The sequence below is a fragment of the Vreelandella neptunia genome (assembly GCF_022489065.1).
Lineage (GTDB): Bacteria > Pseudomonadota > Gammaproteobacteria > Pseudomonadales > Halomonadaceae > Vreelandella > Vreelandella neptunia_A.
Genome location: NZ_JAKVTW010000008.1, coordinates 1 through 57,671 on the forward strand (window position 1 = coordinate 1; position 57,671 = coordinate 57,671).

Annotated in this window: 44 protein-coding genes, 1 tRNA gene and 1 pseudogene (1 of these 46 running past the window's edge); 10 read left to right on the plus strand and 36 right to left on the minus strand. The window is 52.8% G+C overall.

All coding sequences use genetic code 11. The features are described 5' to 3' along the window. Nucleotides 1-140: 140 nt before the first annotated feature. The 4 genes from MLE19_RS11940 to MLE19_RS11955 form a co-directional block, all read right to left on the minus strand. The gene (locus tag MLE19_RS11940) at nucleotides 141-1,946 is read right to left on the minus strand and encodes an acyl-CoA dehydrogenase C-terminal domain-containing protein (RefSeq protein WP_240718414.1); all 1,806 of its coding nucleotides are present in this window, start codon (nucleotides 1,944-1,946) and stop codon (nucleotides 141-143) included. A gap of 255 nt (nucleotides 1,947-2,201) precedes the next feature. Next, complete coding sequence (locus MLE19_RS11945) at nucleotides 2,202-2,969, minus strand: SDR family NAD(P)-dependent oxidoreductase (protein WP_240718415.1); 768 nt, start codon at nucleotides 2,967-2,969, stop codon at nucleotides 2,202-2,204. Between the two features lie 26 nt (nucleotides 2,970-2,995). Beyond that, entirely contained in the window at nucleotides 2,996-4,666 is a 1,671-nt protein-coding gene (locus MLE19_RS11950) for an AMP-binding protein (RefSeq protein ID WP_240718416.1), read from the minus strand. Between the two features lie 233 nt (nucleotides 4,667-4,899). Then, nucleotides 4,900-5,469, minus strand: coding sequence for a TetR/AcrR family transcriptional regulator (locus MLE19_RS11955; RefSeq protein WP_240718417.1), 570 nt, complete (start codon nucleotides 5,467-5,469; stop codon nucleotides 4,900-4,902). Between the two features lie 126 nt (nucleotides 5,470-5,595). Here MLE19_RS11955 and MLE19_RS11960 point away from each other — a divergent pair, with 126 nt between their 5' ends. After that, nucleotides 5,596-6,783: an acetyl-CoA C-acyltransferase gene (locus tag MLE19_RS11960; RefSeq protein WP_240718418.1), complete on the plus strand. Its 1,188-nt coding sequence runs from the start codon at nucleotides 5,596-5,598 to the stop codon at nucleotides 6,781-6,783. Between the two features lie 47 nt (nucleotides 6,784-6,830). Here MLE19_RS11960 and MLE19_RS11965 read toward each other — a convergent pair whose 3' ends face one another. The 3 genes from MLE19_RS11965 to MLE19_RS11975 all read right to left on the minus strand — a co-directional run bounded on the left by MLE19_RS11965 (nucleotide 6,831) and on the right by MLE19_RS11975 (nucleotide 10,186). Beyond that, a complete protein-coding gene (locus MLE19_RS11965; protein ID WP_240718419.1) occupies nucleotides 6,831-7,970 on the minus strand; it encodes an SLC13 family permease in 1,140 nt (379 codons plus the stop codon). A 77-nt stretch (nucleotides 7,971-8,047) separates the two neighbouring features. Next, on the minus strand, nucleotides 8,048-9,748 hold the full coding sequence (locus MLE19_RS11970) for a methyl-accepting chemotaxis protein (RefSeq protein WP_240718420.1): 1,701 nt from the start codon (nucleotides 9,746-9,748) through the stop codon (nucleotides 8,048-8,050). Nucleotides 9,749-9,772: 24 nt separating this feature from the next. Then, nucleotides 9,773-10,186 (minus strand): arsenate reductase ArsC, encoded by a 414-nt coding sequence (locus tag MLE19_RS11975; RefSeq protein ID WP_240718421.1) that lies wholly within the window; start codon nucleotides 10,184-10,186, stop codon nucleotides 9,773-9,775. Between the two features lie 149 nt (nucleotides 10,187-10,335). Here MLE19_RS11975 and arsH point away from each other — a divergent pair. From arsH to MLE19_RS11995, 4 genes and pseudogenes are all read left to right on the plus strand, one after another. Then, nucleotides 10,336-11,073: pseudogene (gene arsH, locus MLE19_RS11980) on the plus strand (arsenical resistance protein ArsH). Nucleotides 11,074-11,086: 13 nt separating this feature from the next. Continuing rightward, nucleotides 11,087-12,163, plus strand: a complete 1,077-nt coding sequence (gene arsB, locus MLE19_RS11985) for an ACR3 family arsenite efflux transporter (protein ID WP_240718422.1) — start codon at nucleotides 11,087-11,089, stop codon at nucleotides 12,161-12,163. Between the two features lie 15 nt (nucleotides 12,164-12,178). Beyond that, nucleotides 12,179-12,850: an NADPH-dependent FMN reductase gene (locus MLE19_RS11990; protein WP_240718423.1), complete on the plus strand. Its 672-nt coding sequence runs from the start codon at nucleotides 12,179-12,181 to the stop codon at nucleotides 12,848-12,850. After that, nucleotides 12,843-13,145, plus strand: a complete 303-nt coding sequence (locus MLE19_RS11995; RefSeq protein WP_240718424.1) for a CC/Se motif family (seleno)protein — start codon at nucleotides 12,843-12,845, stop codon at nucleotides 13,143-13,145. The genes MLE19_RS11990 and MLE19_RS11995 overlap by 8 nt, the downstream gene beginning before the upstream one ends. Here the strand turns inward: MLE19_RS11995 and MLE19_RS12000 are convergent. The 17 genes from MLE19_RS12000 to MLE19_RS12080 form a co-directional block, all read right to left on the minus strand. After that, on the minus strand, nucleotides 13,142-14,317 hold the full coding sequence (locus MLE19_RS12000; RefSeq protein WP_240718425.1) for an MFS transporter: 1,176 nt from the start codon (nucleotides 14,315-14,317) through the stop codon (nucleotides 13,142-13,144). The two genes, MLE19_RS11995 and MLE19_RS12000, sit on opposite strands and share 4 nt — an antisense overlap. Continuing rightward, nucleotides 14,314-15,531, minus strand: coding sequence for an organoarsenical effux MFS transporter ArsJ (gene arsJ, locus MLE19_RS12005; protein WP_240718547.1), 1,218 nt, complete (start codon nucleotides 15,529-15,531; stop codon nucleotides 14,314-14,316). Before arsJ ends, MLE19_RS12000 begins: the two co-directional genes overlap by 4 nt. A 4-nt stretch (nucleotides 15,532-15,535) precedes the next feature. Next, nucleotides 15,536-16,567, minus strand: coding sequence for an ArsJ-associated glyceraldehyde-3-phosphate dehydrogenase (locus tag MLE19_RS12010; protein WP_240718426.1), 1,032 nt, complete (start codon nucleotides 16,565-16,567; stop codon nucleotides 15,536-15,538). 137 nt (nucleotides 16,568-16,704) lie between these two features. Beyond that, nucleotides 16,705-17,544 carry a phosphate ABC transporter ATP-binding protein PstB gene (gene pstB, locus MLE19_RS12015; RefSeq protein ID WP_240718427.1) on the minus strand — a complete coding sequence of 280 codons (840 nt, stop codon included), beginning with the start codon at nucleotides 17,542-17,544 and terminating at the stop codon, nucleotides 16,705-16,707. A 24-nt stretch (nucleotides 17,545-17,568) separates the two neighbouring features. Beyond that, a complete protein-coding gene (pstA, locus tag MLE19_RS12020; protein ID WP_240718428.1) occupies nucleotides 17,569-18,735 on the minus strand; it encodes a phosphate ABC transporter permease PstA in 1,167 nt (388 codons plus the stop codon). Nucleotides 18,736-18,753: 18 nt separating this feature from the next. Then, nucleotides 18,754-20,004, minus strand: a complete 1,251-nt coding sequence (gene pstC, locus MLE19_RS12025; protein ID WP_240718429.1) for a phosphate ABC transporter permease subunit PstC — start codon at nucleotides 20,002-20,004, stop codon at nucleotides 18,754-18,756. Nucleotides 20,005-20,157: 153 nt separating this feature from the next. Further along, nucleotides 20,158-21,171 (minus strand): substrate-binding domain-containing protein, encoded by a 1,014-nt coding sequence (locus MLE19_RS12030; RefSeq protein WP_240718430.1) that lies wholly within the window; start codon nucleotides 21,169-21,171, stop codon nucleotides 20,158-20,160. A 128-nt stretch (nucleotides 21,172-21,299) separates the two neighbouring features. After that, a complete protein-coding gene (locus tag MLE19_RS12035) occupies nucleotides 21,300-22,031 on the minus strand; it encodes a sulfite exporter TauE/SafE family protein (protein WP_240718548.1) in 732 nt (243 codons plus the stop codon). A 34-nt stretch (nucleotides 22,032-22,065) separates the two neighbouring features. Further along, nucleotides 22,066-23,262, minus strand: a complete 1,197-nt coding sequence (locus MLE19_RS12040; RefSeq protein ID WP_240718431.1) for a multidrug effflux MFS transporter — start codon at nucleotides 23,260-23,262, stop codon at nucleotides 22,066-22,068. 175 nt (nucleotides 23,263-23,437) lie between these two features. Continuing rightward, nucleotides 23,438-23,956, minus strand: coding sequence for an STAS domain-containing protein (locus tag MLE19_RS12045; RefSeq protein ID WP_240718432.1), 519 nt, complete (start codon nucleotides 23,954-23,956; stop codon nucleotides 23,438-23,440). Then, nucleotides 23,946-25,139: a PP2C family protein-serine/threonine phosphatase gene (locus tag MLE19_RS12050; RefSeq protein ID WP_240718549.1), complete on the minus strand. Its 1,194-nt coding sequence runs from the start codon at nucleotides 25,137-25,139 to the stop codon at nucleotides 23,946-23,948. The genes MLE19_RS12045 and MLE19_RS12050 overlap by 11 nt, the downstream gene beginning before the upstream one ends. 8 nt (nucleotides 25,140-25,147) lie before the next feature. Then, nucleotides 25,148-25,987, minus strand: a complete 840-nt coding sequence (locus MLE19_RS12055; protein ID WP_240718433.1) for an MlaA family lipoprotein — start codon at nucleotides 25,985-25,987, stop codon at nucleotides 25,148-25,150. Nucleotides 25,988-26,021: 34 nt separating this feature from the next. Continuing rightward, the gene (locus MLE19_RS12060; RefSeq protein WP_240718434.1) at nucleotides 26,022-27,143 is read right to left on the minus strand and encodes a beta-ketoacyl-ACP synthase III; all 1,122 of its coding nucleotides are present in this window, start codon (nucleotides 27,141-27,143) and stop codon (nucleotides 26,022-26,024) included. Nucleotides 27,144-27,276: 133 nt separating this feature from the next. After that, on the minus strand, nucleotides 27,277-31,323 hold the full coding sequence (gene hrpA, locus MLE19_RS12065) for an ATP-dependent RNA helicase HrpA (RefSeq protein ID WP_240718435.1): 4,047 nt from the start codon (nucleotides 31,321-31,323) through the stop codon (nucleotides 27,277-27,279). A 291-nt stretch (nucleotides 31,324-31,614) separates the two neighbouring features. Further along, nucleotides 31,615-33,300 (minus strand): AMP-binding protein, encoded by a 1,686-nt coding sequence (locus MLE19_RS12070; protein WP_240718436.1) that lies wholly within the window; start codon nucleotides 33,298-33,300, stop codon nucleotides 31,615-31,617. Nucleotides 33,301-33,546: 246 nt separating this feature from the next. Further along, the gene (locus MLE19_RS12075; RefSeq protein ID WP_240718437.1) at nucleotides 33,547-34,326 is read right to left on the minus strand and encodes a class II glutamine amidotransferase; all 780 of its coding nucleotides are present in this window, start codon (nucleotides 34,324-34,326) and stop codon (nucleotides 33,547-33,549) included. A 46-nt stretch (nucleotides 34,327-34,372) separates the two neighbouring features. Further along, nucleotides 34,373-34,798 (minus strand): hypothetical protein, encoded by a 426-nt coding sequence (locus tag MLE19_RS12080; protein WP_240718438.1) that lies wholly within the window; start codon nucleotides 34,796-34,798, stop codon nucleotides 34,373-34,375. Nucleotides 34,799-34,860: 62 nt separating this feature from the next. Here MLE19_RS12080 and MLE19_RS12085 point away from each other — a divergent pair, with 62 nt between their 5' ends. Further along, nucleotides 34,861-36,963, plus strand: a complete 2,103-nt coding sequence (locus MLE19_RS12085) for a S9 family peptidase (RefSeq protein WP_240718439.1) — start codon at nucleotides 34,861-34,863, stop codon at nucleotides 36,961-36,963. On the opposite strand, the gene MLE19_RS12090 is transcribed toward MLE19_RS12085, so the two are convergent. Genes MLE19_RS12090 through MLE19_RS12100 form a run of 3 tightly spaced genes read right to left on the minus strand, consistent with a single transcriptional unit; the run spans nucleotide 36,911 to nucleotide 43,542 of the window. Further along, complete coding sequence (locus MLE19_RS12090; RefSeq protein ID WP_240718440.1) at nucleotides 36,911-37,495, minus strand: biliverdin-producing heme oxygenase; 585 nt, start codon at nucleotides 37,493-37,495, stop codon at nucleotides 36,911-36,913. The genes MLE19_RS12085 and MLE19_RS12090 overlap by 53 nt on opposite strands. Beyond that, nucleotides 37,488-38,969 (minus strand): GAF domain-containing protein, encoded by a 1,482-nt coding sequence (locus MLE19_RS12095; protein WP_240718550.1) that lies wholly within the window; start codon nucleotides 38,967-38,969, stop codon nucleotides 37,488-37,490. The genes MLE19_RS12090 and MLE19_RS12095 overlap by 8 nt, the downstream gene beginning before the upstream one ends. A 7-nt stretch (nucleotides 38,970-38,976) precedes the next feature. Then, nucleotides 38,977-43,542 (minus strand): EAL domain-containing protein, encoded by a 4,566-nt coding sequence (locus MLE19_RS12100; RefSeq protein WP_240718441.1) that lies wholly within the window; start codon nucleotides 43,540-43,542, stop codon nucleotides 38,977-38,979. Between the two features lie 450 nt (nucleotides 43,543-43,992). On the opposite strand from MLE19_RS12100, the gene MLE19_RS12105 reads away from it, so the two are divergent. Further along, nucleotides 43,993-47,466 (plus strand): EAL domain-containing protein, encoded by a 3,474-nt coding sequence (locus MLE19_RS12105; RefSeq protein WP_240718442.1) that lies wholly within the window; start codon nucleotides 43,993-43,995, stop codon nucleotides 47,464-47,466. 452 nt (nucleotides 47,467-47,918) lie between these two features. Here the strand turns inward: MLE19_RS12105 and MLE19_RS12110 are convergent, their stop codons facing one another. The 8 genes from MLE19_RS12110 to grxD all read right to left on the minus strand — a co-directional run bounded on the left by MLE19_RS12110 (nucleotide 47,919) and on the right by grxD (nucleotide 54,064). Continuing rightward, entirely contained in the window at nucleotides 47,919-48,374 is a 456-nt protein-coding gene (locus MLE19_RS12110) for a YcgN family cysteine cluster protein (protein WP_240718443.1), read from the minus strand. A gap of 35 nt (nucleotides 48,375-48,409) precedes the next feature. Then, on the minus strand, nucleotides 48,410-48,985 hold the full coding sequence (locus MLE19_RS12115) for an ACP phosphodiesterase (RefSeq protein ID WP_240718444.1): 576 nt from the start codon (nucleotides 48,983-48,985) through the stop codon (nucleotides 48,410-48,412). Nucleotides 48,986-48,997: 12 nt separating this feature from the next. Then, nucleotides 48,998-49,312, minus strand: coding sequence for a YcgL domain-containing protein (locus MLE19_RS12120; RefSeq protein WP_240718445.1), 315 nt, complete (start codon nucleotides 49,310-49,312; stop codon nucleotides 48,998-49,000). After that, nucleotides 49,309-50,439, minus strand: coding sequence for a ribonuclease D (gene rnd, locus MLE19_RS12125; protein WP_240718446.1), 1,131 nt, complete (start codon nucleotides 50,437-50,439; stop codon nucleotides 49,309-49,311). The genes MLE19_RS12120 and rnd overlap by 4 nt, the downstream gene beginning before the upstream one ends. Nucleotides 50,440-50,491: 52 nt before the next feature. Then, nucleotides 50,492-51,097, minus strand: a complete 606-nt coding sequence (gene recR / locus MLE19_RS12130) for a recombination mediator RecR (protein ID WP_240718447.1) — start codon at nucleotides 51,095-51,097, stop codon at nucleotides 50,492-50,494. 3 nt (nucleotides 51,098-51,100) lie between these two features. Next, on the minus strand, nucleotides 51,101-51,427 hold the full coding sequence (locus MLE19_RS12135) for a YbaB/EbfC family nucleoid-associated protein (RefSeq protein ID WP_240718448.1): 327 nt from the start codon (nucleotides 51,425-51,427) through the stop codon (nucleotides 51,101-51,103). 99 nt (nucleotides 51,428-51,526) lie between these two features. Further along, nucleotides 51,527-53,521: a DNA polymerase III subunit gamma/tau gene (dnaX, locus tag MLE19_RS12140; protein WP_240718449.1), complete on the minus strand. Its 1,995-nt coding sequence runs from the start codon at nucleotides 53,519-53,521 to the stop codon at nucleotides 51,527-51,529. Nucleotides 53,522-53,713: 192 nt separating this feature from the next. Continuing rightward, on the minus strand, nucleotides 53,714-54,064 hold the full coding sequence (grxD, locus tag MLE19_RS12145; RefSeq protein WP_007113218.1) for a Grx4 family monothiol glutaredoxin: 351 nt from the start codon (nucleotides 54,062-54,064) through the stop codon (nucleotides 53,714-53,716). Nucleotides 54,065-54,259: 195 nt separating this feature from the next. Between grxD and argF the strand changes: the two genes are divergently transcribed. Then, on the plus strand, nucleotides 54,260-55,180 hold the full coding sequence (gene argF / locus MLE19_RS12150) for an ornithine carbamoyltransferase (RefSeq protein WP_240718450.1): 921 nt from the start codon (nucleotides 54,260-54,262) through the stop codon (nucleotides 55,178-55,180). A 58-nt stretch (nucleotides 55,181-55,238) separates the two neighbouring features. Here the strand turns inward: argF and MLE19_RS12155 are convergent. Then, a tRNA-Ala gene (locus tag MLE19_RS12155) sits at nucleotides 55,239-55,314 on the minus strand. A gap of 179 nt (nucleotides 55,315-55,493) precedes the next feature. Here MLE19_RS12155 and uvrY point away from each other — a divergent pair. Both uvrY and uvrC read left to right on the plus strand, forming a co-directional pair. Continuing rightward, a complete protein-coding gene (gene uvrY / locus MLE19_RS12160) occupies nucleotides 55,494-56,144 on the plus strand; it encodes a UvrY/SirA/GacA family response regulator transcription factor (protein WP_240718451.1) in 651 nt (216 codons plus the stop codon). Nucleotides 56,145-56,185: 41 nt separating this feature from the next. After that, nucleotides 56,186-57,671, plus strand: partial view of an excinuclease ABC subunit UvrC gene (uvrC, locus tag MLE19_RS12165; RefSeq protein WP_240718452.1) — the 5' portion only. Its footprint extends 329 nt past the window's final position; 1,486 of the gene's 1,815 nt are visible here — the first part of the coding sequence; the start codon lies at nucleotides 56,186-56,188; its stop codon lies beyond the right edge, outside the window.

The window sequence follows — 57,671 nt, forward strand, 5'->3', positions numbered from 1 at the left end:
TGGCCGGGTTGGCAAGAGGGTAAGCGCAAAAAAACAAAAAAGCGGCAAGAGGGTTTCCTCCTGCCGCAAACCACCGATCAGAACGCCTGACCAGAGAGTGCTCGTTGGCGTAACTTAATTCACGCCATTAGTACGACGTTTCAGATTTCAAAACCCAATCCGAAATCTTCACTAGAGATAGCCATGAGACTGGACGCACCCGCTTGGATCATCTGCGCATGCGCTTTTGTACGTGGCAGTAAACGTTGATAGTAGAAACGAGCGGTATTCACTTTAGCGGCATAAAAGGCTTTATCGTCACCCTCTAAAGAGGCAGATGCCTGCTTAGTAGCGCGAGCAAATAAGTAGGCCAGCGTGACATAACCGGAATACATCAGGTAATCAACGCTTGCCGCACCCACTTCTTCGCGGTCCTGCATCGCTTTCATACCCACACCCATGGTCAGCTCGCCCCACTCAGCATTTAGTTTCGCCAGCGGCTCGACAAACTCCTTAAGGGCTGGATTGTCAGCTTCGGTTTTGCAGAACTTATGGATCTCTTTGGTGAAAACCTTTAGCGACTCACCCTGGCTCATGAGCACCTTACGGCCCAGCAGATCGAGCGCCTGAATACCGGTAGTACCTTCATACAAGCGGGTGATACGTGCATCGCGTACCAATTGTTCCATGCCCCACTCTTTGATAAAGCCATGGCCACCATAAATTTGGACGCCTTCGTTGGTGCATTCAAAACCCACTTCAGTCAGGAAAGCCTTAACAATAGGCGTTAACAAGCCAAGCAGCGTTTCTGCTTGGTCTCGCTCTTCACCCGGCTCGCCGTGCTCAACCACATCAAGCATTTGCGCGGTATACAGCACCAGCATGCGCCCACCTTCAGCGAAGGCTTTCTGGGTCAACAGCATGCGGCGAACATCAGGATGAACAATAATCGGATCAGCAGGCTTTTCAGGTGCCTGCTTTCCTGACAAGCCACGCATCTGTAAACGATCGCGAGCGTAGCTCAATGAATTCTGGAAACTGGCCTCAATCAATCCTAGCCCTTGAATACCCACACCAAGACGCGCAGCGTTCATCATGGTGAACATGCACGCTAGCCCTTTATTGGGCGCGCCCACCAAGTAACCCGTTGCACCATCGAAATTCATTACACAGGTGGCATTACCATGAATGCCCATCTTATGTTCGAGCGAACCACAGCTAACGCCATTACGCTCGCCCACATTACCCTGGGCATCGGGCATGTACTTGGGTACTACGAACAGCGAAATGCCTTTTGAGCCTTCTGGCGCGTCCGGCAATTTTGCCAGGACAAGATGAACGATGTTCTCAGCCAGATTATGCTCGCCAGCAGAGATGAAGATTTTGGTACCTGTAATCGCATAGGCGTCACCCTCGATGGGCACCGCCCGCGTCTTAATCAATCCGAGGTCAGTACCACAGTGGGACTCGGTCAAGCACATGGTTCCCGTCCACACACCCTCGACTAATTTTGTGAGGTAGGTGGCCTTCTGTTCTTCAGTACCGTGATGACGCAGTGCATCAGCAGCACCATGGGATAGCCCTGGATACATTCCCCACGCCAAGTTGGTAGCGCAGATCATCTCCGATAGCATCATCGCCAGCGAAGGGGGAAGCCCTTGCCCGCCATGCGCTGGATCGGCCGCCAAGCTAGGCCAACCACCTTCTACATACTGCTGATAGGCTTCTTTAAAACCATTAGGCGCTTTTACTTCCCCCCCTTCTAACAGGCACCCTTCTGCATCACCACTTTGATTAATGGGCAACAGCACCTCGCGAGCAAAGCGTGCACCCTCTTCCAAAATGGCGCTGACAACGTCTGGCGATGCTTCGTCACCGCTTGGTAGGCGCGCGTAATGAGCGGGATAATCGAGCATTTCGTCCATAACGAAACGCATATCACGAATAGGGGCCTGATAGCTGGGCATCGCACTTCTCCTAAAATAGGGGGTTTGGAAGCCAATCAATGTATATTGACAGAAGGCTTTCAAACACATGTTTGAAAACTAGCGCGAGCGCACCTCAGAGTCAAGCGAGCGTTTGAATTAAGTCTTGAAACACTCTAGAACTTTGGTCGCCCACTGCGTAAACCCTTAGCCCTAATAATAAAAAACTCGCCAGCCAAAAGCCGACGAGTCGCTCTATTTCCTTTGTTACCTACCTATCCCCTACTTATTGACTACCTACTGCATGCGAATACCACCATCCAGGCGAATCAATTCACCGTTAAGCATTGGGTTGGTAATAATCTGCTCAGCTAGCTGGGCAAACTCATCTGGCCGACCGAGCCGTTTTGGGAATGGTACGGCGGCGGCTAACGCCTGGGCCGCCTCATCAGGAATCTCGCTCATCATCGGCGTTTCAAATACACCTGGGGCGATGGCCATGACACGAATCGCATGCCGCGATAACTCCCTTGCCGCAGGCAAGCTCATTCCCACTACGCCCGCTTTAGAGGCACTGTAAGCGCACTGCCCTACCTGCCCATCAAAAGCGGCGATAGAGGCAGTATTAATAATCACCCCGCGTTCGCCGCTCTCATTAGGCACATTTTTGGCCATTGCGGCGGCCGCGAGGCGCATAACGTTAAAAGTGCCGATCAAGTTGATATTGATGGTTTTGGCGTAGCTGTCTAAGTCCGCCGGATTCCCCTCACGATCCACCAGCTTAGCTACGCTAACAACGCCAGCACAGTGAACCACCCCCGAAAGCCCACGCTCACCACCCAGCGCTACCGCTGTATCAACCGCCTGCTGCATTTGTTCGGCTGAGGTGATATCCGCCAGGCACGCTTGAGCCTGATCCCCTAACTGCTCAGCATGGATTTTGACACTATCGTTCAGGTCGCATAAAACAACACGAGCACCAGCGGCGACTAGCCGTTCAGCGGTGGCGGCCCCGAGCCCTGAAGCAGCGCCCGTTATTAAAAACGTACTATCCTTAACCTGCATAACCGTATTCCCTGTAAGCGTTATGTTTATTTAGCTTCTTTGGCTTCTTCCGCCGCCTGGGCGCGCAATTTAAAGCGCTGTATCTTGCCGCTGGGCGTTTTAGGCAATTCATCAACAAACTCAATAATGCGCGGAAAGGCGTGGGTCGAAAGGCGCTCGCGAACTCGCTGTTTAATCTCATCAGCGAGCGCGTCACTTGCCTCATAGCCTTCACGCAGCACGATATACGACTTTATGACCTCGCCGCGAATCTCATCGGGCTGTCCCACGGCTGCTGACTCTGCGACAGCGGGGTGTGTCATCACACTATTCTCAACATCCGTTGGCCCAACCCGGTAACCTGCGGTGGTAATAATGTCGTCATCACGCCCGGCAAACTGGAAAGTACCGTCTTCATTACGGATAACCACATCGCCAGTCAGGTAGTAGCCCTCTACAAAGGGGTTCTTCTCTTGCCAGGTGTACCCTGGAAAGAAGTGCGCAGGTGAATTGTTGATATCCACAGCAAGGACACCCGGCTCGCCAGCGGGCAGCTCTTTATACTCCGCGTCCAAAATCGCCAAGCGATATCCTGGCATCGGTACGCCCATTGCCCCCACATGCTTTAAATGGTCAAGCGCATGATGGTTATTACACGTCATGCCGGTTTCGGTCTGGCCGTAGTGATCCATGACGGGGCAGCCCAACGACCTCTCTACCCAGCTTACTACTTCAGTGTTTAGAGGTTCCCCCGCCGAACTAGCTGCACGCAGTTCCAGCGTTTGATAGGCGTCATCAAACAGCCCTGACGCCTTCATTAGCCGGTAAGCAGTCGGCGCCGCGGCAAAATTAGTAATGTGATGGCGCTTCATAAACGCCAGCGCGCCTTCGGCGCTGAACCCTGCCTCGCAAAAGTGGGTGGTCACGCCAAGTAAAAGTGGGCCGGTAATCGCATAGTACAAACCATACGCCCACCCAGGGTCAGCCATATTCCAGAAGCGGTCATCGTCACGTAGGTCAATGGCAAGTTCCATATAGATTGCAAAAGCCGTCATACCCGCCAATGGCACGGCAACCCCTTTGGGCTTGCCCACGGTGCCAGAGGTGAACATTTGCAAAAATGGCTGCTCTGGGGAAAGCCTGGGCGGCTTATCGCTCATTGACGTATGCGTCAATGCAGCTTGCCAATCTTGATCATCCGCATGCTCGCTGGTAGCACCTCCGACGGCTAATACCTGTGGGCACTGGCTTAAACCATCAAATTTATAGCGATTGGCGTGATCAGTAATCACTAGTTTGGTATCTGCTCGCCCTAACCGATAGTCAACGGCATCAGAGCCAAACGCGGTAAACAGCGGCTGATAAACCGCACCAATGCGCCAGGTTGCCAATACCGCAATCAATAGCTGGGGTGAACGCGGCAGCATGCAGGCAATTCGATCGCCCTTCTCCAGCCCTTGCGCTTGAAACCAACCCGCTAATTTAGCGCTCTGCTCGTCAAGCTCGGCATACGTCAGGGTATGCAGATCACCCTGCGTATCTTCTTGTACAAGCGCCAGCACATCGCCGCGCCCTTCCCGCACATGACGCCCACAACAGGCCTCAAAGGCATTAAGCATGCCATCCTGATGGTCATCCAGCCGGGCAATCACGCTATCAATGGAAAAATTTTCAAGGTAGTGCTGATAGTCGGGCAGTGGTTGTTGTGTCGCTGTCATGATGGCTCTCTAATGTGGTTGATAATTGTTGTTGGATAATGCTTTTGGAAATTGTTGTTAGTAATGAGCGCAAAGCAGTACAGGTAGGTGGTAAGCAAGGCTGCTAAAATCATCCGTTGACGTTAACGGAAACTTTAAGTTAAAAGCAACGCTAAAAGTAATCGTCTCAGAGAGCAAGCACTCTGATGGATTAAAGCGTTAGACGTTGGTAGGAGCTGTATAAAAGAGGTGGTTCAAGTAGGCGTAGGCATAATCATAGCGACTAGCTCGTCAGCGAGATCATCGGGTGAGCGGGAGCCATTAGGATCGTACCAGCGCACGGTCCAATTTAGCGCTCCTAGCACAAAACGCGAGACTAGAAAGCGGTCTCCGTGGATCAAGCCTGCTTCTAAAGCATCGTCGATGACAGCCACCCACAACGCCTCGTAAGCATCGCGTAAATGACTTAGATGGGCACTCGCTACAGGATCGAGTCGACGCCACTCAAAGAGCGCCACTACATGGGCATTACGATCGGTAAAAAGCGTTTCCAGGTGGGCACGGGCCATAGCGCGAAGGCGCACTTCAGGCTCAGCGCCACTGTTCTCAAGTGCTTTACGCGCAATCAACAAGGCATTTTGAGTGCCCTCCTCAATAACCGCAGCGAGAATTTCCTGCTTGTCTTTAAAATGATGAAACAGGCTCCCGGACTTGATACCCATTTCCTGCGCCAGCATACGCACAGTGGTGCGGTCAAAGCCCTCTTGGACAAATAGCTGGGCGGCAAGGCGCGTCAACTCCTTGCGGCGAGGTGATGCATTCATTACATTCATGTCATTTACACTAGCGCTTGCTTGGTTACTCTGGAGAAAACCACAGCACCGCCTACGGGTCAACGTATCACCCACTACTCAACCTGATAATCACAATAAACCTGAAGGAGATTGACCATGACCAACCCCACCGATGTGGTATTTCTCGCCGCCAAACGCACCCCGATGGGTGGCATGATGGGCAGCCTTTCGAGCATGTCGGCACCCGAGCTTGGTGCCATAGCTATCAAGGCAGCGATTGAAGATGCCGGTATCGACCCTGCTGCCATCAGCGAAGGCATTATGGGCTGCGTGCTCCCAGCGGGCGTTAAACAGGGCCCAGCACGCCAAGCAATGCGCCAAGCAGGCATTCCAGATGCTAATGGCGCCACCACTATTAACAAGCTGTGCGGTTCCGGCATGAAAGCAGCCATGCTTGCCCACGACTTAATCAAAGCAGGCAGCGGTGATATCTTGCTGGCGGGGGGAATGGAGTCCATGTCAAACGCCCCGCACATGCTGACAAAAGCACGCGGCGGCTATCGCCTGGGCCACGGCGAGCTCAAAGACCATATGTTTTTGGATGGGCTGGAAGACGCCGAAACGGGCAAACTAATGGGCGTGTTTGCCCAGGACGTGGCCACAGAACGCGGCTATACCCGCGAGCGACTGGACGATTTTGCCATTGCCTCGCTTGAGCGTGCCATGGCGGCCACTAACGCGGGCCACTTAAACGCTGAGATGGCGCCTGTTTCTGTCACCACTCGCCAGGGTGAAACCCTTGTCGAATACGATGAGCAGCCGTTTCAGGCAAAACTCGACAAAATTCGCCAGCTCCGGCCTGCTTTCGCCAAAGATGGCACCATTACCGCCGCCAACGCCAGCTCGATTTCAGATGGCGCTTCTGCATTGATTTTAGCCAGCCAGGAAGCGGCAGATCAGCACGGTATTAAGCCCTTAGCACGCATGCTGGGTCACACTACCCATTCACGCCACCCAAGCGAGTTCACCATCGCGCCGGTGGGAGCAATTGAAAAGCTGATGAAGAAGCTAGGCTGGGGCGTTAATGATGTCGATCTGTTCGAGATTAACGAGGCCTTTGCTGTCGTCACACTGATGGCCATGGATGATCTGGGCCTCCCCCATGACAAAGTGAACGTATTTGGCGGCGCCTGCGCTCAAGGCCATCCGATTGGCTCTACCGGCTCACGGATTATCGCTACGTTAATTCATGCGCTGCGCACGAAAGGTGGTAAACGCGGCATTGCAAGCTTGTGTATTGGCGGTGGCGAAGCGACTGCCGTTGCCGTCGAGCTCATCGATTAACCCATACCCCTAAAAAGCTAACATGAAGTGGGCACCGCGCCCTGGCGCTATAACGCCAGGGCGTTTTTCCATAACGCAGCAAACAGCCACGCAAGCCCCAACATAGGCAGTGACCAGCGATGAAACTCTGTCCAGATCCCCGGCTGGCGAGCCAAGCGCAGGGCAATCAAATTAGCCATCGAGCCTATCGCCAAACCAAAACCGCCTACACTTACGCCCCAGGCAAGTGGTTGCCACTCGCTCTGCTGAGTAAGCAACAGCGTTGCCGGTACGTTGGATACAGCCTGTGAGAGCAGCACGCCAACGCTGATATCGCCACCTGGCCATTGTCGCATTACGTTAATCGCCTGCTGAACGACGTTTAACTCGCCGATGACACTTAAATTGATGAACATTAATACGAACACGACCAGCAATAGCCAATCAATACTGAACACCGCTCGCCGGGCTACCAATAACATCGCTAGCAGAACACCTACCATCGCAGGCAACACCCAGCCCATGTCGACCGCAATCAAAAAAAGCGGGTAGCCGATTAGCGCCGCCCATAGCGGCTTTTGTTGCCGCGTTGTTGCCTCCACGGACGCTGCCTCCAAGCGTATTGACGCTTTTGGAAACGCAAAGGGAACAAGGAGTAAGAGCAGCAGCATAAGGCCCACTCCTAGCGGCAGCATTACCCATAAAAATTCGCCAAAGCCAATGCCTGAAAGCTGCCATAAATAAAGATTTTGCGGGTTACCAATCGGGCTCAGCGATGACCCTGCATTCACCGCCAGCGCCTCAAACACAATTAATCGCCCAATGGGCAGCGCAGCCATGCTGGCTAGGCTAAGCGTCAGCGGCACCACGATAAACAGTGCTACATCATTAGTGACCACTGCGGAGAGCAAACCAGAAAACAGCACCAAACCAACTGCTAAGCGTCGTTCGCCTCTCAGATGGACTAACAACTGACGCCCCCAGAGCGTTAAATATCCACTGAGCTCTAGCGCGCGGCTAAGCAGCATAAGCCCGGTCAGCACCGCAAGCGTTGTCCAATGAATCCGCTCGGCCATGTCAGCCAGTGACTGGGGCTGCAGCCACCACAAAACGCCCCATAGGCCGCTCATTGAGAGTAGCATAGGGTCGTTAAGTAAACGCTGAGAGAAAAAGACGATGGGCGTGATGAGCCGTTGGATCAATAGCAAAACAGTAGATACTCAGAGAAAACCGCATGATAGCGCTGACTGCCTCTGAATAAACATAAATTGTTGATTTCAGAATTTTAAGCGGACGTCATAACATCATTTTGAGGATTGCGCTGCCTCTCAGTATCAGGAAAAGCAGTGTGTTGATGGCTAAGTTGCTCCCATTCAGGATATTCAGCATTGCCATCACCGATATCAGCCAAACGTGTTTCAGCACCGTCCTCCGCGACACTAAATTGCCCAGCAAACTCACGCATTTGCAACGCTTCCTGGGATAACATCTCAGCGCTTTCGGATGCTTGATTGACTAAGCTCAGGGTGTCTTGTGTAGTGGTATCAATTTGCGCCACCGCTTGATTCACCTCTTCAATTCCGCGCCGCTGTTCCTCAGAGGCATTGGCTATTTGAGCCATCAACGTATTCACGTTACTAGCAGCCTGCATAATCGAGCGCGTATGTTCACCAGCCTGCTGAGACAGCACGCTACCCTGTTGGACACTCGCACTCGACGCTTCAATGCGCGACCGAATCTCGCTGGCAGCATTGGCACTCCGCGTTGCCAGCGCACGTACTTCATTAGCCACCACCGCAAATCCTCGACCATGTTCGCCAGCACGCGCCGCTTCAACCGACGCATTCAGCGCTAATATATTGGTTTGGAAAGCAATGCTTTCAATCATGCGAATAATGCTTTGAATCTCTTCGGAGTGATTATTGATCGCCTCCATGGTGGCGATAAACTGGGTAATCACCTCATCACCCTGCTGCGCTTTGTAGGAGACATCAGCGGTTGACTGATTAACATGCGCCGCGCTTTCAGCATTCTGGTTCACCGTGGCCGTTAGCTGTTCCAAGCTCGCCGCCATTTGCTGCAAAGCTGATACTTGAGTGTCGGTTTGGCTCGCTAGGAGTTGGTTCTGCTCGGTCATCTCCTGACTGTTGCTATATACCTGCTGGCTACTCACATTAAGTCGATTAACCGTGGCCGTCAGAGAGTGCTGCATCTTATCTAACTCACTGAATAGCTGACCAATCTCGTTGGTTGAGTGCGCTGTTACAGGCGCGGAGAGATCACCGTTCGCAATGCGCTGGAAGTGCCCAGTGATCGCTTTCAATGGGCGAAGCACATTTTTACGCACCCCCCAAGCGACCACCAACACCACCAATAGCGCCGCACCGATTACGGCGATTACGCCCCAAAACAGCAGTGATGAGACTTGCTCAAAGCGCACAAGCAAGCCGTTACCCCGCTGGGTAGAAGCGCTAAAAAAAGCCTCGGCACTTTGCACAAAGTGTTGGCTGCTATCATCCACTCGCGACTCACCCGAGAAGAAACCGGCTATGTCACGCTCTTCAAGCATCATCATCTGAAGATTAAGATTATTGTTAACGAATGATTGAAAGTTCGTCGCTAATTGATCAACCAGCACCTGTTGATCAGCTTCAAAATCGCTCGCTGCAAATTGAGCAAAGTGCTCAGAGGCCGAATCAAGCAGCCGCTGAGCTTCTTCTATCAAGGGATCAGGTCGATCAAACGAAGGGGTACGGATTAGCTCGGCCGCACGGTTCATCTGAATACGGGCACGCAATAGTTGAGAATAGGCACTATCGAGGTTGCTAATTTGCGCCATATCCCGCTCGTGAAGCGAGGTAAAGGCCTCACGACCAAAATGGTTAGCGAACAGGCCTAATGCACCGATGACGACAACCAAACCACTGAACGCTAACAACACAAGCGTCCAACTCGCTTTGACGCTTAAATTATTAATCCACTTCATATCGCCCTGCCCCTTTTAGTAAGATTAAACAGCCTTATGAAGGGGCAACCAAAGCCGCAGGCGACGACGAATTTCTAGTAACGCTTGCTCATATGCATCTGACTTGCCGATTAGGCGAGGATCACGAATATCCCAGAACAACACTTCCCCCGCCTGACCTTGCCAATCCCTGCAGGCTTGCTGCGCCTTATCACACAGCACTATGACAAAATCAAACGTCTCGCTCTCAAACTCATCCAACGATTTGCTGCGCAAGCCTTCAGTGGGAAGCCCTTGTTTGCGCAACGCCTCAAGCGTCAGTGCATGTGGTTCATCGGGCTCAGAACCCGCACTAAATGCGTCAAAACGATCATCTGCCATATGGCGAAGCAGCGCCTCCCCCATTAACGACCGTGCAGAATTGGCATTGCAGAGAAACAACACGCGACGCTTAGACATAAATAAATAGCCTCTAATGTAATTAACAGCTACCACTTTACGCGGGGTTCATGACGGCAATATTGCAGCCTGAAGGCGACGCTAGAAATATACGGAAAAACGTATATCATGGAGTAACTAATCTAAAACGCTCTAAACAGGTAGCCATCATGTCGCCGCTAAACAACCTACCCAACCTAGCTGATTTACCCAACATCGATACCGCGCTTTTTGAGCGGCCTAGCATTGAGCGCCTGGGCATTCCACAAAGCGCCGAGCATGCACCTAAAATATTGTTGTTATACGGCTCTTTGCGCGAACGCTCGTTTAGTCGTTTGACCGTTGAGGAAGCCGCACGCCTACTGACCGCCATGGGCGCAGAAACGAAAATTTTTGACCCTAAAGGATTGCCGTTACCGGATGCTGAAGATGCCAGCCACCCTAAAGTGGATGAGCTACGCACCTTAGCCCAATGGGCCGAAGGGATGGTGTGGTGCTCACCAGAACGTCATGGCGCAATGACCGGCATCATGAAAGCGTAAATAGATTGGATCCCGCTTTCGCTAGGTGGCGTGCGCCCTACCCAAGGCAAGACATTGGCAATCATGCAAGTATGTGGCGGCTCGCAGTCCTTCAATACGGTTAATCAGCTGCGCATTCTTGGGCGCTGGTTGCGCATGCTGACAATTCCCAATCAATCGTCAGTGCCGAAAGCCTTTATGGAATTTGACGAAAACGACCGAATGAAACCCTCTCCTTTCTATGACCGTATCGTGGATGTCATGGAGGAGTTGGTGAAATTTACGCTGTTGGTGCGCGAACGCAGCGACCTGCTCACGGATCGCTATTCAGAACGCAAAGAGAGCGCTGAAGACGTTTCCAAACGGGTTAATCAACGCGCTATTTAAAAAGGATCTTCACATGTCAGCATTGGACGATCACGCTTCACCCTCTACCTCAGAAGGAATGGGTAACTTCGAGCGCTACCTCTCGCTTTGGGTGGCACTGGCCATTGTGGCTGGCATCTTACTGGGACAATTTATACCAGCGGTACCGGAAACACTTTCGCGCTTTGAAGTGGCACAGGTATCGATTCCGGTAGCCGTGCTTATCTGGGCGATGATTTTTCCTATGATGGCGCAAATTGACTTCACCTCACTGCTGGGCGTAAGGCGCCAGCCTAAAGGTTTGATTATTACCACGACGGTTAATTGGCTGATCAAACCCTTCACGATGTTCGCCATTGCCTGGCTCTTCCTAATGGTGATCTTTCGGCCCTTTATCCCCGCCGAGGTAGCCAGCCAATATCTAGCGGGCGCTATTCTGCTGGGTGCAGCGCCGTGCACCGCCATGGTGTTCGTGTGGAGCTATTTAACCCGTGGGGATGCCGCTTACACCCTGGTACAAGTGGCGCTTAATGATCTGATCATGCTGTTCGCATTTGCCCCCATTGTGGTCTTCCTACTGGGCATCTCCAATATTCAAGTCCCCTGGGACACTGTCGCCCTGTCAGTGGTGCTGTATATTGTGATTCCGCTGGCGGCAGGCTATATAACGCGCCAAACCCTGATCAAAAAGCGTGGCGCAGAATGGTACGACAACGTCTTTATGAAGCGCGTGGGCCCAATTACCCCGATTGGCTTGATCATCACCTTAGTGCTGCTGTTTGCCTTTCAAGGCGAGGTTATTCTCAATAATCCGCTGCATATCGTATTGATCGCGATTCCGCTGATTATTCAAACGTTTTTGATTTTCTTTATTGCCTATGGCTGGGCTAAAGCCTGGAAGTTGCCACACAACATTGCCGCACCTGGGGCGATGATTGGTGCAAGTAATTTCTTTGAGCTGGCAGTGGCAGCCGCCATTGCGCTATTTGGCTTACAGTCGGGGGCGGCGCTGGCCACGGTTGTCGGCGTATTGGTCGAAGTGCCATTGATGTTGGCGCTGGTAAGAATTGCAAATAAGACCCGCCACCATTTTCCAGCAGACGCATATTAATCGGGAGTAAGCGCTATGGCTCACTATTTGGTATTTCTCGGTTCAACCCGCACCTGCACGCCACCCTCACCCGCCCGACTCGGCGAGCGGGTGGCAAAAGCCTGCGAGCGTTTGCTGTCATCGTTGCCCAATACCACGGCTGAGATTATTGACCCGCTATCGTTGTCGCTGGAAGCGCCTTTCAGGCCCCTCTTTGCTTATGCAAAAGCCGACGCACCGAATGATTTAGCTCAGCTTGCTGACAAAATCAGTGGCGCCGACGGTTATGTGATGGTTAGCCCCGAATACAATCATTCGATGAGCCCAGCGCTAAGCCATCTGCTTAACCACTTTGGCGCATCACTATTTGCGTTTAAGCCTAGCGCTATCGTGACCTATTCGATGGGCCAGTGGGGTGGCGTTCGCGCCGCCGTCGCAATGCGCTCGTTTCTTTCGGAGCTTGGTTGCCTACCCGTCTCCGCCATGGTGCACATACCCAAAGCGCAGGAAACGCTTACCGATGAAGGCCACTTTACTGAGGATCAGGAGCGCTGGGAAAGTTACTTTGGGCGAACGCTGGGCCAACTAATGTGGTGGGCAGAAGCCGCGGCGAGCTATAAAAATCACGTTGATCCCGCCCACGTGTCGCCCGCCTTTAAAACCGCTCCGTCACAGCGGAATGCGCCCGGGAGTGAAAGACGTGAGTAACAAGATGGGGCATGTCATCAATATCGACAGCAATGCGTTGGCATTTATTAAAGAGAGAGGAGGAACAACCACGGTTCACCTTTCAACAAGGCAAGAATGCTGCGGAGGAAGTGCCAGTGTTGCCGTAGCCCACGCATGTCATCCTGTGAATCCGCAGCACTTTCATTGCTACAATCAAGACAACGTTACCATCTATATTTCCCCCGAACTTACCAATGAAAATTTACGCCTTGGGATTGATGGCTGGTGGAAATTACGTCGCTTATACATTGATGGTGCCCCCATAAAAGCTTAGGCCGCTACCTTTTGATGGCCTTTGGAAACGCGAACACATAGCAGAGCAAGCGTTGCCAGTAGCATTAAGCCTGTTGTCAGCCAGAGAGCGCCAGCGCCTCGTTGCTCTATCAATAAGCCAAACAGCAAAGGTGCAAGAGCTTGCATCGCTCTGGCAGGGGCAATAATAATCCCTTGACGACGACCAAAACCTGTAGGCCCAAAGAGTGCTAACGGCAGAGTCCCGGATGCAATCGTCATCATGCCATTGCCAGCCCCATGCAGTAGCGCAAAGCCTGCGGCGGGCATACCAAATATTGCTAGCAGTGCGGCCCCTAATGGATGGAGCGTTGTTGCCACACGCGCCGCCACTAGCGGGTGCAAATGGCGTAACAAAGCAAACTCACCTAGCCGCGCAGCCACCTGGGCAGGGCCTACCAATGCAGCCGCGGCCACGGCAACTGAGAGTGATACACCGGTTTCTTGTAACAGCCTAGGAAGGTGAGCCGCCATCGCCGTTGACACAAACCACCCGGCTGCAAACACAAAAGCTAACAGCACCATGGCCACACGGGGCCGCTCAGGCGGTTGAACTGGATGCTCTTCTTTATCTTCTGCGTGGCTACTCTCCGCCTTTGGTAAAAGCGCGTTAAGCGGCAGCCCTATAAAGATATGCAGCATCGCCCAAGCGGCACAGGCCGCCCGCCAACCCCACTCATTCTCTATAAGTGCCGTTAGTGGCCAACCGATAGTGCTGGCAAACCCTGCCAATAGCGTCACACCAGTAATGGATGAACGAGCGCTGCGACCTAATAGCCGCCCCAAGGTGGCAAAGGCCGCATCGTATAAGCCCATCGCCATGCCTATGCCTGTGATTAGCCATGCGAGCATTAGAGTGGACACACCTTGAGACAGCGCCATTATGGCTAGGCCAAGAGCTATGACACCGTTAGAGGCCATCAACACGCCTCGCCCACCGTGCATATCAATCCAACGGCCAACGCTGGGGCCCAGTATAGCGGTTAATAGCAAGGCTGCTGAGAACGCTGCAAACACCCAACTGGGTGGCATTCCTAACTCACGGGTCATGGGCACCGCCAAGATAGCGGGTAAATAGTAGCTAGATGCCCAAGCCAGGGTTTGCGTACTCCCCAGCGTTAGCGTTAAACCAAAATTGGGCGAAGAGCGAATCATGCGGTTTGTCTAGGTAGTGCCAGTGCCAGTGCCATTAATGAGCTTGCAGCGACTAAAGCCGCTGATACCCAAAGGCAGGCACTTAGACCGTAAGCCATATAGAGCCAGCCTGATAATAGCGTGCCGACTAAACGCCCCATGGCGTTGGCCATATAGTAAAAACCGACATCCATAGAGACGCCATCGGCGCGGGCAAAGTGAACAATTAAATAGCTGTGCCAGCTGGAGTTAATCGCAAACAGTACCCCAAACGCGAGTAGCCCGACCACTAACCAACCTACTTGCGCTAACGGCAGCATCGCCAACAAAAAGGCCAGCACCGCCAACGCGGCAGCCCACCCGGCCGTCAGCACTCGTACATCGCCTTTGATCAATCGGGTCAGTTTGGGCGCTTGGGTTTGCACCCCGCCATAGCCGATCACCCACACCGCCAGTAGCCCGCCCACGGTCCAGTGCGTCCAGCCGTGCTGCTCGTATAAAAATACCGGCAGAGCTACGACAAACCACACATCCCGCGCCGCAAACAGACAAAAACGCGCGGCGGAAAGCACGTTTATCGCACGTGATTTTGAGAAGATTTCTGAGAATTTCGGCTTCACTTTCTGGCGGCCTAGATCTGCCTTGAGCCGGAATAGCGAAAGCAGCAGCACACCGCCAAGCATCACCGCCATCACAAACACAGCAGCCTGAAAGCCAATCAACGTCAACAGTAGCCCGCCGAAAAAAAAGCCCAGCCCCTTTAGCGCATTTTTAGAGCCGGTCAGCATCGCTACCCAGCGGTAAAGCGAGCTATTGGCGTTAGCGCTCTCTTTGGGCACCAGTACCTTAACGGCGCTTTTAGCGCTCATTTTATTAAGGTCTTTAGCAATGCCCGACAGCGCCTGAGCGGCCATTACCCAGGCAACGGTCAGCAGGCTAGCGGGCACCATCAGCATAGCGAGGGCAATAATTTGTAGCCCAAGCCCCACATTCATGGTGCGATTGAGCCCCAACCGCGCGCCCAACCAGCCGCCAACCAAGTTGGTCACTACACCAAAGGCTTCATAAAACAGAAACAGCATGGCGATGGCTAACGGCGAGTAGCCCAACTGGTGGAAGTGCATCACCACCAGCATGCGCAGCGCGCCATCGGTAATCGTAAACGCCCAGTAGTTGCCAGTAATCAACATGTACTGGCGCACTTCAAACGGGAGCGCCCTTATGCGTGCCAGCATTGGTTCAGCCACGAGCCACCTGCTTACGCCCGACTTTTAGCGCCAGCTCGGCGGTACGGTTGGCATACCCCCACTCATTGTCGTACCAGGCATAGAGTTTCAGCTGCGTGCCATTGACCACCATGGTCGAAAGCGCGTCAATAATGGAGCTGCGTGGATCGGTACGGTAATCAATCGACACCAGTGGGCGCTCTTCATAGCCAAGAATACCCGCAAGCTCGCCATCCGCCGCGGCCTTCAGCGCAGCGTTCACCTCTTCCACGGTGACTGATCGCTCAAGTTCAAACACCATATCGGTCAGCGAAGCGTTGGCTAGCGGCACGCGAATCGCATGACCGTTTAGCTTGCCTTCCAGCTCGGGGAAAATGGCGGTAATCGCTTTTGCAGAACCGGTCGTGGTGGGGATTAAGCTCATGCCGCAGGCACGGGCGCGGCGAAGATCTTTATGCGGCGCGTCGAGAATCGTTTGGGTGTTGGTGATGTCGTGCACCGTGGTCATGGAGCCGTGGCGGATACCAAACGTTTCCTGGATCACTTTAACCACTGGCGCCAAGCAGTTAGTGGTACAGCTGGCGGCGGTGACAATCCGGTGCTGAGCGGGATCGTAAAGATGATCGTTAACCCCGAGCACCACATTAAGAACGCTTGGCTCTTTTACCGGTGCGCTGACCACTACCCGCCCTACCCCTTGATCAAGGTATGCCTGCAGCTTTTCGGTGGTTTTCATTTTGCCCGAACACTCGATCACTACATCGCAGCCAGACCAGTCGCTGTCACCAATGGCTTTATTGGTACTGAACGCTATCGGTTTGCCATCAACAACAATACTACCTTCCTGGGCGGAGATGCCGTTACCAGGCGCCCAGTGGCCGTGCACCGAGTCAAACTCCAACAAGTGCGCAAAGATGGCCGCATCGCCGCCGGGGTCATTAACGCGGATAAGCTCGACATCACCCGCTGCAACGTCGTCCCAAAGAGCGCGCAGCGCCAACCGTCCAATACGGCCTAAGCCGTTGATACCGATACGTACTGGCATAGTGAATTTCCTCCGCGAATAATTATCAAGCTTAGAGCATAACGCCAATATATATGTTTTTACATATATACTGACTTAAAAAAATGCCCTATTTGGCAGGCCTGCCAGCATGGCAGGCCTGCATGTCAAAATAACGCTTAACCGTAACGACCAGAAATATAGTCTTCGGTTTTTTTCTTAGCGGGGGTTGAGAACATTACTTTGGTGTCGTTGTACTCAATGATTTCCCCCAGGTGGAAGAACGCCGTATAGTCAGCCACCCGCGCTGCCTGCTGCATATTGTGGGTCACGGTGATGATGGTGAACTCCTCCTTCAACTTGTCCATCAAGTCTTCGATGGTTGCCGTTGAAATCGGATCAAGCGCCGAGGTTGGCTCATCCATCAGGATCACATCAGGCTGTACCGCAATAGCGCGAGCGATACACAAGCGCTGCTGTTGGCCGCCTGATAGCGAGGTTCCGGGTTCTTGTAACTTATCTTTCACTTCGTTCCATAGGCCCGCACTGCGCAACGCTTTTTCAACCAGCTCATCCTGCTCGGCTTTACGGCTTACCAAATCGTGCATGCGTGGCGCGTAAGCCACATTTTCATAGATCGACTTCGGGAATGGGTTTGGCTTTTGGAATACCATTCCTACTCTGCGGCGTAGCGCTACTTCATCCATTTTGGGAGCATTGACGTCCCGCCCATCCATCTCAACCAACCCTTCGGTGCGCACGCTAGGAATCAGATCGTTCATGCGATTGAGGCAGCGTAAGAAGGTCGATTTACCACAGCCGGAAGGGCCAATCAGCGCCGTCACATTTTTCTGGAACAGATCAATATTAAGGTCATTTAACGCTTGGTTTTTGCCATACCACAGGTTCAAATCGCGAACCCGGATGCTCAAATCGTGGCAGGCCTGGTCATTACGCGTGTAGGGCTGCCCAACGGCGGGTTCATGCTGGTCGTTCACTACGGGGGCTTGGCTATTCATAGTCATGTCCTCTATCGCGCTGGCCTACCAGCGACGCTCAAATTTCTTACGTAACACAACGGCGAAGGCGTTGAGTGAGATGAGTATGGTGAGTAGAACCAAAATACCGCCGGCTGTTTTCTCGACGAACGCCTGTTCAGGTTCACCCGACCACGTAAATATTTGCGCAGGCATAACGGTGGCTGCATTGGTAAATGAAGCGCCGACATCAGGGATAAAGGCCACCATACCGACAATTATTAACGGTGCGGTTTCCCCCATCGCCTGAGCAAGACCAATAATAGAGCCGGTCATAATGCCAGGCATGGCTAATGGCAGAACATGATCACGCACTACTTGCCAGTTCGAACAGCCAACACCAAAGGCAGCGTGACGAATGGAATCCGGGACGCTGCGCAATGCCGTACGTGTTGAGATAATAATCACCGGTAGCGTCATTAAGGCCAGCGTCATACCACCCGCTAATGGTGAAGAGCGCGGGACGCCAAAGAAGTTGATAAAGATTGCCAGACCCAGCAGACCAAACAGAATAGACGGAATCGCGGCTAGGTTATTAATATTAATTTCAATCGCTTGGGTGATGCGGTTATCCGGCGCAAACTCTTCCAAATAAACCGCAGTCATCACCCCGATAGGGAACGAGATTAATAGCGTCACGATCATGGTCATCACGGTGCCAACCACTGCCGAGAGAATACCTGCATTCTCAGCTATTTTTGAATCTCCGGATCCAAAAAAGGTGCTATTGAAGCGAAGGTCAACTTGGCCCGCTTCGACACGCTCATCCAGCGCTGCCTGTTCTTCTTCACTCAGACGGTGCCGGTGTCCCTTCAAATACTGGTCGACCTCACTGTTTGCCAACACCCACTGCGCTTCGCTGGTGCCAATCATCTCAGGATTGTTGCGCAATTCCATAGGAATCACTCGCACCACGGTACGACTGATTAAAGGTAGCAGCTCTTGATCAAACGCCTGCCGCCCATCGCTTTCCGCTTCTTCAGTGTAACTAATCTCGGTCTGGATATACGCCTGTTGAAAGGCTGGTAAGCCTTTGCTTAACATATCGGCAAAAAACAGAATCAGAAACAGGCCTGCTAAGCCTAACGAACCCATAGAGATCCATTTAAGGCGGGCAGACTTACGGTGACGCCGCTTTAGCTGCTGGCTGATTTCGTCAAAAGTATGGCTCATCGAAACAGTTCCTCAGCGTTACAGGTTATTCACGCGGTATTTTTCGCGGAAACGACGGATCATCAGCACAGACACCAAGTTCAGTGCGAGAGTGACAGCAAATAGAACCAAGCCAAGTGCAAAGGCAGACAGTGTCTCCGCGCTTTCAAACTCTTGATCCCCTGTTAAAGCCGCCACAATTCGCACAGTCACCGTGGTCATATCTTCCAACGGATTGGCCGTAAGGTTGGGACGCATGCCGGCTGCCATGACCACGATCATGGTTTCACCCAGCGCACGCGACATGCCTAAGAGTGCCGCTGAAATAATCCCTGGCAGAGCAGCAGGAATAACCACATCTCGAATGGTTTCACCTTTGGTCATACCTAATGCCAGCGACCCTTGGCGCATACTATCGGGCACAGAGTTGATCACATCGTCAGACAGCGACGAAATGAATGGGATGATCATAATGCCCATCACGACACCTGGGGCGACGGCATTGTTATAGGAAGCATCAAGCCCAAAAAAACCAGCGATGTTGACGATAATGGGCGCTACCGTAATCGCGGCAAAAAAGCCGTAAACCACGGTAGGAATACCCGCTAGAACCTCAAGTACGGGTTTGGCAACTGTACGCACGTTACGCGGTGCATACTCGGACATGTAAATCGCGGAGAGCAGGCCTATAGGAACAGCGACCAGCATTGCGATAGCGGTAATCATAAAGGTGCCGGCAAATAGCGGTACCGAGCCAAACTCAGCCCCACTACCATCGCCACGGCCGGCTGACGCTAAAAAGCTCGCGCCTGGATTCCAGGTGGTGCCGGTAATGAACTCCCAGAAGCTGTGCATTTGGAAAAAGCGCAGCGCCTCAGAAATAATCGAAAACAGAATGCCGAACGTAGTGAAAATAGAGATTAACGCTGCCCCGGCCAAGACCATGCGGATGACCCGCTCAATGGCCTGACGGGCGTGAAAATCAGGTTTAACTTGGTTAAGACTTACCATCAGCCCTATGGCTGCGATGACTAAACTCGCCGCCAGTAAATAGAGCGTAGGGATATCGGCACCCATTAGAAGCAGCACAAAAGCACCCAGCGTACTCACTAGCACGGCTGGCCCGGCAGTCGAGAGCACGGTGAACCAGGCGTATTGATCTGGCTGAGCAAACATAGCCGTGCCCGCACTGCGTAAACGGGTGGCTTTTGAACGGCCAGCAAAAAACGCCAGCAGCCCCAGCAGTAGTAACGCACCGCAAAAAATCAGAAGAAGCTGGTTAGTCTGCATCGAATTTCTCTCGCATTACTTAATGAAATCGTATTGGCGACTACTTTGGGGCACAAACATTACAACAATGTGACAAACGCCAATATATCGCTGTTATAAAACGAAAGGCCGGCAGCTTTCGCTGCCGACCACTTTCATTTCTAACTTAACGACTTACTTAAGAACGTCTGCTGACATTGTAGTGCGGTCTGCTACCACTTGACGCCACTCTTCACGCTCGCCCTCCGGCAGTGCGATCAAGCCAATATCTTTCAAGTAACCATCTGAGCCAATCATCATCTCGCTCATAAACATGTCGACATACTCATACATCGGCGGTACTTCTTCAGCGTGCTGGTTCTTCACGTAGAACCAAAGTGAACGCGCGATAGGATAGTCTCCGGAACTGATTGCATCAGCTTCAGGCTCTACGCCGTCGATAGTGGCAGCGCTGATAGTATCGGTGTTCTCTTCAAGGAAAGAGTAACCGAAGATACCAAAGGCACCGGTGTCTTCAGACAAACGCTGAACGATCAGGTTGTCGTTTTCACCAGCATCGATGTAAACGCCGTCAGAACGAATATCGGTATAGCCTTCTTCACCGTAGATATCCATGTCACCTGAAGCAGCTTCCATCACCAATTCTTCAAAGGCGTCGCGAGTACCAGAAGTCGTTGGCGGACCATAAATGGAGATTTCGCGGTCAGGCAGTGAAGCGTCGATATCGCTCCAGTTGGTGTAGGGGTTATCGACTAACTCACCATCAACCGGCACCTGTGCGGCGACTGCCAGGAAGATCTGCTCAAGAGTAAAGTCAACGCCGTCGTTAGAGCTTGACTGGCCCAATACGATACCGTCAGAACCGATTTTAGCTTCGGTAATATCGGTAACGCCGTTCTCTTCGCAACGCTCGAACTCAGCGACTTTCATGCGGCGTGAAGCGTTGGTGATATCGGGCGTGCCTTCACCTACACCGTTACAGAACAGACGCAAACCGCCACCGGAACCTGTTGATTCGATAACAGGCGTCGGATTTCCGGTAGTGGCACCGAATTCTTCAGTTACGTAGCTGGCAAACGGATAAACGGTACTGGAACCTACGATACGGATTTGATCACGGGCTTGTGCAACACCGGCAACGCTCATTACAGCAGCCGCGATAACGGTGGTTTTTAGAATACGGTTCATGCGAAATACTCCTGTTCATGTAGGGATCTGGCCTTCGCAAGGCATACCTTGCACTGGTTCCATGACAACTTCATGACAGTGAGTAATAGAGGAAAGAATTTTTGCTCTGCGGGGAAATTCGCTTTCCTTTATAACAGTAAACCCAGCGCCGCCAGGGTACACAACGCCAGCGAAGCACCTTGCAGTAAACGTCTATCCAAGCGATGGGCAATGGCATCAGCCACTGCGTTACCTATAAGCACCGCAGGTAGGAAGGTAAGAGCAACCTGGAAGTGCCATAGCTGGATTTGGTTAGCGAAAGCGAGAGTAATAATGGTCAACATGGAGGTCAAAATGAAAAAGGCAGCCAAGTTCCCCCGCACCCGGTCAGCCGGCAAGCCGTGCATCAATATCACCATGGGCGGGCCACCGATAGCGGCAACGGTGCCAAAGATGCCTGATAACACACCAGCACCGAATAGCGTTATTCGATTTACTGGCAGTTTAAAGCGGCATAGCGTCACTAGCACCGCAAACAGCACAATAACGGCAATTAGTTTTTCCAGGATCACCATTGGTGCGGCTAGCAGCAGCCAAATTCCCAGGGCATTACCTGGCAGCCGCCCCACTAACGCCATGCCAATGGAATCCAAACGCACTTCATGCCAGTAGTGGCGCACCATCATTAACGAGACGGTAAAGCCAAACAGCACTAAAATGACCGGCACCAATCCTGGCTCAAGCATCAGCAACAGTGGGGCCCCAATAACGGCCAAACCGAAACCGGTGGCGCGCTGGACAAAGGCTCCCAGCAGCAGCACGGCTGCGCAGGCTAACCAGGTACTCATCGGCATATTGACCCAGTCCAACAAGCTATCTATCACGAATGTTCATTCCCGTTATGCAACCTACCGCTCATCCCTGTTGATCAAATGCTACAGGCGCCTTGGTTAATTTGCGCACGCCGATATTCCCCAACAGAGCGGCACCTAACATCGTCAGCACCATTGGCCAAAGGTGCTCAACTTCAAACAGCCCCACCATGACTCCTGCGAGAGCACCACAGGTAAACTGGATGCCGCCTAACAGCGCCGTTGCAGTGGCACTTATATGGCCAAAATGATCCAGTAACGATGAGATGGCGTTGGGAGTAATCAGCCCGATCATACCGGTGAACAACATAATCAGCGGCACCACAATAAATAGCGACGCCATATTGAGTGCGGTTACTAACACTAGCCCCAGTGCTGCGATCAATTGTATGAGCAAGCCCAACCGCAAGTTTTGCTGCGGGGTACGCTTTCGCAACAGGTGAATATTGACCCGGTTAGAGAGGGCAATGACCAGCACGTTGACCCCAAAAACGAGCGGATAGGTGCCAGGCGATAGACCAAAATAGTCGAGATAGAGAAACGGCGACGCCGTCACAAAGGCAAACAGACCCGCAAAGGAAGCCGCCACGGCGCAGATATAGCCCATCCCTTCACGATGCTTTAGCACGCTGGCGTAATTGCGTATTACCTGGCGCGGTGATGCCGCTGGGAGAGACATATCCCGCGTCTCAGGTAAACGGGTTCCGAGTAGCCAAAGTAAAAAGCCTGCATAGACGGCCAAAAATACAAAAATCAACCACCAACCAGCCACATGCAGCAATAGGCTACCCACGGCGGGCGCCACTAGCGGCGCCAGCATCATAATCATCGCCATTGTCGACATCACTTTGGCGGCTTCTCGACCGCTAAAGCAGTCGCGCACAATCGCTGCTGAGTTTACAACACAGGCACCACCGCCCAACGCCTGCACAAATCGCCAGGCTAGCAGCGAGGAGAGCGTATCGACCGTGGTGATGGCTAAACTTGCCAACATAAACACGACGAGCCCCCCCAGCAGTACCGGCTTTCTACCCATACGATCCGATAGCGGACCAAAGCATAACTGGCCCAACGCAAAGCCGAATAAGAACACGCTAATGGAGAGTTCAGTGCGATGAATGCTAGCGCCGATACTCTCGGCGATGATTCCCATCGCAGGTAAGTAGGCGTCGATCGCAAAAGGGGCAAGCGCTGTGTTCGCGGCGACTAATAACGCTACACGGCGGGGATTGAGGTGCATGGGTCTCCTTACGGCGATACGAACGCGCTGGAATAGATAGGCCGCTAATCATAGCCGATTTTAAGACACTTGTCGGGGCTAAACGCTCTACACAGAGCTATCGCAGTGAGTGATAACGAATGATCACCAACTGAGATAGCCCTGAGAAAAGTCAGGTCTGTTTAAAGACGGGGGGTTATTGATGCGTGGCGGCGTCTTGCGACTCGAGCATGTCAACCAGCGGCTGGAACTGCTCGCGGTTGTGCTCGTTCATATGCATCAAAATACGATGAGCTTCCAGAATGCGATCACGCAACCCCTCTTCATCGGCAGGCTCTTCGGGTAACTCTTCAAGCGATTCGTTAAGCGCTGTTGCTTGCTTTAGAGGCGCTTCCATCAGGGTAAAAAAGCGCGCAAACCCCATTACGTCCAACATTTTACGGACGTCATCATTATCGACAATAATCGTCGGTGGCTGCTCTAAGCGCCCTTTTACTGCCATTGCGACCTTGGCTAAAAAACCCAACGCAGTAGAGTCCACGTTGGTGGCCTCGCGCAGGTCAATCAGTACGGCACGCAATCCCGGTGTCTCAGCGAGACGTTGGGCTTGGGTATCGAGTGTGGCGCAGAGCGTCAAACGCACATCGCCACACAGTTTTAAAACAAAAACACCAGAATCGAACGCCGCTTTAATGCGGCCTTCTTCAATCAGCATGACCAAATCCGCTCACCATCATGATTGTTAGATCATCGGGTAAAGCATCGCGTTCCTGGTTGGCATCAAACTCTGCATCCCCTTCTGAAAGGAGTGCATTCGTCTCTGCTAGCCGGTCGCGCAACTGCTCAAGCGTGACACTCTCGCTTACTAATTGCTCAAGCTCCTTGAGCCGCGTGTCGAGCGTTTTACCCGGCAAGCATTCCAAAACACCATCTGAGCAAAGCCACAAACGAAAGTCGTTCGGCAACGCACAGCTAAGCGAAGGATACTCCACATCGGGGAAAAGGCCTACTGGCATTCCTTCGCCTTCAAGACGTTTTAGCTCCCCCTCGGCCGCTAAAAGTGGCATGGGAAGCTGAGCGCCGAGCGAATAGTGCAGAGTATGCGCCTCATGGTCAATAACCCCGACAAATAAGGTGGCATGTTTGCCTATATCAGTACCCTGCAACTCTCGGTTCATTGCCTTTAGCCAATCAGGCGGTAGCCTTTCCGGCTGCTGGCCATCCCACTCACTCAACCAACGATTGCATAAGTATTTGAGCAACACCGTCACAAAAGCCGATGACGCACCATGCCCCGACACATCAGCAAAATAGAAGGCGCTATAGCGCTCGTTATAGCGTTGGTAGTCTAGAAAATCACCGGACAGATAGAGTGAAGGCGCAAACACATAGTCGTAATACACCCCATTGATGATTTTAGGGCGAAGGGGCAGTAAACGCCGCTGGATATGACCACCACTCTGCTGATCCATACGCAGTAGCGCTAAATGCGTCTCTAGGCTCTCGTTCAACTCAGCAAGACGCGCGTGATCTCGCTCTCGCTCTAGGGCTAAATCATTTAGCTCAATGGCTTTACGGATCATGCGGCGCAGTAGTTCTGCGTGGCGCAAAGGGTGGACAATATAATCCACCAACCCTACGTCAATCGCTTTGATAAGGTCAGCATCCTGGCGCGAGTCACTCACAACCAGCGTCGGCAAGCGTCGCGTTAACTGCGACCACTGCTGGCGTGGCACCGCTCTCGCATGGGCCACAATCAGCGCCGTACCCGCAGGCAAGTTGTCAATATCTTCTGCGGCAAATACCCACATGCCGTCGCAGGTAATCGCCTCGGCCAGCGCATCGCGCTCTCGACCCGGCTCGTCGATCACCGCGATCAGCTGCTTAGAATGCTCCATCATAAGCCTCAATCGGCGCTGTTTTCGCCACCAACGCCGTCGTTACCAGCGTCGCTGTCTTCAAAGTCACTGTTATCAAAGTCGCTATCATCAAAGTCGAAGGTGTCGCTGGCAAAGGGGTCATCGCCCAATTCTCCATCGCTCACCTCGAACTGGCGGCTCTGTAAGTAAGCGTCACGAATAAAGCGGTATCGATCACCGCGAATCAACTCCTCCTGGTCAAGCAACCCCGCTCGGGTGTCAATTAGGTTGAGCGCTGTCAGGCTTATGCGAACGGTATCATCTTCTACATAGGTCACCGGATACGAGGCTATGTCAGCAGGCAGCCCCGTGGTATCACGTAGCGTACTGGGACCTAAGAAAGGCAGCACCAAATAGCGTGAATCTTCCCAGCCCCAAACCGCCAACGTTTGACCGAAATCCTCTTTATCCGCAGTAATTTCCATCAACGTTGCATAATCCAGCAGCCCGCCGACACCCACGGTGGAGTTAATCAAAAAACGCGAGGTAGCAAGGCCAGCGTTAGCAGGCTTACCCTGCAGCAAACTGTTAAGCGCAGTGCGTATTTCACCTAAATTGGAGAAGAAGTTACCTACACCCGTTTCTACCGGATCAGGGGTAATCGTGCGATAGCCTCTTGCCACCGGCTTAAGCGCGTAACGATCCAGTACGTCATTAAACGTAAACACTTTGCGGTTAAAGCCTTCCCATGGGTCATCTGGGTTGGCGTTGTCTGCCGTTTGCGTGCTGGCACAACCGCTAATGACTAATAACGCCACCAGCAGTAGCGGCAACCCTGTTGAGCGCCACGTAAACGTTAACTTGTTGTTACTTAACCTCTGCCCCATGACTTTTTCCTTTTTTTACAATTCCGCAGCACGTTTACAACCGACGAAGGACAACGCTGCCAGCACTATAGCCTGCACCAAACGAACAAATCACACCTATATCGCCCTGATCGAACTGCTCGCGATGGAGGTGAAACGCAATAATGGAGCCCGCTGAACTAGTATTTGCATAGCGATCTAAAATGATCGGCGCCTGGGTTTCACTTGGGTCATAGCCCAACACTTTGCGCGCAATCAAATCGTTCATATGACGGTTAGCCTGATGCAACCACATGCGTTTAAGATCACTTCCGCTTAACTCCAATGACGCCAGATGATCGGTGATCAGTTTGGCGACCATCGGACAAACTTCTTTAAATACCCGCCGACCTTCCTGCACGAACAGCTTGTCCAAGGCCAATGGGTCACTGTCCGTCACGCGATTTAGGAAACCCGCATTATTGCGAATCGCGTTGGAAAATTTAGTCACCAAGCGCGTACCGAGAATTTCATACTGCTCGACAGCCACGGCGTCGGCGCTGTTTTCTAGTACCACAGCGGTACAAGCATCGCCGAAAATGAAGTGGCTGTCACGGTCTCGAAAATTAAGATGCGCCGAGCAGATCTCAGGATTGACCACCAGCGCGCGTTTGACGCTGCCGGAGGCTATCGCATTGGCCGCCGTTTCCAGAGCAAAGGTGGCTGAACTGCAGGCCACGTTCATATCGAACCCATAGCCACCTGCCCCCAGCGTTTGCTGCACTTCAACCGCCACGGCAGGATAGGCTCGCTCTAGGTTTGAGCAGGCAACAATCACTAGCTCGATGTCGGCGGGATCTACTTGAGCGGCGGCCAACGCATGCCGCGCGGCATGCGTTGCCATCTCACACTGAAGCGAGGGCTCGTCATTACTCCGCTGTGGCAGTTTAGGTCGCATACGCTGTGGGTCAAGGATACCTGATGCATCTAGCACATAGCGGCTCTGAATCCCAGACGCCTTTTCAATAAACTCGCTACTTGAGTGCGCCAGAGGCTCGCGCTCTCCGCGCTCAATCGCCGCTGCGTGCTGCTCATTCTCACCATCTACCCAAGCATTAAATGCCGCCACCAGGGCTGCATTATCAATGGCGTGTTCCGGTGTATAGAGTCCTGTACCGGTAATCACCACATGTGTCATGCCAATCTCCTTTAAGCGGCTTGCCGACGTGACTGGCTGGCCATTGATGGCTAGCGCGTAACTTGCGACGAACCCATAACGTTACTGTGTGCGTAAAATAGCGGTTTTTCCAGCAACTTTTTTCAACCACTTGCTAAACGCTGATGATCTCTTGCCAGCGCTTTTCAAGGCGTTTTACCGATACGGGTATACGAGTACCCAACTGCTGTGCAAAAAGCGACACCCTTAATTCTTGTAACCACCAGCCAAACGTCACTAACACCGGGTCTTCAATACGTCCTCGCCGCTCACTTTTTCGACGGGCGTCAAAACGTGCTTCCAATGCCTGGACATCCTGCATCATCATTTGATCACGCCCGCGTTCACGGGCGGCTTTTTCGAGCCGAACCAATGACGCCTCGGTGTAGCGTGGATATTCATCCAGCCACTCGCCAGCATCCCGTATAAACCCTGGATAAACCAAACGCTGCATTTGCGCACTAACATCGCTGTACACCAGCGCCAAGGCAAAATTGAGCTTACCTTTTAGTACCTTACTGACTGCCAAATGCCCTTGCAGCGCGTCTTGTACCTTCACTAACAGTGCTTTTGCTTCTTCAACAAGCTGATTCTGAGTAGCGTTCAGTCGCTGATCAAACTCGCCTTCTGAGCGCGGCAAAGGATGCTGAGCGACGACCTGGGTAAACACCGCTAGCAGCAGGTCTTCCATCAGGGCTTGCTTACTCCCCACCTTGGCGAACAACAGCGCGCACTTCTCAATATCTGGCAGTTGCTTAATCGCTTTAACCTGTTCGGGTAGTTTAGCAATTGCCAATCGAGCGATGCCCTCCTGGTGCGCGGCATCAGCTTTTGCAGGATGATCGAACAGGACAACTTTAAACGCGTTTTCTGCGTCTGCCCTGGCTTTAGCAAATCCGGCTTCGGCAACCAGGGCAGGATACGCCTCTACGCGAATTCCTGCCTGGGTGGTAACACGGGATGTAGGCAACGGTTCTTTGGGTAACCCGGCGATGGCGGGCTCAGAACTCACCTGTTCGGCCAACGCCTGGGCGCCTGCGCTAGCTGCTGCCTCGAAGCGCTGCTCCAGTGCGCGTAAATCACGCCCTTGGCCCAGGGTTTCTCCGGCATGGTCGACCACGCGAATATTCATGATGAGGTGCGGTTCAAGCACGTCTAGACGCCAGTCGTCGGGGTGAACCCGCGTCGATGTTCGACGGCGAATAAACTCTCCCAACGCCTCGGTTAACGGGCGTTGATCGGGCACCAGGGTTTCCAGCGCCGCATCCACCCAATCGGGGATTGGTACCACTTGGCGGCGGATACTTTTGGGCAGCGACTTTAGCAGCGCAATACACTTTTCGCGCAACAGCCCAGGCACCAGCCACTCCAGCGCATGCACCGGCACCTGCGGCAGCATGGCAGCGGGAACTGTAAGGGTGACACCGTCATCTTCGGCTTCAGGGTCAAAGTGGTAACTCACCGGATAGGCAACGCCAGCAAGGGTGAGATGGTCGGGGTACTGCGCCTGAGTGACGTCATCAGCATCCCGCGCCTTAAGCGAATCAATATCAAAGTGGAGTAACTGAGGGTCCTGCTGCTCGGCCTGTTTACGCCAGTGCTCAAAGCCTTTGCCGTTGACGATGTCGGCCGAGATTCGCTGACCGTAAAAATCATACAGGGTGTCTTCATCAACCAGAATATCTCGCCGACGAGCACGATCTTCCAGCGCCTCGACCTCATCGATCAGTTCACGGTTATGAGCAAAGAAGGCGCCTTTGGTGTGAAACTCCCCTTCCACCAGCGCTCGACGAATAAATAGCTCGCGTGACTCCTGGGGGGCGATGGGTCCGTAATGCACTCGACGCCGCGCCACAATCGGCAGCCCAAACAGGGTTACCTGTTCAAACGCGACGACCTGCGCCCGCTTCATTTCCCAATGAGGTTCGCTGTAGCTGCGTTTGACCAGATGCTGCGCCTGGGGCTCAATCCACTGTGGATCGATCTTAGCCACGGTGCGGGCAAACAGCTTGGAGGTTTCCACCATCTCAAACGCCATGATCCATTTGGGCGACTTTTTGGCCAGCCCAGATCCAGGATGGATCATAAACTTACGATTGCGGGCACCGAGATACTCACGGTTCTCCACCAGCGTACCCAAATTGGAGAGTAGGCCTGAAAGCAGCGCTTGGTGAACTTTACCTGAGGTTTTACGTCGTGCCTGCTTAGCCTGCTCTTCGCTCTCGTCTTCATCACGTGCAGGGGGCGCGGGCACGTCGATATCCATATCGCGCAGCAACTGACGAAGCTGGCGGAAGGTGTCGTGCCACTCGCGCATGCGCAGGTAGTTGATGTAGTGCTCGCGGCACCAACGGCGTAGTTGATTACCCGATAGCGCCTCGCGGGCATTCTCAATGCCGTGCCAAAGGTTCAGCAAGGCGACAAAGTCAGAATCCGGATCGTGCCAGCGCTGGTGAGCTTGATCAGCCGCTTGGCGCTTGTCCGCAGGCCGGTCACGGGGGTCTTGAATGGCGAGTGCCGAGACCACGATCAGCACATCCCGCAGGCTGCCAAATTCGGCGCCCGCCAGCACCATGCGCGCCAGGCGTGGGTCAATGGGCAGCCTTGCCAGCTTGCGGCCAAGCGGAGAAAGATGCTGTCGCTCATCGACGGCTCCCAGTTCAAACAGCAACCGGAAGCCGTCTTTCACAAAGCGGCTATCGGGCGGGTCGACAAACGGAAACGCCTCGATATCGCCAAGCTTGAGCCCCAGCATCGATAGAATGACGGACGCCAAGTTGGTACGCTGAATTTCGGGATCGGTAAAACCAGGCCGGGAGAGAAAATCCTCTTCGCTGTAAAGGCGAATACACACGCCTTCGGCGATCCTCCCACAGCGCCCCTTGCGCTGGTTGGCGCTGGCTTGGCTGACCGCTTCCACCGGCAACCGCTGAATTTTGGAGCGGTAGCTATAGCGGCTAATACGCACAAGGCCGGGGTCTATCACGTAGCGAATGCCGGGAACGGTCAGCGAGGTTTCCGCGACATTGGTGGCCAGCACGATACGCCGCCCGCGGTGCGGGGCAAACACGCGGTTCTGCTCTTCGTTGGAGAGCCGAGCGTAAAGCGGCAGGATTTCGGTGCCTTTTAGCTCGGCGCGGCGTAGGGTATCCGCGGTTTCACGAATCTCACGCTCACCGGGTAAGAACACCAGTACATCCCGTGGGCCGTGCAGCCAGCCTTTTTCCCGCTCAATCGCTTCAATCTCTTCCACCGCGTGGAGAATGCCCTCTTGCAGCGTGCGGTCTTCTTCATCGTCTTCGTCGCGCACCAGCGGCCGGTAGTGAACTTCAACTGGGTAGGTGCGACCCGTCACTTCAACTACTGGCGCAGGCGTTTTAGCCGTGCCGAAGTGCTTGGCAAAGCGATCAACGTCAATGGTTGCCGAAGTAATGATGATTTTTAGGTCGGGCCGCTTGGGCAGCAAACGCTTGAGGTAGCCGAGCAGAAAATCAATATTCAGACTACGCTCGTGGGCTTCATCAATAATAATCGTGTCGTAGCGAAGCAGCAGTGGGTCATTCTGCGTCTCGGCCAGCAAAATCCCGTCGGTCATTAGTTTGACTAGGGTAGTTGGGCTGCTTTGGTCGGTGAAGCGCACCTGGTAGCCCACCTGCTCGCCCAGGGAGACCTGAAGCTCTTCGGCTAAACGCCCCGCAACGCTGCGGGCAGCCAGGCGACGCGGCTGGGTGTGACCTATCAAACCGCGGCGACCACGCCCCAGCTCCAAACACATCTTGGGTAGCTGTGTAGTTTTGCCTGAACCGGTCTCCCCTGCCACCACCACTACCTGGTGATCACGTATCGCGTTGACGATGTCTTCTCTTCGCTCAACGACGGGTAGCTCAGGCGGATAGTTTAGCGCCACTTGCTGGGCTTCACGCAGGCTGAGCTGTTGCTGAGAGCGATCAAGCTCACGCTGCACTTCATCCAAACCACGACTAATGGGCTTGTTATCGCGTTGACGGCGGTATAGACCCGCCAGGCGCCGCTCTAGCCGTTCGGCATCACGCAGCATCACATGCCCTGCCGCCTGATGCAGCGACGCGAGACGTTGGCTATCGGTAGGGGCTGGGGATGTGTCGGTGGTCACGATTGAGTCGGCTTCCATTCGCTTGGGCATTTAACAGGAGACATTTAACTCGAGATATAAAAAATCAACCCGCTCAATTGAGCGGGTCTTAAACACAGTTCCGTAGTGTAACGCTTTCATCTCCACGACGCCTAACCACAAAGCAAACAGTAAGCGGGCGAGTCCAGGTCTCCACAAGGGCGCTGTGAACCCGTCCGTGGGCGCTACTTTCGCCATCTGACCGCCATGGATGGCGGAAATGCCGGAATTGTCAGGAATATTTTCCGGCCATGGCGAAAGACCCTTGTTACAACCTGCCCTCGCCCGCTAATCGAGTGTTTATTAATGGCTATCTGATGACGTTTTTGAAGGCTCTTCGTCGCGCAATTGGCGGCGGAGCACTTTGCCCACATTGGTTTTGGGCAACTCATCACGAAATTCGATGACCTTAGGCACCTTATAACCGGTTAGCTCTTTTTTGCACCAATCACGTAGCGTTTTCTCATCAAGCTGACTATTTTTGCTCACCACAAACAGTTTAATGACTTCGCCAGCATTTTCATCCGGCACCCCAACTGCCGCCGACTCAAGGACATCCGGGTGAGCGGCAACCACATCTTCAATCTCGTTGGGATAAACGTTGAAGCCAGAGACCAAAATCATGTCTTTCTTACGATCAACGATGCGTATATAGCCATCATCCTGCAACACAGCGATATCACCGGTGTGGAACCAGCCATTCTCATCAATAGAAACCCGGGTTTCATCTTCGCGCTGCCAGTAGCCTTTCATCACCTGCGGCCCTTGAACGCATAGCTCCCCAGGCTCACCCATCGCCACATCGTTGCCGTCCGCGTCGACGACTTTTACGGCGGTGCCGGCAACCGGCTTACCGATGGTACCCAACTGAATCGCATCGGTGGGATTGAAACTTACAATGGGGGATGTTTCCGTCAGACCGTAACCTTCAGCAATCGGGCAGCCGGTGGTTTGCTCCCAGCGCTGCGCCGCGGCTTTGGTTAGCGCCATGCCGCCTGAGATGGTTAGCTTCAACTTAGAAAAATCCAGCTGTTTAAAATCATCACGATTGCATAGCGCATTAAACAGTGTATTGAGGCCGATGAAAGCGGTGAACGGCAGCCCTTTGAGTTCTTTGACAAAACTATCCAAATCGCGAGGATTAGTGATCAACAAAGAGTGGTTACCCGTTTCCATTAAAAACAAGCAGTTAACGGTAAATGTATAGATGTGATAAACCGGCAATGGAGCAATCACCAGCTCTTCGCCATCGGTCAGATGAGCGCCAATAGCTTCACGCGCCTGCAGCATATTGGCGATCAAATTACGATGAGTCAGCATCGCCCCTTTCGGCATTCCGGTCGTACCACCAGTGTATTGAAGCGCAGCTAAATCATCAGAACTTCTGTTGACCTCGGTGTGGCTTAGCGAGGCGCCTTTTTTTAGCGCATCGCGAAAGCCAATCGCATTGGGTAGCGAGTAGGCAGGTACCATTTTCTTGACGTGCTTCACCACGGCATTGATCAACCAGCGCTTGGGCACATCATGTAAATCAGCTAATTGGGTAACTAAAACGTGCTTGATGTCTGTTTTATCGAGCACTTTCTCCAACTTATCCGCCATATTGGCCAAGATTAAAATGGCTTTAGCGTTGGAGTCCTTGAACTGATTAGCCATTTCCCGCTCGGTATACAGCGGGTTGGTATTGACCACCACTAGCCCCGCCCGAAGCGCGCCAAAGACTGCCACTGGAAATTGCAGCACGTTGGGTAGCTGAATAGCGATCCGATCCCCGGGAACAAGGTCGGTTTCGTGCTGCAGCCAAGCGGCAAAGTCTGCTGATAGGCGGTCAAGGTCGGCGAAAGTCAGCGTTTTCCCCATGCAGGAAAATGCGGGCTTGTCCTTAAAACGTTCTACTGCGGTTTGGAAAACATCCGTGACTGAATCGTATTGATCCAACCCTTCAAGCGCTGGGCCACGTAAAACGGCGGCGTTGGCGTGTTCGCTCATGGGCAATCTCCGCTATCCATGTCGGCGTCAATCACCGACCTTGTTGTTGTCGCTAGGCTATTCTGGCTAGGTTCAGTTCTGTCTCAGTTCTGGCTCAGTTCAGTTCTGACCAAGTACAGATGCCCAACGATATACGACCTATAACAAGCTGTAAAACGATCGATTGAAACTTACGTTTCAACTTTAGCCCTAGTGTAAGACAGACAAAATCAGGACACCTACCCTTAACGTAAGATACTAAATCTATTATGGACAGTATCTCGCCTGGATTTCTCCATCTCGCCACACCAATAGCTCTCCAGGCACCATACGTTGCCACGCTTCATTGTGGGTAAGCGGCTCAGTGGCAATCACCGACACAATATCGTCGGGGGTGGTGTGTTCGGCAAAATTCACTGTCATTTCAGCGTCGGAGAGTTCCGCATCGCCAAAAGGTGCGCAGCGAGTGATGTGAGCCAGCTTGGTGGCGCAAAAGGTATATAAATAGCAGCCATCAGAGAGCAACATATTGAAAACGCCTAATGCTCTGAGCTCCTCACATAGCTGATGCACACGTTCCCAGAGCACTTCAAGCTTAGCTGGCGGGGTAGGAAAAGCGCGCCGTAGCTCGCCCATTAGCCAGCAGTAAGCGTGCTCGCTATCAGTGCTGCCAACTGGGGTGTAGTTGCCTAATGCCAGGCGCTCCCAGCCGCTTAATTGACCATTATGCGCATAGCACCAAGGCCGCCCCCACATTTCACGGGTGAAGGGGTGGGTATTGGCTAGCTTTACGCCCCCCACGTTAGCTTGACGAATGTGGCTGATTACCACATTGGACTTAATGGGGTAATCGCAAATTAGCCGCGCGATGGGGGAATCAACCGACGGGTGAGGGTCACGGAAATCGCGGTAGCCGCCCTCTTCATAGAAGGCGATTCCCCAGCCATCACGGTGGGGGCCTGTGCCCCCACCGCGGTGCAAAAAGCCCGAAAAGCTAAAACAGATATCGGTAGGCACATTGGCACTCATGCCCAGCAGTTCACACATACGCTTCACACATGCCAAGCCACCAAACAATTCACTAAGCGATCCATCAATTAATCACCGGTTCGCGACGGCGTGGGGGCGTCTGGTCATCCTCACGCTCCTCTTCTTGCGTGACATACTCCGCGCTACTCGAACGACGCCACCACCACAGAGCAACACCAATAAGCGCACCTAGCGCCATACCCAACACCAGCCACATAAGCCCACCACGCAGCGCTGCACCATTATTTTCTAGAAAGCCAACCGCCGCCACCATCGCCGCTGGTGCCCAACCGGTATAGAATTCACCCTCTTCTATTAACGGCAATCGAAAACTGGCGGGCGCCCATATCGCCCCAGCGACTGCCCAGGTCAGCACTAAGCGTGGCAAACGAGGCAAAAAAGTGAGCGCAAAATAGACCGCGACAATCACCAACAGCGAAAGCCCGTAGTAACTCAGCCACAGCAGTGATGTTGAATTTGCAAACAGCATAATACCCCTCATGTGGGTGAACTCACCCGACGTTGATTTCCCGTTATGGTACCTATCAATTTATGAAAGCACAGCAAGGCATACACTCAGGCTTACCCGCTGCGCGCTATTATCGCGCTAATGACCCGCAATGGCACTGGCTGGAAGAGCGCGAAAACACTGATGTTAGCAACTTTATTGAGGCCGCCAACCAGCAACAAGCCGATTGGTTTGAACCACTTGCCCCGCTGGAAGAAGCGTTATACCAGAGCCATCTAGCGCGTCGTGAATTGGCCGTCACGAGCCTTAAGACACCACTTGACCACTTTACGTTCTGGAGCGAGACCGGTGCCAAAGACGACTACCCCTGCTGGTGGCGTCACCCCAACCATCAGCCCGAACAGCTTGAATGCTTTTTCGACGTTAGCGCCCGCGCTACCGAGCATGATTTTTACGACATGGGCGACATGGCACTTTCTCCCGATGAGCAGTGGCTCGCTTGGACAGAAGACACCCAGGGAGATGAACGCTTTACACTATGGTTGAAAGCGCTACCTGATGGTAAACCCGTGAAGTTGCTCAGCGATATTGGCGCTGGCCTTTGCTGGGCGGAAGACCAAACCGCCACGATGGCCACTCTCCTATTTACTCGCTTTGATGATACCCAGCGCCCGGATAGCGTATGGCGCATACTGCTAAGCCTGGATGACCCCAGCGCCTCACTAGCGCCTGAGCTGGTGCTGCGGGAGGAGGATCCTGAGTTCTGGATTGGGATTGGCAAAACGCGTTCACGGTCATGGCTACTGCTGGAAAGTGGCTCGAAAGACACCAGTGAAATTCATCTGCTGCCCGCGCATACTCCAGCCGCAACACCGCTGTGTATTCAGCCTCGCCAGGCCGGGGTCGAGTACCATATCGACCATCGCCCGGGCAGCTTTTATCGACTGCATAATCAAGCAGGCGCTCACTTTCAGCTTGATTTTCTGTCGGAAAGCCAACTTGGCCAACGTCAATTAGATTGGCTAACCTTAATCGCTCACCGTGAAGAGGCCACGCTTGAAGGCGTTGATGCGTTCTCCTGGGGGCTGATGCTGGGTGAGCGCGACCATGACCAAGCGCAGGTACGTTTAAGGCGATTAGTGTTTAACGCGGAGCATACCTGCACACTGGATGAGTATCTGGCCCTGCCCGAACAGCCATGTTCACAACTGCTGGAAGATGCGCCGCACTTTGATAGCCAAGTGCTGCGTTTGCGCGAAGAGTCATTTACCCAGCCAACCAGCTGGTTCTCTCTTGATCTAACCAGCGGCGAACGAACGCTACTCAAACGTGCGCCCGTTTACGGCAGCCTTCAACCTGAACAACTCGTTAGTAAGCGTCTATGGGCCACCAGCCATGACGGCGAGCAGGTGCCTGTTTCGGTAGTCATGCGCGCTGACTTAGCGGATCAACCTTTACCCACGCTGCTGTATGGCTACGGCGCTTATGGTGAGGCGCTTGACCCCTGGTTCTCTATCGCCCGGTTAGAGCTGCTGGAATGCGGTGCCGCTTTTGCCGTCGCCCATGTGAGAGGTGGCGGTGAACGGGGTGAGCCCTGGTATCTAAATGGCAAGATGGCCCATAAGGAAAACAGCTTTCATGATTATATGGCAGCGCGAGAGGCACTGGTTGAGCAAGGCGTCAGCGATCCCCAGCGTATAGTGGCCTATGGCGCGAGCGCCGGCGGGCTACTTGTGGGTACCTGTATTAATCGTGCGCCGGACGCTTTCTGTGCTGCCTTGCTGGATGTGCCCTTCTTGGACGTACTGCGCACCATGCAGAACCCGGAACTTCCGCTGACGACCGCAGAGTACAGCGAGTGGGGGAACCCGGAAGCGCCTGACGTCATGGCAAGAATCCGCGGCTATTCACCGATCGATAATATCAAGCCACAAAAATATCCTGCGCTATGGATTGAAGGCAGCTGGTTCGACACCCGAGTAAGCTACTGGGAGCCGGCCAAATTTTACGCCCAGGTATCACTAGAGCAGCAAGGATCGGCGCCGATTCTCATGCGTACTGATATGAATAGCGGCCACGGTGGCGCATCCGGGCGATTCAAAGCCTGGCGCGATACTGCTCGGCAAGATGCTTTTATTCTTTGGGCGTTGGGCCTTGACGCTCATCCATCTCCAGATCCTGCATAAAGAGCATGAAGGCTTGCTGAGCCCCCGCCAGCACAGCAGGCCAGGTAGCGGGTGGGCAGTGGCGCTCAGCGAAGCGCCAAAAATCCGCCCACTGCGCATCATGTAAAGGATGAGCGCTGAAAAAACGCAGTGGCATCTGGTTTCCCATCACACTCTTCACTTGGCGGGCAATCATGGTGCCGCCCAAACGAGATCCTTCCAGCACATAGAGCATGCCAACCAGGCTAGCCATACTTTCTGGTGGCGAAGCGCCATGGGGTGATCTCACCTGCCTTCCTAGCTGGTAAATATCCGCTTTCAACAGCGCTGCGCGATGAGTAAGCGGGTAATGCGCACCGTTTGCCTTCAAACCACTGCTCAGCACCTCTTCCAAGCTTGCGATCGGCGCATAGAGGGTGCTTAACGCAGTGGCGTATTCTGGCAGGGTTAAATCTCGCTTTAGCAGCGGTTTTAATGCGGGGTGCTGGTCCACTCGACGGTGGTCTGCTCGTGTTTCTCGCTTCAACCATTCGCCAAGCGTTGGATTACTCATCCGCCTTCCAGCTAAATGACTTTGCCTGTTGAAGTAAGGCACGCAGTTTCAGCAGGTATATACGTGTACTGGAAGACCAGGGTTTACTATGGCCCACACGTTGCTCCACCCAGGCTTCAAACGATCGCCGGGGTGCAATCGCGCTGCTGCCATGACGATAGTCGACGGGTTTGTCTGGATTACCGCCCCAAGTGACTTCATAGAGGTGTTCTAACCGGCAAAGATAGAGATTAACGTTGTGATACTGATCCAGAGGTAAGTCACTGACCACGGCAACTCCCGCGATCTCACTCAGTGGCATATCCGCACAGTCGCGCTGAAGGTTATCGCTTATCCATACGGAGGACGTTTCAAAACGGGCGGCCTCAGCTACAACGCTTACTGCGCTCGCCGATAACACGACTCCTCGTTGATGGTACTCACTTCCCACCTGCAAAATAACGCCATCAGCACTAAACGTGTCCATTAGCCAGCGGCTTAATTCAGGCCAAGCACTCTCTAATTCACCATGGCGCATTAAGACTGTCTTAGCTTGGTCAAACTGGCGCTGCAATCCATCAAGTACCTGTAACCGTCGGCGTGCTTTATAGTCGCGCAGGCGTAAGTTAAAGGCTTCTGAAAGGGCACTCATGGCCTGTAACTGGCTAACGGTTAACTGTTTGGGCTCCGAACAGTGGCAAGAGATAAGCGCATCAAGCTCACCTGCTTGGGTAATGGGGAGAGAAATCGCCGATCCAACGCCCATATTGGCCATATACTCTTGATGAACAGGCGATACGCTGCGTAAATCAACCCAGGTAAGGTTGGGATGTGATGTCTGATCACGGCCAACAATGGCCACTGGTTCAGCGCTGGCGTTGGGGATAGAGCGCCATGGGTTTTTTAAGTAAAGCTGGCGCGCTATCTGGGGAATATCGCTGGCCGGGAAACGCAACCCCAAGTAGCTGCCATTGACGTCTGATTGGCGGGCTTCCGCGGTGACTTCACCATCGCCTTCCGGCATAAAACGGTAATAGTGCACCCTGTCGAAGCCGCTTAGCGCTAACAGCGAATCTAATAGCTGCTGGCACTGGCCTTCCAGCGCTTGACGGTCTTCCGGTATAGGGTAAGCCTCTCCACCCATTGGCATAAGCTCAGCATGAGCATCCACTGGGTATAGCTCAAATATTAACTGTTCGCCGTTATGGCTGATGATCACATCAAATTCTTGCTGCCCGATATTGCCCTGACCAACATAACGCTCACCTTTATTAAGTAGCGGCGCGCTAGTATGAATTTCCTCAAGAAAATCAGGCAGCGGTTGATCTAGCAAATGCTCTATACGCACATCCAAAGTGAGTAGGTTCGTCACATTAGCCGATACATGGCTAACAACTCCTTGAAGGTTACTCACCACCAGCGCCCCATGGGGCTGAATAGCGCCAGAAAGATGCAGTTGCTCTTGCTCACACTGTTCAATAAATCCTTTTTGCATCGCCACGTTAGGAATTCCTTTCCTTATCATCGTTACTTGTTGGCAAAGCATGTGCCGCTACTAACACGGTAAACTCAGCCAGTGGTAAAGGCCTTGATAATAAATACCCTTGTACGTAATCGCAGCCGTTAGCGGTCAACCAGTTCAGTTGGGATTGCGTTTCAACGCCCTCCCCCACCGTACGGATATCCAGCGCTTTGGCCATGCCTAAAATAGCCAGCGCAATCGCTTGATCACTCTCATCTGCGCTGCCCAGGCCATCTACAAAGCTTTTATCTATTTTTAGCTCTGCCAACGGTAGCCGTTTTAAATATGCCAAAGAGGAGTAACCGGTGCCAAAATCATCGACCGCCAGCTTAATACCCGCTTCACGTAGTTTTTCAATATTACCTAATGCCGCGCTGGAGCGGTCAACAAGCGTACTTTCGGTGATTTCCACCTGGATAAGCTCGTGGGGAACGCGGTACTGCTTCAAACAGGCAAACAAGTGAGAGATGAAACGCTCCTCCTGAAAGCTGCGAGCGGAGACATTCATGGCCACTGGAGGCGGGCCGATACCGTCGGCAAGCCATTGAGCTAGTTGGTTAACCAACAGCAGCGCGACATGCCGGTCCAGCTCCAAGATTAAGCCTGTTGCTTCAGCAACAGGAATAAAATCAGCAGGGCTCACAGCGCCCAATACCGGATCATTCCAGCGCAGCAGGGCCTCGGCCCCCACTAGTTGGTAGGGAGACGCACTGGTGAATTTAGGCTGATAAACCAAGTGCAAACGACCTTGCTCCATTCCTTCACGTAGGGCGTGCTCAATGGCGACATCACGCATTAAGCGTTCTTGAAGCTCAGGCTTGAACAGTTCAAAACGGTCACGACCGTTCTCTTTGGCACGATACATCGCCGTATCGGCGGCTTTGGTGAGGCCTGCCACATCTTCACCGTCATCGGGGCAAAAGGCTAGGCCAACGCTGGAGGTAACAAATAGCGAATGCCGACGGACTTCAAATGGCTTGGAAAGCGATTCAACAATCCGCTTAGCCACCTGCTCGGCACCTTCAATGGTGGTTTCGGTGACGATAATAGTAAACTCATCGCCCCCCAATCGAGCCACTGTGTCCATATCCCTCACCAGCTCACGCAGCCTGGCCGCCACTTGAATCAGCAGTTCATCGCCTACGTCGTGACCTAGGGTGTCGTTAATACTTTTAAAGTTGTCTAGGTCTAGGAACATCAGCGCGCTGATTTGATCATTACGTCGGGAGTGGGCAATAGCCACTTGAAGGCGATCTTGAAACAGTGTGCGATTGGGAAGCCCTGTCAATGCATCGTGGGTGGCCAGATACTCCGCATGCTGCTGAGACTCTTTAATGTGCGTGATATCTGAGAATACTGCCACATAAAGCATCTCTTCATGGCTATCCGGCTCAATGCTGTTAAGGGTTAACCACTGTGAAAACAGCGTGCCATCATGCCGTCGGTTCCAAACTTCCCCTTGCCAAAAGCCATTATGCTGAACCAGCTCCCATAAAATATGGCATGTGGACGAAGACTCAACATCTAGATCGTTTTCTTGCTCGCTGTAGAGGAGCGGAAGCGCAGGCGTATCCAGCACTTGCTGAGCGGAAAATCCGGTGATTTTCGAGAAGGCAGCATTGACTGACTGCACATTACCTAAGGCATTGATGACAACAATCGCCTCTCCCGCTTGCTCGTATACTTTGGCGGCTACCTGCATTTCACGCTCGGCCTGTTTGCGTGAAGTAATATCTTCAGCTTCTGTCAGAATCAGGTGGGGGCGGCCTTGCTCATCTCGTAATACTTGATGAACCGCCGAGAAGATGCGCACACTCCCTTCAGGCGCGGTCAACACATGCTCTGCATTTACCATGCGCTGATAGCGAAGCGCCTCAAGGTCACATGTCCATAAGGAGCTCGCATAAGGTTCCGGAAACAATTCAAAAGGCGTATGACCCACAAGCTCATCTTGAGAGAAGCCAAATGTATTTAAAAACTGGGGATTAGCAAAGGTGTAGTGACCGTTAAGATCCTTAAGCGACATTATGACGGTGCTATTTTCCATGAGGGCATGCAACTGCGCCTGAGATTGGCGTAACTTGGCCTGCACATGGCTAAGATCGGTAATGTCCATCAGTGTCACAATCAGCAGCTCCACCTTGCCATCGCGACTAACACCGGGGGTCATCACTCGCTGCAGCAACCGTCCTTCCACTTCGACCACACCCTCTTCCGGCAGACCGCTGACCATGACACTGGTAAGCTGCTCTTCCAAATTATTGAGCGCAGCAGGTAGCTTTAACCCAGCTACATGACGCTGAAGTGCGGTGGGCCGGAAATTAAAATAGCGCGCTGCGGGGGCGTTATAGCGCTTCAAACAGTGGTCGGTATCAAAAACCAACAGTGGAAAATCAAGCGCATCGTAGAGGTAGGTGTACTCTTCATTGAGCTTCGTCAATTCACTGGATTTTACATTTAGCTCTTCATTAAGGCTTATCAGCTCTTCGTTAGTGGCTTGCAGCTCTTCATTGGCTGCCTCCATCTCTTCATTAGTGGCTTGCAGCTCTTCATTAGATGCCTGCGCCTCTTCGTTAAGCGACTGCATCTCTTCGTTCGCCGTCGCCAGCTCTTCAATCAACGCTTGGAGATGTTCACGAGTAGCCACCAACTCATCTTCTAAGCTATTACCTTTTTCCAGCGGCAGGGGCTCCATCAGCCGTTCTAAAGAAACATCCGTGGACGGAACAGGCTCGACAATGGGAATCGGCATCAGAATCACCAGCAGTCGGCGGTCGTCATCACTCTCTGAGAGCGACCGCACACTGAGCTGCCACCAGCGTTCTTCAAGGCGTCGACGACGGCCTAATTGGGGCTCCCGCTGCTTCTGGAACTGATGCAACATCGCCATCAGCTCGCCACGGAAAACCGGATTAATCACGTCGCTAATACCCACTTGCGTGCGACCCGCAGGGAAATGCAGGAATTTGGCAACGTCACCCGCTGTATGTAAGACGCCGCCTTGGGTATCGCAAAGGGCAACCGTAGCCTGCATATGCGAAACCAGCGCATCTAACAGGTGCTGCACATCGCGATCACGCCGACGTAAAGGCTGGCTTTCCCCAGTCCCTTTCGATGAACGCACGGCAACGTCGCGACTTTCACCCTGTTTTCGAAACAGACGTTCGCGTCTATCCAGTGGTGTAAATAAACGCTCTGTTTGGGCGATACTTTCGGAGCGCCCCAGGAAAAGCACCCCTCTCGGCCTTAAGCCAAAATGAAAGCGCTGTAGCACTCGTGTTTGTAATTCATTATTAAAATAGATCAATACATTACGGCAAGAAACTAAGTTCAAACGCAGAAACGGCGGATCGTCGACCAAATTATGCTTGGCAAACACCACCATATCCCGCAGCTCTTTGTTGACCTCATAAGTATGCTCTTCAGCGGTGAAGTAACGCTCCACCCACTCTGGTGGCAATGCCTCAAGGGCTGCCGCTATGTAGCGACCTCGCCGGGCGATCTCCAAAGCATCCTCATCGATATCGGTAGCAAATATCTGCACCACGCGGCTGAACTCGCCATGTCGTCGCTTAGCCTCCGCAATCATTAGCGCAATCGAGTAAGCCTCTTCGCCGGTAGCGCAGCCCGCCACCCACACTCGCATCGGCTCACGTCCGGACTCCTCTATCAGGCTATTAACAGCGCCATCCAAAGCGTCAAACGCGGATCTGTCGCGTACAAACGCCGTCACCGAAATTAAAATATCACGGCCTAGCTGCTCTAGCTCCGCATGACTTGACTCAACTAATGCTAAGTATTGCTGCATATCAGCCACGTTGGTGGCGATAAGACGACGCCTGATACGTCGGCTTAGGGTGCCTTTCTTATAGCCGGAAAAATCCAGTTGCCGGTGCTTTTTTAATAATGCTAATAAGCGTTCCGGCACATCAGCATGGCTATCTTCATGGGATAGACGTTCAAGCCGCGAAAGCTCAGCCAAACGCGCACCCATGGACTCAACGTCCATGACATAATCGATTACCCCAGCATCCAGCGCCGATTGCGGCATACCGTTGTATTTAGCACTGGCAGGCGTTTGCACCATGGTGATACCCCCGGCCGCCATAATAGCTCGCAAGCCAGCCGTGCCATCCGACCCCGTACCAGATAGGACGATACCCACCGCGGCTTCATGGGCATCCGCCGCCAGCGAGATAAAAAATTCGTTAACCGATGGCTTTGGCCCCACGTGGGGCTTTATAGGGGTGGTATAAAACACTCCCTCTTTTATTAAGGCATTGGTATCCGCTGGTACCACATAAATGACCCCTGCCTCAGGGATTTGATTATTTTCAAAGCGCTGCACGCGCAGGCGGGTTTCACGACTTAAAATGTCTACCAGCATACTTTTATGAGTCGGTGATACATGTTGTAACACGACGTACGCCAGCGGCATATCGGGATCAAGCGGTTTAATCAGCTTTGAAATGGCTTCTAACCCGCCAGCAGAGGCGCCGATACCCACCACAAGTGGTGAGACTGGAGGGAAGCTGGCAGCGGTCATTTTCGTCCTTTACTAATCGGTAACAGTTAACGCTCAGTTTACACGCCTTATTGTGCAAAGCGACATTTCAAGAAATGGAATAGCCCAATAAGCACCTGTTTTATAATGTAGATTATATTCGAACCTACTACTGCTTTTGGCTACGACTCTGAAATTGAAGAGCTTCTAACTCTGCCTAGGCCTTAAGCCAAACTCTGCTTATCAAATACATGCTCGCATGCGTGTTCTACGGAAAACCTTCTACTTCTTTATGCTTAGAAAATCTTTCAAAGATTATCCCTAAAAAATAAAAAACTATTTAATTTCAAAAATTTATATAAAAAATAAGAACTAATAAAGACATACTCCTCTTTAGCGTTGATGATATGGGCTGGTGACCTATTGGTTTCTAAAGGTAATTTATGTATCTACGCTCACGAGTACTTAAAACCGAGATGCGAATAACTGCCAATGGAAGTTAATAACCGCGAGCTTGCTCTTCAGGCAGGCCTGCTCATGCTACTGGTCACGACCGTCGTCATTGGCACGGGGAGTTTTCTGCTAGGCTTTTTCCCGAACGTTCACCAGCCGCAATCCCTTGCGCTGATTCCAGACAGTGCCCTGGTTATTTTACTGTGTGGGCTGGGGCTTAGCGCCGTGATGGCAAACTTCACGCGCTGGCGTAAAGCGACGGCTGTAGGACTCGCGACGATTGCTTTTTATACCTTACTGCACAACGCTCTCGACTCCTCTTATTACGCAATTTCTATATTAAGCGGGCACCCCCGCCTGCCCAGCCAAGCAGCGCCGATACTTATCATGGCAGCGTGTTGTCTATGGGTCGGCCCACAAGGTCGCTGGCAGCGGCGCGTTTGGCAGTTGGGAGGCCTGTTTTTATGGTTAGTTGGCTTCATTACATTAGCGGCTCATTTTGGCTGGCCCGTACCTGTATGGCTGCCTCGAGCAAGTGCGTTAATCCCCGGTTTGCTCTGTTTTCAGTTTGGTGTCGCCATGTTAATGGTGAGTCGACACATTCCTCATTTAAAAACCTCGCTAAGTAGCGCCGCCGTGCTAGCTGGCATTCTAGGCGTTAGCCTAAGTATAAGTGGCTGGTTTTTGGTCAGTTGGAACCAGTATCAGGAAATGCGTCAAAGCGCTCAGCAAAATCTGGCGAGTATTGCCGTTAATATTGACCAAACGCTGACGTCCCGGGCGGTGGTGCTTGAGCGCCTGGCAGAGCGTTGGCGTCAGGTCTTCGAGGATTCGTCCTCGCGTAGCCGAGAGGTGGAGCGCTACTGGACCGACTACCCGAGTATATTAGCCATTGCGTATTTTAATCCTGATACCAATGATATCTGGCGTCGCGCCCGCCATGGCAGTGCCCTACTCTGGCTCGATGATCAACTCACTACGTTAGCAACACTGACTTGGCTTAATCAGCAACGAACTTCGAGGCAGTGGTCGTTTCCCGATTTTGAGCGACCCACGCTGGCATTACTCTCCATTCGGTCACCCAGTGACTCTTACCAGTTAGTCGCCGTTATCGATATAGCCCTGCTCATTGAGCAGGAAACCAGTGCAGCCAATGGCGCCTACGCACTGCATTTCCTTCACTCTAATGGACACTTGATGAACAACGGCGACGGCCTTATTCCCGCTTCTTCTGTTATGTCACCAGCAAACACGCTGGCGGAACACACGGCGGTGCTTCCGGGAGGCACCGTGGTCAATTTAGCGCTCTCTGAGCGAACCAATCAACCGCCCATACTCGCTAACTTTATTGCCGCTGGCGTGGGGCTCTCGGGGCTGCTACTCACTTATCAATTGGTTTTCAGCTTTGCGTTGATTTCTGCCCGTGCCCAACGCTCTCGTGAGCTTTCTAAAGCTAAAGAGACACTACAGGATAGCGAGCAGCGGTTTCGATCCCTGTTTACGCAAAACCCCGACGCGGTGTTTTCCCTTGATATTAGCGGCAGATATCTGAGCGTGAACCGATCTGTCCTCACTCTGCTGGAAATTAGTGAAGCACAGATTATTGGCAGCCACTGGAAGGACATTGTTGCCCCCGAACACCACGTCATGGTCGATGCTGCTTTCCAGCAAGCGTTGAAGGGCGCTGCCCAGCGTTTTGATTTGGAAGTGATCAGCCAACAAGGCAGTGCTCGCCAGTTGGATGTCTCCTTTTTACCAACCGTCGTAAACGATCACGTCGTCGGCGTTTACGGCATTGCTAAAGAGATAACCGCACTGCGTCAAAAGGAAGACCAACTGCTGATCTACCAACGCAGTATTGAGGCCAGTAGTAACGGTATTTTAATTTGCGAAGCTCAACAGCCCGACTACCCGATTCTGTATGTCAATCCAGCCTTTGTCGCTATCACAGGCTACACGTTTGAAGAAGCCAAAGGGCGCAACTGCCGGTTTCTACAGGGCCAAGACACGGATCCAAATCAAATCGCAGACATACAGCATGCCCTTGAGCAGCAGCACGACATCACCTTAACGCTTCGCAACTATCGTAAAAATGGTCAAGCGTTTTGGAACAATCTATTTCTGTCGCCTGTGCGCGCCCATAGCGGTCAAGTCACCCACTATGTGGGGAGTATTAATGATATCTCTGAGCGCCGTGATCACGAAAATGCACTCGCGTTTCACGCCACTCACGATGCATTGACAGGTTTAGGGAACCGCGCGCTGTTTGAAGACCATTTGCGTCACGACGTAGAACTTGCCCGACGCCATCATCAGCAATTAGCCGTTTTGTTTATCGACCTGGATGAATTCAAACCGATTAACGATACGCTAGGCCACGGCATTGGCGACCAAGTGCTTATTAATGTTGCCAGACGGCTTGAGGTGGCCATAAGGCCTTCCGATACCCTGTGCCGCTTCGGGGGAGACGAGTTTGTATTACTCCTGCCAGACCTTAATAGCCCCCAACAAGCAGAGGAAATTGCCGAGCGGCTGCTGGAAACATTGGCGCGGCCCTATCGGATTGGCCGACATGAACTCTACCTATCGGCGAGCATCGGCATTGCGCTTAACGACAACCAGTTGACCCAACCGGAAGAGCTTTTACAGCAAGCTGATATGGCGATGTATAAGGCCAAACAGCAAGGGCGTAACACGCTACAAACATTCACTCAGGATATTAATCAAAAGCTAACCCAAAGAGTGACACTGAGAAATGATTTACAGGAAGCGATTCTGAACGAGCAGTTTGAGCTCCATTACCAGCCCCTATTAACCCGGGGAGGCCAAGTTCAGGGCTTTGAAGCACTGGTACGCTGGAATCATCCTAGCAAAGGCGCTATTTCACCGGTGCTGTTTATACCCATTGCTGAAGAGACAGGGCAAATTATTGCTTTAAGCCAATGGGTAATGGAGCGCGCTGCCCGTGACTTTCTTACGCTTCAACCCCAGCTTCCCAGCTACTGCCGCATTTCAGTCAATCTATCACCCATGCAGTTTCATCGACCAAGCTTTTTAAACTCGCTTACCGCCACACTTAACGCCACAGGGCTTAGCGCGACATCGCTTGAGCTAGAGCTGACTGAAGGTATTTTGATGAACGATACCGACGCAGCAATTGATACGCTTCATGCCCTGCGCGAGATGGGAATCAGTATTGCCATTGACGACTTTGGCACCGGCTTTTCCAGTCTTAGCTACTTGCGCCACCTACCCGTTGACAAGGTGAAAATTGACCGCAGTTTTATCAACAATATTGCCAATAACAGCAAGGATGCCGCTATTGTACAGGGCATTATTGCGCTCGCTCATCACCTGGAATTGGCGGTGGTTGCCGAGGGTGTAGAAACGTTAGAGCAGCAACAGCAATTGGCAGCGTTAAATTGTGATGTATTTCAAGGCTACCTGTTTGCTCGACCAATGCCCTTTGAGACTTTACAGGTGTGGCTGAAAGACCACTTGAAGGGTGATTAGCGTCATACCTTGAGCGGTACTCTTTGAGTGTGGTGGCCGAGCGAACCGAAAGCACGCCGACTGTTTATGAAAATATTTTCCACAAAGCATTCACTTGCCCACATTTCTGCGTCATACTAAACCTTAGTCGCATACACCAATGTCTAAAACCTGTCTCTAAAAAACTTTGTCTAAAAAATCCATGCCTAAAAAAGCTATGTCTAAACCTAGCTTTAAGTCATTTTTTTAAAACGGTTTTTTTAAGACAGTCCTTTTAAGACAGCTATTTAGGAGTCAGCAGAAGCCATGAAATACCAAGACCACTTTCCAACAATTTGGGATACACCTCGCCAGCGTAGCGCTAAACCTGCTAACCAAGCGCCAGCTAAAAAAGTTCTTTCGCCGGTAAAAGAGGTGTTTTTGTCTATTTGGGATACACCTAAGCGCCAGCCTAGCGCTTAAAACGCTAGAGGTTACATCGGCAGTACGGCAATGATGTGTGACTCCAACTCCTGCTCAGGCACCTCATCCTGGGACACCGCAAAGCTACGCACACTAACGCCTTTACGGTGTACACGCTCGGCGTCATTGCTTAAAAGAGGATGCCAGCCCGCCAGCTTGCGCCCTTCTGCCACCCGCCGATAGCCACAGCTTTGTGGTAACCAGGTGAACTCTTTGACCAAGGCGGGGGTAAGCTGGGTGCAGTCGGGAACGGTTTCAAAACGATTCGCATAATCGCTGCACTGGCAGCTGTGAATATCCAGTAAGCGACAAGCCACGTTCAGTACTGCTAGCTCCTGAGTATCCTCATCGTGCAGCTTTAGCAGGCAACACTGCCCGCAGCCGTCGCAAAGCGCTTCCCACTCTTGAGGCGTCAATTCTTCTAGGGTAAAGCGCTCCCAGAAACGTTCGCGCATAGCGGTTTCCATTTTCTCCTACCTCATTGTCACGGAAAAACTCTTTATTACGATGGTGTATCTTGGTGGCTTAGTTCAGCCAATAGCGCTGGCCATAGTGTCTGGAAATCATCCTCCAGCGCTTGATACTCAGCGTGCAGCCAGGGCACTAAAGCAGCCAATTGATTGGGGCCAGACAACCGCCGCCCAATACCCGCCACGGCGCGGCAGGTGAATGTAAAATCAGCGTAACCTCTTAGCCAGTCGTGCTCGACAAGGATCGGCATCATGCTAGCCAACCGATTTGGTGCGGGTCGCGCGGAGAGAAGCCGGTAACAGCGCTCGACAATGGCTTCCTGGTCAGCCTGCCCCTCTGTATCCCGAGCTAGAAAATGATCCCACACCATGTCGAGTGCAATGCCTGCGTAGCGGCGCTGAGCAGGCGGCGCGCGACGTCGCGCATTGACAACGTTTGGATGACTATCCACCCAGGCATCCACACGGCGATGATGGCGAATGCCCAGCGCTGTAGCCGCGGGCCAATCACTTAAATCGCGCCCCTTAACCCCATCGGCTATTAAATTGCCGTAGAGAAAATCATCGCTCCCCGCCCTGACGAGCCAAGCATGGGCAAGAAAATTCATGGTAAGGGGTCTTTACTCATCATCAGAACGTAGATCAGAACGCGAAGCGACATGGGCACGATGCACATCGAGTAAATAGGCCTCTTTAGGCGGCGGCATTTGCAAATAGAACCCTTTGTCCTTAATCCCTTCCACAACGTCTGCTGCATTCACCCGTGACAATTTTTTGTCCGCGGTCAATAACATGGTAAACACCGGCACTGGCTTACCAAACGTTTCCATTAGTAGCTCAGGAACATTTTCCAGCCCTTGGCGCTTATCAACGTATAAATACATCTCTTCTTTACGCGAACTTTTAAAAACTTCGCAAATCAATTTGTCGCTCATGATGCACGCTCCTCAAGGGCCTTGACCAGCGCGTCATTCAAAAACTCGCCCCGCCAACCGGTCGGCCAAATGAGAGGTTCACCCGCCAAGTCCTGCATCACCAGTGTTTCAATATCGCGGCGGCGTAGGAGCATTTCCGGTGCCACTCCCAAGTCATCGGCTTTGCCGGTTACCGCCTTTTTTAGTGCTTTAAAGCGAGACTTAAAGGTCGGATGCATGGGGTCTGGCCAGCGCTTGGGCAGTGTCGCTTCATCGCAGTGCTGCGCCTGTTTCACCATTGCCAAGAGTGTATCGCCCTCTTTTTTGATCAGCACCGGCTTAACGCCTTCCACTTCAGCAAGTTCAAAGCGATTACTGGGCATTTTTTCAGCGACGGCGAACAGTAATTTATCGCTAATGAGCCAGTTACGCGGCAAATCACGACGACGGGTTTCACCTTCACGCCACGTGGTCATGAGCCGGTACGCTTCCATTTGACGGGGCAATAAGCGCCATAATTGGCGCTGGCGGGTATACCACTGTTGATCGTTGTCGACGCTGCGTCCGGCTTGCTCAATCAAACTGGCGCACTCAGCATCTACCCACTCGCGGCGCCCCAACATCGCGAGCTTTTCAGCCTGAAGCGTCCAGACTTTTAATAAATAAATCACATCCAGCGCCGCATAATGGCACTGTGCAGGGGTGAGCGGTCGCACTAACCAGTTTGAGCGAGTCTCCTCTTTAGGTAGCGTTTCGCCGACCCAGAACTCGACCAGCTTTTGATACCCCATTCCAGGGTTTTCACCCAAAAACCCTTGCACTACCTGGGTGTCAATTAACGGCACAGGCAGTACCCCTGCCCAGTGCTGGAATACTTCCAGGTCTTCACTGCAGGCGTGAAGTAACTTGATGGCACTATTTTGCAGCAAGGCACGGAATCTATCGGTACAAGGAACGGCCACCGGGTCAATCAGATAAGCCTCTTCACCTGCGGTGAATTGAATCAGCGCAGGCACAGGAAAGAACGTGTTCTCTCGGAAAAACTCGGTATCCAGAGCGATTACAGAAGCATCGGCTACTTGCTCGCACGCGGCATCAAGCGCCTCTGGAGTATCAAGCCATTGAAAAGAGGGAGTAAGAGAGGACAAAGCATTCTTCCAGGTTGGCGCAAACGCTAAAGCGTTTGCGTTTTAGGTGGGCTTATTCACTGGCAAAAGGCAGGCGACCGTTAAACGCACGGCTCAAGGTGCCGCCATCGACATACTCAAGCTCTCCACCCATGGGGACACCATAGGCTAGCCGCGAAAGTTTGACGCCATATTCTGCCAACTGCGAGGCAATATAGTGAGCTGTCGCCTCACCCTCGATAGTAGGGTTCGTCGCCAACACCACCTCTTCGATGAGCCCTTCAGCAACACGCGCTTCTAACAGATCCAAACCAATCGACTCGGGGCCTATCCCATCTAAAGGCGAAAGGTGGCCGTGCAATACAAAATAGCGCCCTTTAAAGCCACCAGCTTCTTCAATCGCCAACTGATCGGCAGGCGACTCAACGACACAAAGCAGTGCATCATCACGGCGCGGGCTTTCGCACAGCATACAGATGTCAGCTTCGGTGAGCGTTCGACAACGTTGGCAGTAGCCAACCTCTTCAATCGCCTGTTGGATAATCGAAGCAAGGCGCTGCCCGCCTGGGCGTTCACGCTCAAGCAGGTGCATCGCCATGCGCTGAGCCGTTTTAGGCCCAACGCCTGGCAGTACGCGAAAAGCGTCCATTAACTGCTCAACGAGAGGAGAAAAGCGCATTGCTTAGAACGGCATCTTAAAGCCGGGGGGAAGATTAAGGCCAGCTGTCGCTTCTTCCATTTTCTGTTTAGAGTTAACTTCCAGTTTGCGCACCGCATCGTTGACTGCCGCGGCTAACAAATCTTCCAGTAGCTCTTTGTCCTCTTCCATGACGCTGGGATCAATGGAGACGTTGGATACGTCGTGGCGACCATTCATGGTGACCTTGACCATACCCGCACCGGCTTCGCCCTGGACTTCGGCTTTAGCGACTTCTTCCTGGGCTTGCTGCATTTTTTCCTGCATCTCTTGGGCTTGTTTCATCAAGTTGCCCATTCCACCTTTAAGCATGGTCTGATCTCCAATGTGGTTTTAAGGTTGTCTGTAGCTATCTTTCGGCCGTATGAAAAACTGCATGAAATACGGTATGAAAGATTATATGAAAAAAGCTTAGCGTACCGCGTCGGCAGGCTTGACGCTGGATTCTATCAGCTTTGCACCAAACGCCTGTTGTAACTTCTGTACATGGGGGTCGTGATTGAGTAGATCAACCGCCTGGGCGTGACGCTCTTTATTAAGTCGCTCTTCACGCTGGCGAGGTGTTTCCAGACGATTAGACAATTCAGCCACGTAAAAGGCTATTTTACGGGGCATGCCCTGCTCTTTGAGCGCCCGCTCAATACGCGTTTGGTGAACTTCCGCCTGCATTGCCTCTTGGCTGGGGTCTAGACGAAGCGTCAGCAGCGTACCGTCGTCACTCTCCACCAAACAGTTGCCCGCTAGGTTGCGGGTTAGGCCGCCCAAACCCAGGGCATCAAAGCACTCCAGCCACTTAGCATTGTCCAGCTTGCCTGGCTGGGTTTTAGAAACGGTTTCGGGAATGGCTTCTGAAAGAGCCTCTGGTTGAGCTGTTGGCGCCTCAGCCGTGATGGGCTCTACAGTCTCAGCCCCAGCGGCTGGTTCAGGGGTTACGATTGTCTCAGGCTCAGCCATCGCCGCTGGCTCAGGGGCTTGCTGGAAAGCTTCCATCTCAGTCACTGCTGTATCAGCTTCGACTGTCCAAGGAGGTGGCTCTTGCAGCGGAGGCTCCTCTTCAGCGGCATGTACGTCCACTTGAGACTGAGGCTCTGCCGGTGGCGCTGAGTGAGCTTCTGGCTGAGTATCTGGCTGAGTATCTGGCTGAGCTTCTGAAAGGGCTTCTGAAAGGGCTTCAGCTGTTGGCGTGGGGGCTGGCGCAGATGAGTCTGTATTGGCCGCAGACGCTTGATCACTCGTACCCGTCGCTGCCGTTTCTGACGGCTCACGACGCAGCGGTAGCGGAGTGCGCGGCGGCTTCGGCACGCCCTGAGGGCGAAATGCCAGCATGCGCAGCAACGTCATTTCTAGCGCGCTACGCAGATCAGGGGCGTGCACCATATCTCCACGGCCCTGAATACCAATCTGGTAATAGAGCTGAATATCTTCTGCGGTAAAGCGGCTCGCAAGCTGTAGGATAATGTCACGGTCACCATGGCTGTTATCCACCGCATCTGGCACCATCTGCGCCACCGCCAAACGGTGCAGCAGGCTTGAAAGCTCATCCAACACGGCAGCAAAATCAGGGCCTTGCTCTGCTAATTCCGCCACTTCAGCCAGCAGGCGCTGCACATCCACATCAGCCAACGCTTCTGCCAGGGCCAAAATATGGCGATGATCCAAGGTGCCCAGCATGGCAGCCACATCCGCATGGCGCACCGCCCCCTGACCAAACGCAATGGCTTGGTCGGTCAGGCTCATGGCGTCGCGCATAGAACCTTCGGCGGCTTTACCCAGCAGCCACAACGCGCTTTCATCAAAGGCAACGCCCTCCTCTCCTAGCACGTAGGTGAGGTGCTCGACCACGCGCTCAGGTGGCATATGCTTGAGGGTAAATTGGAGGCAGCGGGAAAGCACCGTGGGCGGCAGTTTTTGCGGATCGGTGGTGGCCAGCAGGAACTTAACATGAGGCGGCGGCTCTTCCAGCGTTTTCAACAGCGCGTTGAAACTGCTAGTAGACAACATGTGCACCTCATCAATCAGGTACACCTTATAGCGCCCTTGTGTGGGGGCGTACTGCACATTATCGAGCAGCTCGCGGGTATCTTCCACTTTGGTTCTTGAGGCCGCATCAACCTCAATCAAGTCAACAAAACGCCCTTCATCAATGGCTTGGCAGCTATCGCACTGACCACAGGGAGTGGAGGTAATGCCTTCATCACCACGCCCATTCGCCGTGCAGTTCAAACACTTGGCAAGAATACGCGCCAAGGTAGTTTTGCCCACCCCGCGGGTACCCGTAAACAGATAAGCATGGTGCAAGCGGCCCTGATCAAGGGCATTGACCAAGGCGCGTTGAACATGGGCCTGGCCCACGAGTTCGTGGAATGTGCGAGGCCGCCACTTGCGGGCCAGAACCTGATAGCTCATGAAGCTGTATTTCCTTCGGCGGGCTGACTTACCTCACGCTGCGAACAGCGCAAGGTAAGGGCCACGGTGCATAACTAAGGCGATGCATGAAAAAAGACGGCGCATAACAGCGCTATGCGAGAACAAACATCATTCTAGCGGTTGCACCGCAGCCCGCCAACCGCCTAGAACAGGCGTAATGTGCAACAACGCTTAAGCGTTGTCACCACCTTCCGCCGCACCGGCGCGCTCGGCAGCCGCTTTTACCAGTTTTTCCAATTCACCATTTTGATGCATTTCAACGACGATGTCGCAGCCACCCACAAGCTCACCTTCAACCCACAGTTGGGGGAAGGTGGGCCAGTTAGCAATTTTGGGCAGTTCAGCACGGATATCCGGGTTATCCAGAATATTAACGAACGCGAAGCGCTCGCCGCAGCTCATCAGTGCTTGAACGGTCTGGGCGGAAAAACCGCACTGTGGCAGTTGGGGCGACCCTTTCATGTAAATCAGGATCGGGTTTTCGCTAATTTGACGCTGAATGTTTTCGGCAGTTGTGCTCATACTATTTCCTCGCTTATCAATGACCGATGCTTTCCCACTTCGTACTTGCCGTTAGTGCTTGAAGTTAGCACCTCAATAAGTACCTGAGTAGAGCGCTCGGCTTTAACGTGTAATGGGCATTCTACGCATGCCGTTCGCGTTGCGCATCCCCTGCAGCATCGCTAGGATAGTGTTTTTGCGCGGAGAGAAGTCCTTATGGCGACACGCCATTTCCTGACCTTGCTAGATTTGACCCCGGATGAGTTGGATTATTTAATCCAGCGCGCCATTACCATCAAGACCAATCTGAAATCCCAAGGTCCTGTTTATACACCATTACCCAACCGCACCCTGGCGATGATTTTTGAAAAATCATCGACGCGCACGCGAGTATCGTTCGAAACGGGAATGGCACAGTTTGGTGGTCATGCGCTATTTCTCTCTCCTCGAGATACCCAATTAGGCCGCGGCGAACCGATTGAAGATACCGCTCGCGTACTGTCTGAAATGGTCGATGCGGTAATGATTCGCACCTTCTCCCACGCGGGGCTAGAAACCTACGCTAGCGCTAGCAGCGTGCCAGTGATTAACGCACTGAGTGATGATTATCACCCCTGCCAGTTGCTTGCTGATGTCATGACCTGGACTGAACTTCGTGGCAGCGTGAAGGGCCGCACAGCGGTGTGGATTGGGGATGGCAACAACATGTGTCACTCCTGGATCAATGCAGCACGACAGTTCGGCTTTCATCTACGCATATGCTGCCCAAAAGGCTACGAGCCCCGTGCAGACATAATGGCGGCAGCTGGTGATCAGGTAACTCTCCTGCATGACCCGCAAGAAGCGGTAAAGCAGGTCGACTTAATTACTACAGACGTATGGGCATCGATGGGCCAAGAAGAGGAGCAGGCTAAACGTGAAGCGGATTTCGCGGGCTTCCAAGTAACAGAAGCAATGCTGGATCAAGCGAACCAAGACGTACTGTTTTTACACTGCCTGCCAGCGCACCGCGGCGAAGAGATTAGCCATACGCTACTCGAAGATCCTCGGGCAGTGGTTTGGCAGGAAGCAGGCAACCGGCTTCATGCACAAAAGGCGCTGATCGAGTTTTTACTTCTGGGCAAGGTCGCTGAATAACCGAGTTACTGCAGACAAAAAAGCCTCGTTTGATAAACGAGGCTTTTTTCTAGAATTTTGGTGGAGCCTAGCGGGATCGAACCGCTGACCTCAACACTGCCAGTGTTGCGCTCTCCCAGCTGAGCTAAGGCCCCACGTACTGCTGTCCAACAGCGAGGCGGATACTACGATGAACCTTTATCTCGGTCAAGTTTTTGAACCATCAGCACTAACTAATTCTCCTTTATCGCCAGCTGTGGCACTCTATATGTAATTAGCAGTCGTACAAGGCCAACGCCTGAGTCCATGATGTTTCCATGCAGGAGCCTGTCCTTTGATCAGTGTACTTATCGCCGATGATCATCACTTAGTAAGAACTAGCATCGCTCACCTGCTAAACGAAGAGTGTGACATTAAAATTGTGGGCGAGGTCGACGACGGCGAAAGCGCGGTGACACAGTGTCGTCATTTAAAGCCCGATATCGTGTTGATGGATATTCGCATGCCGGGAATTGGTGGGCTTGAAGCGACTCGGCGTATTCATCGCACGATGGAAGACGTGAAGGTTTTAATCTTAACCGCACATATGGAAGACAGCGTCCTGCGACGCATGTTGGAAGCCGGTGCGTCGGGATTTTTAAGCAAAGGTGCGGATGCAATTGAGATGACCGATGCCATACGTCAGGTCTTTCATGGGCGTCGCTATGTCAGTCAGGAGATCGCCCAGCGTTTAGCCCTTTCCCACTTTACCAATGAAGATAATCCGTTTAGCCACCTCTCCCACCGTGAGCTACAGATTGCCCTGATGATTGTTAACTGTCAGCGCGTACAAGACATCTCCGACCGCCTGCACCTAAGCCCTAAAACAGTAAATACCTATCGCTATCGACTGTTTGATAAACTACAAGTTGCCACTGACGTGGAGCTTACGCATTTAGCGCTCCGCCATGGGCTGGTCGAGGGGTTTGACGCCACCCAGATATAGCCCCATCTTCCCCTGCAGTTATAGGGTACCGACACGCTAATATGACCTTTGATTCAAAACAGTTTCTGAGTTCGGTAAGCACCTCTCCTGGCGTTTACCGTATGCTCGATGACCAAAGCAACACCCTCTATGTGGGCAAAGCCAAGCGCTTAAAAGCGCGTCTTGCCAGCTATTTTCGTGGCCAGTTGAATACCAAAACCCAGGCCATGGTAGGACGTATCGCCGATGTTCAGGTAACTGTCACGCGCACGGAGACGGAAGCGCTTCTGCTTGAACAGACACTGATTAAACAACTACGTCCGCCCTACAACATTTTATTGCGTGACGATAAGTCCTACCCCTTTGTATTTGTCACCGACCGCCACACTTATCCAGCACTTGAGTATAAGCGCGCTCGTCAGCGCAGCGACGATGGTCGCTATCTTGGCCCTTACCCAAGCAGTGGCGCAGTACGTGAAAGCCTCGCGCTGATGCAAAAAATATTTCATATCAGAAACTGTGAAGATAGTGTTTTTGCGCACCGTTCGCGCCCATGTTTGCAGTATCAAATTCAGCGTTGCAGCGCCCCTTGCGTCGATTACATTTCCGCCGAAGATTACCAGCGCGACGTTGAGCACGCTGTTATGTGCCTGGAAGGCAAAAGCGAAAATGTGACCCAGGAATTAATGGAGGCGATGGAGGCTGCTAGCAAAGCACTTGATTTTGAAGAGGCTGCTCGCCTTCGTGATCAGGTTCAGCAGCTACGCCAGCTTCAGCAACGCCAGTTTGTTGATACCGGCGGCGGTGATGCCGATATCTTTGCCCTGGCGCAACGACCCGGTGCGCTGGGCGTTTCAGTGCTAAGTGTGCGCGACGGCCGTCTACTGGGCGCCCGTCATCACACGCCAAAAAACGATCTGGATCTGCCGCTAGAGACACTGCTCACCGAAGTCGTTAGCCAGTACTACTTTGGACAACCCCATAATGTACCCAATGAAGTCATCACCAGTCATCCACTCGATGACAGCGAACTGATCGCAGAAGCACTGACCCAGCAGGCGGGTAAGCGCATCCGCGTCACTAACCAGGTACGCGGCCATCGCGCCCAGTGGCAGCAGCTTGCAATTACCAACGCTGAGCAACAACTGGCCTCGCAACTTGCCAATCAAACGCAGCTGACTCAGCGCTTTACCGCGCTACAGAAAGCGCTCGGCTTGGAAGAAACGCCACAACGTCTGGAGTGCTTCGACATCAGCCATAGCCACGGTGAAGCGACCGTTGCCTCCTGCGTGGTGTTTGATCATCAGGGTCCACGTAAAAGCGACTATCGCCATTTTCGCATTGAAGGCGTCGCTGCAGGGGACGATTACGCTGCTATGCAGCAGGCGCTTACACGACGCCTTAAGCGGGTTAAAAGCGGTGAAGCGGTGGCACCCGACATTCTGATCGTCGACGGTGGCAAGGGGCAGCTCAATATGGCCCGCGAGGTGTTTAAAGAACTCGACATCACTCATATTATGCTACTGGGTGTAGCGAAAGGCACGACAC

What these genes read in the sequence shown, in the direction of transcription:
- dnaX (WP_240718449.1), bottom strand. Translation starts at nt 53,521, where the DNA reads ATGAGCTATCAGGTTCTGGCCCGCAAGTGGCGGCCTCGCACATTCCAC.
- MLE19_RS12075 (WP_240718437.1), bottom strand. Translation starts at nt 34,326, where the DNA reads ATGTGTGAACTGCTGGGCATGAGTGCCAATGTGCCTACCGATATCTGT.
- pstC (WP_240718429.1), bottom strand. Translation starts at nt 20,004, where the DNA reads ATGCAGACTAACCAGCTTCTTCTGATTTTTTGCGGTGCGTTACTACTG.
- grxD (WP_007113218.1), bottom strand. Translation starts at nt 54,064, where the DNA reads ATGAGCACAACTGCCGAAAACATTCAGCGTCAAATTAGCGAAAACCCG.
- MLE19_RS11955 (WP_240718417.1), bottom strand. Translation starts at nt 5,469, where the DNA reads ATGAATGCATCACCTCGCCGCAAGGAGTTGACGCGCCTTGCCGCCCAG.
- MLE19_RS12060 (WP_240718434.1), bottom strand. Translation starts at nt 27,143, where the DNA reads ATGACACATGTGGTGATTACCGGTACAGGACTCTATACACCGGAACAC.
- arsB (WP_240718422.1), top strand. Translation starts at nt 11,087, where the DNA reads ATGTCAGCATTGGACGATCACGCTTCACCCTCTACCTCAGAAGGAATG.
- MLE19_RS12045 (WP_240718432.1), bottom strand. Translation starts at nt 23,956, where the DNA reads ATGCTGATTGAAGAAGGCCGCATTAAAGCGGCGTTCGATTCTGGTGTT.
- MLE19_RS12115 (WP_240718444.1), bottom strand. Translation starts at nt 48,985, where the DNA reads ATGAATTTTCTTGCCCATGCTTGGCTCGTCAGGGCGGGGAGCGATGAT.
- pstB (WP_240718427.1), bottom strand. Translation starts at nt 17,544, where the DNA reads ATGAATAGCCAAGCCCCCGTAGTGAACGACCAGCATGAACCCGCCGTT.
- MLE19_RS12055 (WP_240718433.1), bottom strand. Translation starts at nt 25,987, where the DNA reads ATGGGGCAGAGGTTAAGTAACAACAAGTTAACGTTTACGTGGCGCTCA.
- MLE19_RS12110 (WP_240718443.1), bottom strand. Translation starts at nt 48,374, where the DNA reads ATGGAAACCGCTATGCGCGAACGTTTCTGGGAGCGCTTTACCCTAGAA.
- arsJ (WP_240718547.1), bottom strand. Translation starts at nt 15,531, where the DNA reads ATGCTGGCACGCATAAGGGCGCTCCCGTTTGAAGTGCGCCAGTACATG.
- MLE19_RS12100 (WP_240718441.1), bottom strand. Translation starts at nt 43,542, where the DNA reads ATGACCGCTGCCAGCTTCCCTCCAGTCTCACCACTTGTGGTGGGTATC.
- MLE19_RS11940 (WP_240718414.1), bottom strand. Translation starts at nt 1,946, where the DNA reads ATGCCCAGCTATCAGGCCCCTATTCGTGATATGCGTTTCGTTATGGAC.
- MLE19_RS11945 (WP_240718415.1), bottom strand. Translation starts at nt 2,969, where the DNA reads ATGCAGGTTAAGGATAGTACGTTTTTAATAACGGGCGCTGCTTCAGGG.
- MLE19_RS11970 (WP_240718420.1), bottom strand. Translation starts at nt 9,748, where the DNA reads ATGAAGTGGATTAATAATTTAAGCGTCAAAGCGAGTTGGACGCTTGTG.
- MLE19_RS11990 (WP_240718423.1), top strand. Translation starts at nt 12,179, where the DNA reads ATGGCTCACTATTTGGTATTTCTCGGTTCAACCCGCACCTGCACGCCA.
- pstA (WP_240718428.1), bottom strand. Translation starts at nt 18,735, where the DNA reads ATGAGCCATACTTTTGACGAAATCAGCCAGCAGCTAAAGCGGCGTCAC.
- MLE19_RS12120 (WP_240718445.1), bottom strand. Translation starts at nt 49,312, where the DNA reads ATGAGCGACAAATTGATTTGCGAAGTTTTTAAAAGTTCGCGTAAAGAA.
- MLE19_RS12105 (WP_240718442.1), top strand. Translation starts at nt 43,993, where the DNA reads ATGGAAGTTAATAACCGCGAGCTTGCTCTTCAGGCAGGCCTGCTCATG.
- MLE19_RS12070 (WP_240718436.1), bottom strand. Translation starts at nt 33,300, where the DNA reads ATGAGCGAACACGCCAACGCCGCCGTTTTACGTGGCCCAGCGCTTGAA.
- MLE19_RS12090 (WP_240718440.1), bottom strand. Translation starts at nt 37,495, where the DNA reads ATGAGTAATCCAACGCTTGGCGAATGGTTGAAGCGAGAAACACGAGCA.
- hrpA (WP_240718435.1), bottom strand. Translation starts at nt 31,323, where the DNA reads ATGCCCAAGCGAATGGAAGCCGACTCAATCGTGACCACCGACACATCC.
- MLE19_RS12135 (WP_240718448.1), bottom strand. Translation starts at nt 51,427, where the DNA reads ATGCTTAAAGGTGGAATGGGCAACTTGATGAAACAAGCCCAAGAGATG.
- MLE19_RS12010 (WP_240718426.1), bottom strand. Translation starts at nt 16,567, where the DNA reads ATGCCAGTACGTATCGGTATCAACGGCTTAGGCCGTATTGGACGGTTG.
- MLE19_RS11950 (WP_240718416.1), bottom strand. Translation starts at nt 4,666, where the DNA reads ATGACAGCGACACAACAACCACTGCCCGACTATCAGCACTACCTTGAA.
- MLE19_RS12085 (WP_240718439.1), top strand. Translation starts at nt 34,861, where the DNA reads ATGAAAGCACAGCAAGGCATACACTCAGGCTTACCCGCTGCGCGCTAT.
- recR (WP_240718447.1), bottom strand. Translation starts at nt 51,097, where the DNA reads ATGCGCTTTTCTCCTCTCGTTGAGCAGTTAATGGACGCTTTTCGCGTA.
- MLE19_RS12095 (WP_240718550.1), bottom strand. Translation starts at nt 38,969, where the DNA reads ATGCAAAAAGGATTTATTGAACAGTGTGAGCAAGAGCAACTGCATCTT.
- MLE19_RS12030 (WP_240718430.1), bottom strand. Translation starts at nt 21,171, where the DNA reads ATGAACCGTATTCTAAAAACCACCGTTATCGCGGCTGCTGTAATGAGC.
- argF (WP_240718450.1), top strand. Translation starts at nt 54,260, where the DNA reads ATGGCGACACGCCATTTCCTGACCTTGCTAGATTTGACCCCGGATGAG.
- MLE19_RS12040 (WP_240718431.1), bottom strand. Translation starts at nt 23,262, where the DNA reads ATGCACCTCAATCCCCGCCGTGTAGCGTTATTAGTCGCCGCGAACACA.
- MLE19_RS12000 (WP_240718425.1), bottom strand. Translation starts at nt 14,317, where the DNA reads ATGATTCGCTCTTCGCCCAATTTTGGTTTAACGCTAACGCTGGGGAGT.
- MLE19_RS11975 (WP_240718421.1), bottom strand. Translation starts at nt 10,186, where the DNA reads ATGTCTAAGCGTCGCGTGTTGTTTCTCTGCAATGCCAATTCTGCACGG.
- MLE19_RS12050 (WP_240718549.1), bottom strand. Translation starts at nt 25,139, where the DNA reads ATGGAGCATTCTAAGCAGCTGATCGCGGTGATCGACGAGCCGGGTCGA.
- MLE19_RS11960 (WP_240718418.1), top strand. Translation starts at nt 5,596, where the DNA reads ATGACCAACCCCACCGATGTGGTATTTCTCGCCGCCAAACGCACCCCG.
- MLE19_RS12080 (WP_240718438.1), bottom strand. Translation starts at nt 34,798, where the DNA reads ATGCTGTTTGCAAATTCAACATCACTGCTGTGGCTGAGTTACTACGGG.